General features: G+C 71.3%; 54 protein-coding genes (1 of these 54 cut by a window edge). 28 read left to right on the forward strand and 26 right to left on the reverse strand.

The genetic code is table 11. The features are described from left to right. Nucleotides 1–88: 88 nt before the first annotated feature. The 4 genes from ACZ48Z_RS15870 to ACZ48Z_RS15885 form a co-directional block, all read right to left on the reverse strand. Entirely contained in the window at nt 89–325 is a 237-nt protein-coding gene (locus ACZ48Z_RS15870) for a hypothetical protein (RefSeq protein WP_468736419.1), read from the reverse strand. A 319-nt stretch (nt 326–644) separates the two neighbouring features. Continuing rightward, nucleotides 645–2174 carry a helix-turn-helix domain-containing protein gene (locus ACZ48Z_RS15875; RefSeq protein ID WP_468736420.1) on the reverse strand — a complete coding sequence of 510 codons (1530 nt, stop codon included), beginning with the start codon at nt 2172–2174 and terminating at the stop codon, nt 645–647. Between the two features lie 91 nt (nt 2175–2265). Next, complete coding sequence (locus tag ACZ48Z_RS15880) at nt 2266–2925, reverse strand: GNAT family N-acetyltransferase (RefSeq protein ID WP_468736421.1); 660 nt, start codon at nt 2923–2925, stop codon at nt 2266–2268. 74 nt (nt 2926–2999) lie between these two features. Further along, complete coding sequence (locus tag ACZ48Z_RS15885; RefSeq protein ID WP_468736422.1) at nt 3000–3917, reverse strand: MerR family transcriptional regulator; 918 nt, start codon at nt 3915–3917, stop codon at nt 3000–3002. A gap of 236 nt (nt 3918–4153) precedes the next feature. On the opposite strand from ACZ48Z_RS15885, the gene ACZ48Z_RS15890 reads away from it, so the two are divergent. The 4 genes from ACZ48Z_RS15890 to ACZ48Z_RS15905 all read left to right on the forward strand — a co-directional run bounded on the left by ACZ48Z_RS15890 (nt 4154) and on the right by ACZ48Z_RS15905 (nt 8711). After that, nucleotides 4154–4774: an L-threonylcarbamoyladenylate synthase gene (locus tag ACZ48Z_RS15890; protein WP_468736423.1), complete on the forward strand. Its 621-nt coding sequence runs from the start codon at nt 4154–4156 to the stop codon at nt 4772–4774. A 123-nt stretch (nt 4775–4897) separates the two neighbouring features. Continuing rightward, on the forward strand, nt 4898–5653 hold the full coding sequence (locus ACZ48Z_RS15895; RefSeq protein ID WP_468736424.1) for a dienelactone hydrolase family protein: 756 nt from the start codon (nt 4898–4900) through the stop codon (nt 5651–5653). Nucleotides 5654–6227: 574 nt separating this feature from the next. Then, the gene (locus ACZ48Z_RS15900; RefSeq protein ID WP_468736425.1) at nt 6228–7619 is read left to right on the forward strand and encodes a DEAD/DEAH box helicase; all 1392 of its coding nucleotides are present in this window, start codon (nt 6228–6230) and stop codon (nt 7617–7619) included. A gap of 276 nt (nt 7620–7895) precedes the next feature. Next, complete coding sequence (locus ACZ48Z_RS15905; RefSeq protein ID WP_468736426.1) at nt 7896–8711, forward strand: SAM-dependent methyltransferase; 816 nt, start codon at nt 7896–7898, stop codon at nt 8709–8711. Between the two features lie 251 nt (nt 8712–8962). Here the strand turns inward: ACZ48Z_RS15905 and ACZ48Z_RS15910 are convergent, their stop codons facing one another. Beyond that, complete coding sequence (locus ACZ48Z_RS15910) at nt 8963–9595, reverse strand: TetR/AcrR family transcriptional regulator (protein ID WP_468736427.1); 633 nt, start codon at nt 9593–9595, stop codon at nt 8963–8965. Between the two features lie 50 nt (nt 9596–9645). Here ACZ48Z_RS15910 and ACZ48Z_RS15915 point away from each other — a divergent pair, with 50 nt between their 5' ends. From ACZ48Z_RS15915 to ACZ48Z_RS15925, 3 genes are all read left to right on the forward strand, one after another. Continuing rightward, nucleotides 9646–10539: an ABC transporter ATP-binding protein gene (locus tag ACZ48Z_RS15915; RefSeq protein WP_468736428.1), complete on the forward strand. Its 894-nt coding sequence runs from the start codon at nt 9646–9648 to the stop codon at nt 10537–10539. Continuing rightward, nucleotides 10526–11287 carry an ABC transporter permease gene (locus tag ACZ48Z_RS15920; RefSeq protein WP_468736429.1) on the forward strand — a complete coding sequence of 254 codons (762 nt, stop codon included), beginning with the start codon at nt 10526–10528 and terminating at the stop codon, nt 11285–11287. Before ACZ48Z_RS15915 ends, ACZ48Z_RS15920 begins: the two co-directional genes overlap by 14 nt. A gap of 129 nt (nt 11288–11416) precedes the next feature. After that, nucleotides 11417–12187, forward strand: coding sequence for an alpha/beta fold hydrolase (locus ACZ48Z_RS15925; RefSeq protein WP_468736430.1), 771 nt, complete (start codon nt 11417–11419; stop codon nt 12185–12187). A gap of 51 nt (nt 12188–12238) precedes the next feature. Here the strand turns inward: ACZ48Z_RS15925 and ACZ48Z_RS15930 are convergent, their stop codons facing one another. After that, on the reverse strand, nt 12239–13024 hold the full coding sequence (locus ACZ48Z_RS15930) for an SDR family oxidoreductase (protein WP_468736431.1): 786 nt from the start codon (nt 13022–13024) through the stop codon (nt 12239–12241). Between the two features lie 274 nt (nt 13025–13298). Here ACZ48Z_RS15930 and ACZ48Z_RS15935 point away from each other — a divergent pair, with 274 nt between their 5' ends. The 3 genes from ACZ48Z_RS15935 (at nt 13299) to ACZ48Z_RS15945 (ending at nt 16907) form a co-directional block, all read left to right on the forward strand. Next, nucleotides 13299–14171, forward strand: a complete 873-nt coding sequence (locus tag ACZ48Z_RS15935; RefSeq protein WP_468736432.1) for an MHYT domain-containing protein — start codon at nt 13299–13301, stop codon at nt 14169–14171. A gap of 106 nt (nt 14172–14277) precedes the next feature. Continuing rightward, a complete protein-coding gene (locus ACZ48Z_RS15940) occupies nt 14278–15780 on the forward strand; it encodes a metallophosphoesterase family protein (RefSeq protein ID WP_468736433.1) in 1503 nt (500 codons plus the stop codon). A 98-nt stretch (nt 15781–15878) separates the two neighbouring features. Continuing rightward, nucleotides 15879–16907 (forward strand): LLM class flavin-dependent oxidoreductase, encoded by a 1029-nt coding sequence (locus ACZ48Z_RS15945; RefSeq protein WP_468736434.1) that lies wholly within the window; start codon nt 15879–15881, stop codon nt 16905–16907. Between the two features lie 330 nt (nt 16908–17237). Here the strand turns inward: ACZ48Z_RS15945 and ACZ48Z_RS15950 are convergent, their stop codons facing one another. Continuing rightward, nucleotides 17238–18203, reverse strand: a complete 966-nt coding sequence (locus ACZ48Z_RS15950) for a TauD/TfdA dioxygenase family protein (RefSeq protein WP_468736435.1) — start codon at nt 18201–18203, stop codon at nt 17238–17240. A gap of 89 nt (nt 18204–18292) precedes the next feature. Between ACZ48Z_RS15950 and ACZ48Z_RS15955 the strand changes: the two genes are divergently transcribed. Both ACZ48Z_RS15955 and ACZ48Z_RS15960 read left to right on the forward strand, forming a co-directional pair. Next, nucleotides 18293–18913 (forward strand): hypothetical protein, encoded by a 621-nt coding sequence (locus ACZ48Z_RS15955; RefSeq protein WP_468736436.1) that lies wholly within the window; start codon nt 18293–18295, stop codon nt 18911–18913. A gap of 100 nt (nt 18914–19013) precedes the next feature. Continuing rightward, nucleotides 19014–19844 (forward strand): aldo/keto reductase, encoded by an 831-nt coding sequence (locus tag ACZ48Z_RS15960; protein ID WP_468736437.1) that lies wholly within the window; start codon nt 19014–19016, stop codon nt 19842–19844. 100 nt (nt 19845–19944) lie between these two features. On the opposite strand, the gene ACZ48Z_RS15965 is transcribed toward ACZ48Z_RS15960, so the two are convergent. Then, nucleotides 19945–20334: a VOC family protein gene (locus ACZ48Z_RS15965; protein WP_468736628.1), complete on the reverse strand. Its 390-nt coding sequence runs from the start codon at nt 20332–20334 to the stop codon at nt 19945–19947. Nucleotides 20335–20540: 206 nt separating this feature from the next. On the opposite strand from ACZ48Z_RS15965, the gene ACZ48Z_RS15970 reads away from it, so the two are divergent. Next, nucleotides 20541–20978: a cupin domain-containing protein gene (locus ACZ48Z_RS15970; protein WP_468736438.1), complete on the forward strand. Its 438-nt coding sequence runs from the start codon at nt 20541–20543 to the stop codon at nt 20976–20978. Nucleotides 20979–20987: 9 nt separating this feature from the next. Here the strand turns inward: ACZ48Z_RS15970 and ACZ48Z_RS15975 are convergent, their stop codons facing one another. The 9 genes from ACZ48Z_RS15975 to ACZ48Z_RS16015 form a co-directional block, all read right to left on the reverse strand. Further along, nucleotides 20988–23342: a SpoIIE family protein phosphatase gene (locus ACZ48Z_RS15975; RefSeq protein ID WP_468736439.1), complete on the reverse strand. Its 2355-nt coding sequence runs from the start codon at nt 23340–23342 to the stop codon at nt 20988–20990. Between the two features lie 64 nt (nt 23343–23406). After that, nucleotides 23407–23874, reverse strand: coding sequence for a peroxiredoxin (locus ACZ48Z_RS15980; RefSeq protein WP_468736440.1), 468 nt, complete (start codon nt 23872–23874; stop codon nt 23407–23409). Next, the gene (locus ACZ48Z_RS15985; protein ID WP_468736441.1) at nt 23871–24251 is read right to left on the reverse strand and encodes a DoxX family protein; all 381 of its coding nucleotides are present in this window, start codon (nt 24249–24251) and stop codon (nt 23871–23873) included. The genes ACZ48Z_RS15980 and ACZ48Z_RS15985 overlap by 4 nt, the downstream gene beginning before the upstream one ends. Nucleotides 24252–24501: 250 nt before the next feature. Next, a complete protein-coding gene (locus ACZ48Z_RS15990) occupies nt 24502–25017 on the reverse strand; it encodes a MarR family winged helix-turn-helix transcriptional regulator (RefSeq protein ID WP_468736442.1) in 516 nt (171 codons plus the stop codon). 131 nt (nt 25018–25148) lie between these two features. Beyond that, a complete protein-coding gene (locus ACZ48Z_RS15995; protein ID WP_468736443.1) occupies nt 25149–26336 on the reverse strand; it encodes an NAD(P)/FAD-dependent oxidoreductase in 1188 nt (395 codons plus the stop codon). Continuing rightward, entirely contained in the window at nt 26333–26527 is a 195-nt protein-coding gene (locus tag ACZ48Z_RS16000; protein WP_468736444.1) for a ferredoxin, read from the reverse strand. Before ACZ48Z_RS16000 ends, ACZ48Z_RS15995 begins: the two co-directional genes overlap by 4 nt. Nucleotides 26528–26581: 54 nt before the next feature. Next, nucleotides 26582–27814 carry a cytochrome P450 gene (locus ACZ48Z_RS16005; protein WP_468736445.1) on the reverse strand — a complete coding sequence of 411 codons (1233 nt, stop codon included), beginning with the start codon at nt 27812–27814 and terminating at the stop codon, nt 26582–26584. Between the two features lie 247 nt (nt 27815–28061). Then, nucleotides 28062–28787 carry a response regulator transcription factor gene (locus ACZ48Z_RS16010; protein ID WP_468736446.1) on the reverse strand — a complete coding sequence of 242 codons (726 nt, stop codon included), beginning with the start codon at nt 28785–28787 and terminating at the stop codon, nt 28062–28064. Between the two features lie 89 nt (nt 28788–28876). Next, nucleotides 28877–29527 carry a TetR/AcrR family transcriptional regulator gene (locus tag ACZ48Z_RS16015; RefSeq protein WP_468736447.1) on the reverse strand — a complete coding sequence of 217 codons (651 nt, stop codon included), beginning with the start codon at nt 29525–29527 and terminating at the stop codon, nt 28877–28879. 340 nt (nt 29528–29867) lie between these two features. Between ACZ48Z_RS16015 and ACZ48Z_RS16020 the strand changes: the two genes are divergently transcribed. Both ACZ48Z_RS16020 and ACZ48Z_RS16025 read left to right on the forward strand, forming a co-directional pair. Beyond that, nucleotides 29868–31352, forward strand: a complete 1485-nt coding sequence (locus ACZ48Z_RS16020; RefSeq protein WP_468736448.1) for an MFS transporter — start codon at nt 29868–29870, stop codon at nt 31350–31352. Nucleotides 31353–31770: 418 nt separating this feature from the next. Beyond that, on the forward strand, nt 31771–32454 hold the full coding sequence (locus ACZ48Z_RS16025) for a response regulator (RefSeq protein WP_468736449.1): 684 nt from the start codon (nt 31771–31773) through the stop codon (nt 32452–32454). A 4-nt stretch (nt 32455–32458) separates the two neighbouring features. Here ACZ48Z_RS16025 and ACZ48Z_RS16030 read toward each other — a convergent pair whose 3' ends face one another. After that, nucleotides 32459–33148, reverse strand: coding sequence for a TetR/AcrR family transcriptional regulator (locus ACZ48Z_RS16030; protein ID WP_468736450.1), 690 nt, complete (start codon nt 33146–33148; stop codon nt 32459–32461). Nucleotides 33149–33262: 114 nt separating this feature from the next. Between ACZ48Z_RS16030 and ACZ48Z_RS16035 the strand changes: the two genes are divergently transcribed. From ACZ48Z_RS16035 to ACZ48Z_RS16050, 4 genes are all read left to right on the forward strand, one after another. After that, on the forward strand, nt 33263–34012 hold the full coding sequence (locus ACZ48Z_RS16035) for an SDR family oxidoreductase (RefSeq protein ID WP_468736451.1): 750 nt from the start codon (nt 33263–33265) through the stop codon (nt 34010–34012). Between the two features lie 353 nt (nt 34013–34365). Further along, on the forward strand, nt 34366–35346 hold the full coding sequence (locus ACZ48Z_RS16040) for an ATP-dependent DNA ligase (protein WP_468736452.1): 981 nt from the start codon (nt 34366–34368) through the stop codon (nt 35344–35346). A gap of 130 nt (nt 35347–35476) precedes the next feature. Then, nucleotides 35477–36253 carry an NPP1 family protein gene (locus ACZ48Z_RS16045; RefSeq protein WP_468736453.1) on the forward strand — a complete coding sequence of 259 codons (777 nt, stop codon included), beginning with the start codon at nt 35477–35479 and terminating at the stop codon, nt 36251–36253. Nucleotides 36254–36354: 101 nt separating this feature from the next. Next, entirely contained in the window at nt 36355–37419 is a 1065-nt protein-coding gene (locus ACZ48Z_RS16050) for a questin oxidase family protein (RefSeq protein WP_468736454.1), read from the forward strand. Here the strand turns inward: ACZ48Z_RS16050 and ACZ48Z_RS16055 are convergent. Continuing rightward, on the reverse strand, nt 37416–38417 hold the full coding sequence (locus ACZ48Z_RS16055) for an ArsR/SmtB family transcription factor (protein ID WP_468736455.1): 1002 nt from the start codon (nt 38415–38417) through the stop codon (nt 37416–37418). The genes ACZ48Z_RS16050 and ACZ48Z_RS16055 overlap by 4 nt on opposite strands. Before the next feature lie 113 nt (nt 38418–38530). On the opposite strand from ACZ48Z_RS16055, the gene ACZ48Z_RS16060 reads away from it, so the two are divergent. Then, nucleotides 38531–39742 carry an MFS transporter gene (locus ACZ48Z_RS16060; protein WP_468736456.1) on the forward strand — a complete coding sequence of 404 codons (1212 nt, stop codon included), beginning with the start codon at nt 38531–38533 and terminating at the stop codon, nt 39740–39742. 178 nt (nt 39743–39920) lie between these two features. Beyond that, nucleotides 39921–40856 (forward strand): hydroxymethylbilane synthase, encoded by a 936-nt coding sequence (gene hemC, locus ACZ48Z_RS16065; RefSeq protein WP_468736457.1) that lies wholly within the window; start codon nt 39921–39923, stop codon nt 40854–40856. Between the two features lie 13 nt (nt 40857–40869). Here hemC and ACZ48Z_RS16070 read toward each other — a convergent pair whose 3' ends face one another. The 4 genes from ACZ48Z_RS16070 to ACZ48Z_RS16085 all read right to left on the reverse strand — a co-directional run bounded on the left by ACZ48Z_RS16070 (nt 40870) and on the right by ACZ48Z_RS16085 (nt 43662). After that, nucleotides 40870–41385, reverse strand: a complete 516-nt coding sequence (locus ACZ48Z_RS16070; protein WP_468736458.1) for a hypothetical protein — start codon at nt 41383–41385, stop codon at nt 40870–40872. A 192-nt stretch (nt 41386–41577) separates the two neighbouring features. Beyond that, nucleotides 41578–42429 carry an ABC transporter permease gene (locus ACZ48Z_RS16075; RefSeq protein ID WP_468736459.1) on the reverse strand — a complete coding sequence of 284 codons (852 nt, stop codon included), beginning with the start codon at nt 42427–42429 and terminating at the stop codon, nt 41578–41580. Continuing rightward, nucleotides 42389–43210 (reverse strand): ABC transporter ATP-binding protein, encoded by an 822-nt coding sequence (locus ACZ48Z_RS16080; protein WP_468736460.1) that lies wholly within the window; start codon nt 43208–43210, stop codon nt 42389–42391. Before ACZ48Z_RS16080 ends, ACZ48Z_RS16075 begins: the two co-directional genes overlap by 41 nt. Then, a complete protein-coding gene (locus ACZ48Z_RS16085) occupies nt 43207–43662 on the reverse strand; it encodes a MarR family winged helix-turn-helix transcriptional regulator (RefSeq protein WP_468736461.1) in 456 nt (151 codons plus the stop codon). The genes ACZ48Z_RS16080 and ACZ48Z_RS16085 overlap by 4 nt, the downstream gene beginning before the upstream one ends. A 280-nt stretch (nt 43663–43942) precedes the next feature. Here ACZ48Z_RS16085 and ACZ48Z_RS16090 point away from each other — a divergent pair, with 280 nt between their 5' ends. After that, nucleotides 43943–44734 carry an RNA polymerase sigma factor SigF gene (locus tag ACZ48Z_RS16090; protein ID WP_468736462.1) on the forward strand — a complete coding sequence of 264 codons (792 nt, stop codon included), beginning with the start codon at nt 43943–43945 and terminating at the stop codon, nt 44732–44734. Between the two features lie 15 nt (nt 44735–44749). Here the strand turns inward: ACZ48Z_RS16090 and ACZ48Z_RS16095 are convergent, their stop codons facing one another. After that, a complete protein-coding gene (locus ACZ48Z_RS16095; RefSeq protein WP_468736463.1) occupies nt 44750–45082 on the reverse strand; it encodes an ANTAR domain-containing protein in 333 nt (110 codons plus the stop codon). Between the two features lie 169 nt (nt 45083–45251). Here ACZ48Z_RS16095 and ACZ48Z_RS16100 point away from each other — a divergent pair, with 169 nt between their 5' ends. Beyond that, nucleotides 45252–46055 carry a VOC family protein gene (locus ACZ48Z_RS16100; protein WP_468736464.1) on the forward strand — a complete coding sequence of 268 codons (804 nt, stop codon included), beginning with the start codon at nt 45252–45254 and terminating at the stop codon, nt 46053–46055. Nucleotides 46056–46146: 91 nt separating this feature from the next. On the opposite strand, the gene glgX is transcribed toward ACZ48Z_RS16100, so the two are convergent. Both glgX and ACZ48Z_RS16110 read right to left on the reverse strand, forming a co-directional pair. After that, nucleotides 46147–48243, reverse strand: coding sequence for a glycogen debranching protein GlgX (gene glgX, locus ACZ48Z_RS16105; protein ID WP_468736629.1), 2097 nt, complete (start codon nt 48241–48243; stop codon nt 46147–46149). Between the two features lie 44 nt (nt 48244–48287). Beyond that, complete coding sequence (locus ACZ48Z_RS16110; protein ID WP_468736465.1) at nt 48288–48782, reverse strand: pep a2; 495 nt, start codon at nt 48780–48782, stop codon at nt 48288–48290. A 249-nt stretch (nt 48783–49031) separates the two neighbouring features. Between ACZ48Z_RS16110 and ACZ48Z_RS16115 the strand changes: the two genes are divergently transcribed. The 5 genes from ACZ48Z_RS16115 to glgB all read left to right on the forward strand — a co-directional run. Further along, nucleotides 49032–49331, forward strand: a complete 300-nt coding sequence (locus ACZ48Z_RS16115; RefSeq protein ID WP_468736466.1) for a DUF5133 domain-containing protein — start codon at nt 49032–49034, stop codon at nt 49329–49331. Nucleotides 49332–49406: 75 nt separating this feature from the next. Next, complete coding sequence (locus tag ACZ48Z_RS16120; RefSeq protein ID WP_468736467.1) at nt 49407–51383, forward strand: alpha-1,4-glucan--maltose-1-phosphate maltosyltransferase; 1977 nt, start codon at nt 49407–49409, stop codon at nt 51381–51383. Next, nucleotides 51380–53098 (forward strand): maltose alpha-D-glucosyltransferase, encoded by a 1719-nt coding sequence (gene treS / locus ACZ48Z_RS16125; RefSeq protein WP_468736468.1) that lies wholly within the window; start codon nt 51380–51382, stop codon nt 53096–53098. Before ACZ48Z_RS16120 ends, treS begins: the two co-directional genes overlap by 4 nt. Before the next feature lie 26 nt (nt 53099–53124). Continuing rightward, entirely contained in the window at nt 53125–54486 is a 1362-nt protein-coding gene (locus ACZ48Z_RS16130; protein WP_468736469.1) for a maltokinase N-terminal cap-like domain-containing protein, read from the forward strand. 3 nt (nt 54487–54489) lie between these two features. Continuing rightward, a protein-coding gene (gene glgB / locus ACZ48Z_RS16135) for a 1,4-alpha-glucan branching enzyme (protein ID WP_468736470.1) crosses the window boundary here: on the forward strand, nt 54490–55903 show its 5' portion. The gene runs 794 nt beyond the window's last position; only the first 1414 of its 2208 coding nucleotides appear in the window; the start codon lies at nt 54490–54492; its stop codon lies off the right edge, out of view.

Below are 55903 nucleotides of genomic sequence, written 5' to 3' on the forward strand. Positions count from 1 at the left end.
TCGGGATGGCGGAGGCCAACGGGGAACGCTGCTTTCGTGGCGTTCCTCCCCCCCCCCCCCCCCCCCCCCCCCCCCCCCCCCCACGGGGTCAGCCGCCGTTCAGTCGTGCGCGCAGCAGCCCCTTGCCGATCTCGGCGCCCTTGCGGCTGTCCGCCTGCGCCCTGCGGAACAGGTCGGCCACCTCGGTGTCCTTGCCGCGCTCCGCGTCCTGGATGTAACTCTCCAGCCGCAGCGCGTTGCTCAGACACGCCTCCACGTACCAGATCAGGTTGTGGTCCTTGTCCGGCGTACCTGTCGCGCTGCCGGTCTCCGTACTGCTGGTCATTCCGGCCTCCTCCTGCGGTGGTCGTTCCGGAGCAGGACGAGTACCCGTCACACGCGGGTCAGTCCACCCGGTGCCGGAAAAAAACGAGCCCCCAGGCGGGCCCTCGGGCAACGCGCCCGGCCGCCCGCACTGTCCGGGCCGACCGGGGGGGGCGCCGTACTGATCGTCTTCCGGCGGTCCGGGCGAGGTCCCCGCTGGAGAAGCCCGCAGGGGGCCGACCGGTCCCCCGTTCCGGTCGCTCCCCCCGCGGTGCACCGAACTTACGTTGCCTGCGGACACTTGTGAATCGCGGCGATGCCCGCTGTGCGGAGCACAGGACTCACCCGTGCACAGTTGCGTCCGGATGGCCCGGATCGTCCCGGAGCAGGACGGGATGTTCGAGGGCGCCGGTGGCCAGATGGGCCAGGACGACCTCGTAGAGATCGCCGCCGGAGGCGATCAGCCGGCGTTCCAGGACCGGTTCGGCGCTGCGGACGTGCTCGCGCACGGTCTGCGCGTGGACGGCCAGCGCCTGCGCGGCCCGTTCCGCGTTGCCGCCCTCGGCGATCCAGCTGCGCAGGGTGCGGCGCAGGTCACGGGCGTCGCTGTCCAAGCGCCCCAACAGCTCCCGCGCCCAGGTCTCCAGCGCGGGTCCGGCCAGCAGGTCTCCCAGCCGGGCGCACACCCGCCGCGACCCGTCGCCGCCCTGTCCGTCCGCCAGACTGACCTGGGTGCTCAGGGCCAGGTGGACGGTCGCGCGGACGGTGAGATCGGTGAAGTCGGTGTGCAGCAGGGACTCGACGCGGTCCATCCGGGCGCGGACCGTGTTGCGGCTGACACCGAGGATCTTCGCGGCGTTCACCGCGGTGAACTCCAGGCCGAGGCGTGTGGTGACGAGCAGCTCGGCCCGGGTGTGGTGCGGCAGGGTGTCGAGCGGCCGCAGCACCGCGGCGGTCCACTCGCGCAGCGCGACGGGGTCCATAAGGCGCTCGGGGTGGTTGCGTTCGGCGTAGACGGCCGCCCTGTCCGGCCGTACGCGCGCCACGGCGAGGGCGCTCACCGCCTGCCCGTACGCGGTGGCGGTCCTGGCGAGGCTCTGGCGGGCGCTGCCGCCGAGCAGGGTGCCGGGATTGCGGTCGACGACTGAACGCAGGTCCTCACCCGCGGCGTCCACCGTGGTCACGATGATGACGTGTCCGTCCATCGCCGGGCAGCGCACCACGAGTGCGTGCTCGCCGGTCACACCGAGGCACTCCTCCGTGAGCCGGTCGCGTTCCGAGGCGTCCCCTTCGAGGACGTAGACGCACGCCGTGTCCGTGTCGAGCAGACCCGGCCACAGTCCCGCGGCGACGCGGCGCGCCGAGACGGTGTCCTCCACCATGAGCAACTGGAGTATGGCCAGGCGCAGATCGGACGTGGCCTGCCGCAGCCGCTGTCCGGCCGCGGTCGTCTCCCGGGCGCGCAGCAGCAGTTCGAGGACCTGGGCGGAATGCGTGAGGACGTCGGAGGCACGCCGGTCGAACGGGGTCCGGCGGGCCACCGCGAGCACTCCGGCGGCCTCCGAGTCCGGGTGCTCGACCCTGACCAGACGCAGGTGGGTGTCCTCGTCCGCCGTGGCCGCGGAGGCGATGCGCCCGGCGAGGATGTCCACGACCAGCCCCTCGTCCAGCGGCATGCGCGTCCCGGCGACGAGGGTTCCGGTGTCGTCCTGGAGTGAGGCCGTGCCGTCCAGCGTCTCCGCGAGCCAGGCGACGATCCGGCGGACGTCACGTCCCGTCGGCCGCAGATGGTCGAGTAGCTCCTGCGCCCACGTCGGGGAGCCGGCGTCCGCCGCCCCGCTCCCTCGGGAGCCGCTCTCCTGGCCTGCCACGTCACCCTTTTCCTTGCCCCTCGCACCCACCCCGGCACACCGCTCGGGACGTTACCTCACGTGCGGCGGACGGGCGTTCGGCCGGACGCGCTCACGTGTGGAGGGCGTGTGTGTGGAGGTGTCCGTCGAGAGGAAACCGCGGGGGCGTCGCGGGCAGGTGGGCGGAGAGGGGGTATCCGCATTTCTGGGCCACTCGGCAGGAGGCGGTGTTGCCCGTGCTGTGCAGGAGTTCGAGACGGACGAGTCCGTCCCCGGCGAACGTCGTCGAGGCCCAGGAGGTCAGCGCGTCGAGGGCCCGGGAAGCCACTCCCCTGCCGCGCGCGTGCCCTGCGGTCCAGTAGCCCACCTCGGCCGACGGGCTGCCGGGGGCCGGACGCTTGAGGACGGCGTGGCCCACGATCGGTCCGTCGGCAGCCGGAGGGTCCTCGTGCGGTTGCCCCTGTTGTTGCGGTTGCTGTTGCTGTTGCTGTTGCTGTTGCTGTTGCTGTTGCTGTTGCTGTTGCTGTTGCCGCCGAGGCTCCACGACCGCGAAGGCGAACCGCTCGCCCTCCCGCCATCCCCGTCGCTGCGCCCGCACCCACCGCTCGGCCCCCGCCTCGTCGTCAACGACGGAACGCAGCCAACGGCGCAGCGCCTCGTCCCGGTGCAGGACGGCCAGTTCCGCGGCGTCCTCCGGCCGCCAGGGCCGTAGTTCGAGTGCCGGGGCTGTGGGCGTCGCGGGCACGTGCAGTCGTACGGCGGTCCGGTCCATGGCGGGAGCGTAGGTGATCGCTCGGACCGGCCCGTGCGGGGGTCGGTGACGAGGGGGTCGGTGACGAGGCCGAGTCATGAGGCCGTCCGTACGCGCAGTGCCGTGGTGGACCACGCGAGGGCCGCGGTGAGGGGGACCGGCGCGGGCCACACGTTGATGACGGCCAGGAGTTCGACGTACCGCTCCCTGCGCGGATCGTGCGCGGTTTCCAGGCGGTTCAGCAGGTGACGGTGGAGCGCGGTGTCGTCGGGGCGGTCGAGGGTGCGGGCGCAGTGTGCGGTCAGCGCTGTCACCACGGGATCGGCATCGGGCGACTCCGGCGGAATGCCCTCGGCGAGGGCCGGTTCCGCGTGGTGCAGGGCGAGGGCCACGACGTCCGGGCGGGGCGGCGCGGAGCCGTCGGAGCGGTGTGCCCGCACCGTGCGCCGGAGGTCTGTCCTGAAGTCGGGGTCGAGGGCCAGTTCGGCCAACTCGACCCAGGCCTGCAGTTGTTCCTCCGTGGGCCGGTCGGACAGGTGCGGTGTCATGGACTGCCGGATCGCCTCGCTGCCTGAATCGTCGAAGACGGCGTCGAGGAAGTCGTCGACCAGGCGCCGGCGTTCGGCTTCGGGAAGTCGGGCCAGTTCATACATGCGATGCGTCTCCTCGGGAGTGGGCCTGCGTCGTGCCACGGCGGTGAGCACCGCGCGCCTGAGCCGCAGGTGGGCGATCTGCGCGTCCAGTGCCGCCGCGTGCTGTGCGGCGATCTCCCCCAGGGCCGGCTCGCGGTCGAGGATCTGCCGGACCGCGTCGAGGCCGAGGCCGAGTTCACGCAGCGTCCGTACGAAGGCGAGCCGGGCGACGGCCTCGGGACCGTAGCGGCGGTAACCGGCGGGGGTGCGGTCGGCCGGAGTCACGATGCCGTGATCGGAGTAGAAGCGGATCGTCTTGACCGTCAGCCCGGTCCGCCGGGCCAGTTCACCGATCGAGTACATCGTTGCGCCGTCGTCCATGACCTCATCCTGCGATCTCCCCCTGGGGGAGACTCAACCCGGTCGGGGCGATGAAGGGCGAGGGCGACCGATGACGCCGCCAACTGCCCTGCTTATCCAGGCTGCCCTGGCAGCCCTGGCAGCAAGGCGGGATCAGCGGCGAGATCGCGACGTCGCCGCACGTACCTGCCGGTGGCAGGCGACGCCACCACCCCGGCCTGCGTCATCGCCCTGCGGCGACGGCATAAGCTCGGCGGATGGCGAAGTACTTCGACGTGCACCCCGACAACCCGCAACCCCGCACCATCTCCCAGATCGCCGAGAGCATCCGGTCGGACGCGCTGATCGCGTATCCGACGGACTCCTGCTACGCGCTCGGGTGCCGGCTGGGCAGCCGTGACGGCATCGACCGGATCCGGACCATCCGGCATCTGGACGACCGGCACCACTTCACCCTGGTCTGCCAGGACTTCGCGCAGCTCGGCCAGTTCGTACGGGTCGACAAGGACGTGTTCCGCGCCATCAAGGCGTCGACGCCCGGCAGTTACACCTTCATCCTCCCGGCGACGAAGGAGGTGCCCCGCATGCTCCAGCACCCGAAGAAGAAGACGGTCGGCGTGCGCATCCCCGACCACGTCGTCACACAGGCACTGCTCGCCGAGCTCGGCGAACCTCTGCTGTCGAGCACCCTGCTGCTGCCCGACGAGGAGGAACCGATGACCCAGGGCTGGGAGATCAAGGACCGCCTCGACCATGTGCTGGACGGGGTCGTCGACTCCGGGGACTGCGGCACCGAACCGACGACGGTGATCGACTTCTCGAGCGGCGAGGCGGAGATCGTGCGGCACGGGGCGGGCGACACCAGCCGGTTCGAGTAAAGGCGCCCTCAAGTCGGTGGGGGCTGCGACGGCCCGTTGGATGGTGCGTGCAACCATGTGCCCGGCCCGGTTCCGCCGGGCCGGCGACCTGCTCGCCGTCGTATGCGCAGAGAGGCACCCCCAATGACCTCCGTACAGGGAACCGCGGTCGACATCCTCACCCAGGACGGCACCGCCGACGCCTATCTCGTCCACCCCGTCGACGGGGAGCCCCGCCCGGCGGTCCTGCTCTACCAGGACGCGTTCGGGCTGCGGCCCCATCTGAGGTCGATGGCGGACCGGCTCGCCGAGGCCGGCTACACGGTCCTGGTGCCCAACGTGTTCTACCGGCACGGGCGCGCACCGGTCTTCGAGCTGCCCGAGTTCATCGACCCCGCCGCGCGGCCGGAGATCTTCGAGAAGATCGTTCCGGTCATGCAGTCGCTGACGCCCGAACTCGCGATGCGGGACGCCGACGCGTATCTGCGGTGGCTGGCGGAACGCCCGGAGGTCGCCGACGGTCCGGTCGCCGTCACGGGCTACTGCATGGGCGCCCGGCTGGCCCTGCGCACCGCCGGCGCGTATCCGGACCGGGTGGCCGCGGCGGCCGGTTTCCACGGCGGCGGCCTGGCGACCGATGCCCCGGACAGCCCGCACCTGGCGGCCGAGCACATCACCGCCGAGGTGTACTTCGGTCACGCCGACGAGGACGCCTCGATGCCTCCCGAGCAGATGGAGCGTCTCGACGCCGCACTGACGGCGGCCGGGGTCCGTCACCGGTCCGAGGTGTACTCCGGCGCCCACCACGGTTACACCCAGGCCGACACCTCCGCGTACGACGCCGCGGGCGACGAGCGGCACTGGGTCGCGCTGCTCGACCTGCTCAAGCGCACGTTCTAGACAGGGCTCCGTACGCCCGGACCGAGTGGGGACTCCGTCGGCTCGGTGGTCAAGTGGCGGTCTGGGGGCAAGTCGCGGTCCAGGGGCCAAGTGGCGGTCCAGGGGCCGCTCTTGTCGGTCCAACGACCGCTCGGTGACCGTCGGGCCGATCGGCGGGAGCCGGGAGCCGGGCAGGAGCGGCAGTTCATGCGGACGCCCGTCCGGCAGGAGCGGCGATTCATGCCGACGCCCGAAGCCGAACAGGAACAGCGGTGCGTGCGAGTGCCCTGCGGCCTTGAGCGGCCTCGTGTCGGAGAGGCGGAGCGAGTCGACCGACGGGATGTCGATCTCAGTCCTCGAGAGAACAGGCGTGAACGGGTTCGCCCACGGCGACAGCATGGTCCCGGCCCTCGGCCACACCGTCGCCTCCCTAAGCTTCCGAGGCCGGCCGGAGGCGTCGGCGGAGCGGCCGGTCGGCCCGGTCCGACGACACCGGGTCGTCACTTTGTGTTAGCATCTGATATTTGCGCGCTCCTTGCGGACGCACGTTCCTGCCGGGCCTTCCTCGGTACGTCCCTCACGCGGAAGGCCCTTCATGGACCACCCCGACCCCGCCCAGTCGGCGAACGCCGCCCACCCAGCACCCCCGGTCGGTTCCTTCGCCGAACTGAACCTCCCGGCCGAGGTACTGCGAACCCTCACCGCACTCGGCGTGCACGAGCCCTTCCCGATCCAGGCGGCCACGGTGCCCGACGCTCTCGCGGGGCGCGACGTCCTGGGACGCGGGCGCACCGGGTCGGGGAAGACGCTCGCCTTCGGTCTGCCGCTGCTCGCGCGGACGGCCGGGCAGCGCGCGGAGGCCAAGCAGCCTCTCGCCCTGGTCCTGGTGCCCACCCGAGAGCTGGCCCAACAGGTCACCGAGGCACTCGCGCCGTACGCCGAGGCACTGCGGCTGCGGATGGCGACGGTGGTCGGCGGCATGTCGATCGGCCGGCAGATCGCCGCGCTGCGCGACGGGGCCGAGGTCGTCGTCGCCACCCCCGGCCGGCTGCACGACCTCGTCGAGCGCAAGGCCTGCCGCCTGGGACGGGTACGGATCGCCGTCATCGACGAGGCCGACCAGATGTGCGACATGGGCTTCCTGCCGCAGGTCACCGAGGTGCTCGACCAGGTACGACCCGACGGTCAGCGGATGCTGTTCTCAGCCACCCTGGACCGCGACGTCGACCACCTCGTCTCCCATTACCTCCACGATCCCGTCGTCCACTCGGTCGACCCGTCCGCGAACACGGTCACGACGATGGACCACCACGTCCTGGTCGTCCACGGCCCCGACCGGTACGCCGTCACCACGGAGATCGCCGCCCGCGACGGCCGCGTCCTGCTGTTCCTGGACACCAAGCACGCCGTCGACCAGCTCACCCGGCACCTGCGGGCCAGCGGGGTGCACGCCGCGGCGTTGCACAGCGGCAAGTCGCAGCCGCAACGCACGCGCACCCTCGCGCAGTTCAAGGACGGCCAGGTCACCGTTCTGGTGGCGACCAACGTCGCGGCCCGTGGGCTGCACATCGACGACCTCGATCTCGTCGTCAACGTCGACCCGCCCACCGATCCCAAGGACTATCTGCACCGCGCCGGTCGCACCGCCCGGGCGGGTGAGTCGGGAAAGGTCGTCACCCTGGTGCTGTCGGGTGAGCGTCGCGAGACGAGCCGGGTGATGGCCGAGGCCGGTGTCGAGCCGACCGTCACCAAGGTGCGCTCGGGCGAGGCGGAGCTGAGCCGCATCACCGGCGCAAGGGCTCCGTCCGGCAGGCCGCTCGACAGTGGGCCCGCCGCAGCCCGGCCCAAGAACACCAACGCCCCCTTCCGGGGTCTGGGCACCAGCAAGGACGCCTCCGGCGGGACCGGCGGCAAGTCGCGGAAGGCAGGCGAGGCCCGCAAGCTCGCCGAGGCCCGCAAGGCAGCCCGGACGCGTCGCGGCGGCTGAGAATCGCTGCCCACCGACGGTGCGAACCAGAGTCGTCGAGAGCCACGGTCGCCGCGGTCCTCCGTCGCAGCGGTCCTCCATCGTCACGGTCCTCCGTCGTCACGGTCCTCCGTCCGGGACCACGCGGGCGTCAGGCCGGGCGCGCGGCGGCGCCGTCGTCGCACGAGGCGAAGATCCCGCCGCCGAGAAAACGCGAACTGGTGAGCGGGCAGCGGGTGTTGGGACATAGGTTGAGCCCTGACCGACCGACGCCCGGCTGAAGGACGGACCCGACTCATGACCGAACCGGTGACGACGCCCGGACCAGCGGAGCATCCGAAGATCGACACCTCGGTGCCGCACTCCGCCCGGATCTGGAACTACTGGCTCGGCGGCAAGGACAACTATCCCGTCGACGAGGCGGCCGGCGACGCCTACACCGATGTCTTCCCCGGCATCGTCACCATTGCCCGCGGCAGCCGCGCCTTCCTGCGCCGCACCATCACCTACCTGGTCGCCGAGGCGGGAATCCGGCAGTTCCTGGACGTCGGCACCGGCCTTCCGACCGCCCAGAACACCCACCAGGTCGCCCAGGGGATCGCCCCCGAGGCACGGATCGTCTACGTCGACAACGACCCGATGGTCCTGGCCCACGCGCGCGCCCTGCTCTACTCCACCCACGAGGGCGCCACCGCCTACATCGACGCCGACGCGACGGATCCGGACCGCATCCTCGCGGCCGCCGCCGAGACGCTGGACTTCGACCGCCCGGTCGCGCTCGTCCTCAGCAACATCCTGGGCCATGTCCCCGACCACGATCAGGCCCTCTCGATCGTCACCCGGCTGATGGACGCCCTGCCGTCTGGCAGCCACCTCTGCGTCAACGACGGATCGCTCGGCATCGACCCGGTCTTCGAGCAGGCCCAGGACGCCTACAACAACAGCGGCGCCGTCCCGTACATCCTGCGCACGGTCGACCAGATCACCCGGTACTTCGACGGCCTGGAACTCGTGGACCCCGGCGTCGTTTCGGTCACGCAGTGGCGCCCGGAGCCCGGTTCGCCCGCCCCGGAGATCGTCGCCGAGCACGGCGGACTCGCCCGAAAGCCCTGACGGCCAGGAGCACCGACCCCCTCCGACGGTCCCCGCGAGACCCGGCGAAACCGCCATGGAAGCGTGACCATGCCTTCTCACCGGGATCAACGGGCCCGTCGGGGCTCAAGGCGCCGCCGTAGAGGCGTCGTAGCCACGGCATGAGTCCCTCTCGTCCCCGCCCGCACGTCCCCGTCCCCGCCCGTCCGCGCCCGCCACATGAGGCCGACTCTCCCCGCCCGCAGCCCGGCCTCCACCTCACCCCGCCCCCGCTACCCCTCCCGCCGTGCCGCTCCCACCACCAGTCGCCGGATGTCGGCCAGATCGGCCTCGAACTCGGCGGTGAGGTCGACGGGAAGGTCCAGCCACGGCCCGAGCCTGCTGTGGCCGGGTAGTTCGCTGTCCTGAAGCTGACCGCGGCGGCCGCGCGGATCGAGGGCGCCGGGGGCGAAGCGGCCCGATGCCTCGGAGGTGGCGAAGCCGATGACAAAAGTGCTGATCAGCCGCTCCAGGCGGGGCACTTCCGGTTCCGGGACCCCGGCGTCGATCAGGGCCAGGTAGATGATGTCCACCGCGCGCACGGCGTCCGGCGTGACGGCGGGGCGTGAGAAGAGCAGGTGCGCAGCCCAGGGGTGACGTTGGGTCACCTGCCTGCAGGTGTGCGCGAGGGCGTTGAGGCGTTCGTCCCAGGCTCGCTCCTGCGACGGGTCCGACGGCAGCAACGCCGACAGCAGGCGGCCGACCATGCCGTCCAGCAGTGCTGCCTTGTCCTTGACGTGCCGGTACAGCGCCATCGGCGTGACGCCGACGCGGTCCGCCAGTGCGCGCATCGACACCGCTTCCAGACCACGCTCGTCGGCGATGGCCAGTGCCGCGTCCAGAATCTCTTCCCGCCTGCCACTCATGGGTCTACAGTGTAGACGTATACACCGTATACAAGAGGGGACGGGGACGGATGCTCGTGGCGAACGGGTTGGTGAAGTTCTACGGCCGGCATCGGGCGCTCGACGGTTTCGACCTGGCGGTCGGGCCCGGTGAGATCGTGGGGCTGATCGGCCACAACGGGGCCGGGAAGACGACCTTCGTCGAGATCGTCACCGGTCTGGTGCGGCCCGACGCTGGCCGGCTCCGCATCGGGACGTACGACGCGCTGCGGTCCGGGCGGGCCGCGCGGCGGCTCGTCGGGGTGGCTCCGCAGGAGACCTCCCTGTACGGCAGCGTGTCCGTGCGGGAGAACCTGCGGCTGTTCGCCGGGCTGGCGGGACTGCGTGGGCGGCAACGTGACGCCGCGATCACCCAGGTCCTGGAGGAGCTTCAGCTGTCGGCCCTGGCGGACCGGGCCGTGGGCGTCCTGTCCGGCGGGCAGCGCCGACGGGTCCAGGCGGCCACCGCGATGGTCGGTTCGCCACCGCTCCTGTTGCTGGACGAGCCGACCGCCGGGGCCGATCCGGAGACCCGCTCGGCCCTGCTGGCCGCCGTGAGGTCCCGTGCCCGGGCCGGTGCCGCCGTCGTCTACACCACCCACTACCTGCCCGAACTCGTGGACCTGGACGCCACGTTGGCGATCGCCCGGACCGGCCGGATCATCGCGCGCGGCACCCAGGAGGAGCTCACCCGCCGTCTCCCCGGCGAGCTCAGGGTTTCATTCGCCGACCCGGCCGAGCCCGAACTGCGGATACCGACGACGGATCCCGGCGCCGACCTGGCGGCCCTCATCGCCTCCGGTCGCACGCCCGCCTCCGTCGACGTGCGCCGCGCGGACCTGGACGACCTCTACCGATCCCTGGAATCCGCAGCGGTCAAGAAGGCAGCGACCGAGAGGACGGAGGCCCCCGGTGCCGCCGCGTGAGTCCGCCACCCGCCTCGGCGTCCTCATACGCCACAACGCGCTCCTGATGCTGCGCGAACCCGGCCCGCTGCTGAGCCGGATGATCCTCCCCCTGGTCTTCATGACACTGCTGCGCCCGCTCTACCTCTCCGCGCAGGGCCGCGCGGCCGGTACCGAACAGGCGGTCGTCGGCACCCTGGTCACCTTCTCGCTGCTCGCGCTCAGCATCTCCGGCAACGCGATCCTCACCGAACGGCTCGGCCACACCTGGGACCGGCTGCGCGGCACGGCGCTGCACCCGGCGGAGCTGCTGCTCGGCAAGGCCGTCCCCGTCCTCACGGCCCTGCTCGCCCAGCAACTCGTGATCGTCGCCTTCGGGACGGGTGTGTTCGGGCTGCGCCTTGCGCATCCGTTCCTGCTGCTGGGTGTCCTGCTCAGCTGGAGCTGCGCCCTGCTCGGCCTCGGGGCGCTGCTGGGCGTTCTCGTCCGCAGCATGGGCGAGCTTTCGGCCGCCTACGACATCGGCGGCATGCTCCTCAGCAGCGTCGGCGGCGCGCTCGTCCCGCTCAGTGTCCTGCCTGCGTGGGTCGCGGACGTGGCCCCCGTCTCCCCCGGCTACTGGGCCGCGCACGGCCTGCGTGCCGCTCTCGCCGGCGACGTCCGCACCGCGGCGGCGGCCTGCGGCACGCTCTTCGGCGTGGCCGTGGTCTGCGGGACCCTGGCCTCGGTCCGTCTGCAAGGCCGCAGCGGGCGCGTGGTGGCGCTCTAGGCGGGACGCCTGCCAGATGCCGGTGCGGGCCGCGGAGGCGGCGGACCGCGTCCCTCGGCCGCTTCGCAGCGATGAGTTCCGCGACTCCGCGGGGTCCACGTCACATACGACACCCGCAGAACGGATGTGATGACCGTGTCCAGCAGCTCCGCCCACGCCAAGGTCAACGGCCTGGAGATGTACTACGAGATCCACGGCGCGGACCTCGACGACCACCCTCCGCTGGTCCTGCTGCACGGTGGTGGGCTCACCGTGGATCTGACCTTCGCCGCCGTGCTGCCCACCCTGGCCGCCGACCGTCGTGTCGTGGCTCCCGAGCTCCAGGGGCACGGGCACACCGCAGACTCCGGCCGCGAGATGACCGTGCCGGACCTGGCGTCCGACGTGGTGGCGCTGCTCGACGTACTCGGCATCCGGCAGGCCGACTTCCTCGGATTCAGCCTCGGCGGACTGGTCGCGCTGGAGATCGCGGTCAGGCACCCGGAGCGCGTCGGACGGCTCTCGCTCGCCGCAGCCATGTACACCCAGGACGGTGTCCACGACGACGTGCGCATCCCGGACTACAGCTCCCCCAGGTTGCCCACCCAGGCCGACTTCCAGCGGATGGCTGACGCTTACGCGGCCATCGCACCGCATCCGGAGCACTTCCAGGACTTCCTCGCCAAGGTCTCCGCGGCGGCGCACGCCCCGCTGCCCTGGACCGCCGACGACCTGCGCGGGCTGCGGGCGCCGACGCTACTGGTCGTCGGGGACAGCGACTTCGTGCGCACGGAGCACGCCGCGGAGATGCAACGCCTGATTCCCGAGGCGCAGTTGGCGGTCCTGCCGGCCACCACCCACATGGCGCTCATGCAGCGCACGTCTCTACTGCTGCCCCTGCTGGGCGAGTTCCTCGCGTGAGGCGACGGCACGGCGCGCGGGCGGACCGGCCGGCCTCGGCGAAGGGAGGGCTCAGTCCAATCCGCCGTTGCTCTTGCGGAGTTGGCCGTTGATCCACTGCCCTTCCCGTGAGCACAGGAAGTCCACGAGGTGGGCCGTGTCCTGCGGGGTTCCGAGGCGACCGAGCGGAGTGGCGTCGAGACAGTGCGTCCGGGTCGTCTCGGTCATCCAACCGGTGTCGACGGGGCCGGGGTTGATGGCGTTGGCGGTGACGCCGAGGTGGGCGAGTTCGTGGGCGGCGGCCAGGGTGATGCGGTCCATGGCGCCCTTGCTCGCCCCGTAGGGCAGGTTGCCCACGGTGTGGTCGCTGGTGAGGCTGATGATCCGGCCGGTGCCCGGTTCCGCGGTGAAGCGGCGGCCGAACTCGCGGATCAGCAGCCAGGTCGCGCGCGTGTTGACGGCGAAGTGCCGGTCGAAACTCTCGACGGTGGTGTCGAGCAGACCGGAGTCGACGGACTCGCAGTGGCTCATCACGAGTGCGGTGACGGGGCCGAGCCGCCGCTCCGCCTCGTCGAAGACCCGGGCCGGAGTGCCGGGGTCGGCGAGGTCCGCCTCGATCGCGGTGGTGGCCGCGCCCCGCTCGGACAGGAGCCCGGCGATCGCCTCGGTCGCGCCGGCCTCGGCACCCCAGGCCATGCGGGCGTCGTACGGGTTGAAGTAGGTGAAGGCGATGTCCCACCCCGAGGCCGCGAGCCGTTCGGCGATGCCGGCGCCGATGCCGACGGTGCGGCCGACGCCGGTGATCAGTGCGAGCGGGCGGGTGCCGAGGGAGGCGGGATGTTCGGTGCGTGTCGTCACGAGCTGGGATCGTTCAGGAACGCCGACGGACCGACAACCGTTTTTCTTGATCCGGGCGGATCCGGCGGCATCACCGGAATGTTGAAAATCGCTCTACTCTGTCACACCCGCGAGGCCCAGAGACTCCCTTGGCCGGAACTCGCCTTCATGTGACTAAAGTTCAACCACGCTGCCTGAGAGTTCTGCGGTTACCCACGGTAGTGGCTTGATTTATGCGATCCCCGGCCGTAACCCTTCCTGCACAACCAGCCAAGACTCTGGGGGGAGTTGGCTTATGGAAGGCACAGTCGACGGGTTCCGCTACGGAGCGGTGACTCCGGTCGCCGCCTATCTGATGGCGTGTCTGGGAGGGGCTCTGGGGTTGCGCTGCGTCGTGCGCACCCTGCCCGGCAACCAGTCATGGAAGGGCGGCTGGCTGGCACTCGGCGCGGCCGCGATCGGCTGCGGCATCTGGACGATGCACTTCATCGCCATGATCGGTTTCCAGGTCGTGGAGACCCGGATCCGTTACGACGCAGGGCTCACGGTGCTCAGTCTCGCCGTGTCGATCGTCGTGGTGGGCATCGGTGTGTTCATCGTCGGCTACCGCGGTGCCAGCACCCTGAACCTGTCCTTCGCGGGCGTGATCACCGGGCTCGGCGTGGCGGCCATGCACTACCTGGGCATGGCGGCGCTGCACCTCAACGGGACGATTCACTACGACCTTGTGGTCGTCGGTCTCTCCGTGGTGATCGCGATCGTCGCGGCGACGGCGGCGCTGTGGGCGGCCGTCTCGATCCGGGGTTTCCTGACCAGCCTCGGGGCCAGCCTGATCATGGGTGTCGCCGTCTCCGGGATGCACTACACCGGAATGGCCGCGGTCAGCGTCCATGTACACGGCAGGACCAGCGGGTCGTGGGCGGGCGACTCGCCCTCCTCCCTGCTGCTGCCCATGCTCGTGGGGCCGGTGATCTTCCTCGTGCTGGCCGGGGTGGTCGTGATGTTCGACCCGCTGCTCGTGCTCGGCGACGGCGACTGGAACCGTCAGTCCGCCTCGGAGGCGCGCGCCGCGCCGCGGCCCGACTCCCTCTTCGAGAATCAGGCGGACCGGGTCGGCCCCGCCCAACAGGATCCGCAGTGGGCCGCACCGCGCACCCGGCAGAGGTGAAGGACACCCCCGGAAGTCTTCACGGATCCGGTGATTTCCGGGAGGGACGGTGCCGTGCGGCACTCCCCCTTCCCGGCCGGTTCTAGATCGTTGTTACGGTGCACCGGTGTCTGACTCCTCACGCGATACCGCCGAAGGCGCCGGCTGGGGCTCCGCCCAACTCGGCGAATACAAGCGGCTGATGCCGGCCGAGGTCGAGAAGATCTCGTGGCTGAACCCGAAGACGCTGTGGGCCGCCCGCAACGGCGTGGTCGCCTCCTGGCTCGGGGACCCCACGGGACGTACCCGAAGCCGTTGGGTGGCCCAGCGCGCGGCGGCCGGCGCACCCGCCGACAAGGTGATCCGGCGCGAGGACCCGCAGCGGTTCTCGTTCATGGTCATCGGCGACACCGGCGAGGGCGACGACCCCCAATACGCGGTCGTGCCAGGGTTTCTGAGGATCAGTCAGGACACCCGGTTCGCCGTCGTCGCCAGTGACGTGATCTACCCGGTGGGCAGCGCGGACGACTACGGCACCAAGTTCTACCGGCCCTACCAGGACTATCCGGCGCCGATATACGCGATACCCGGCAACCACGACTGGTACGAGGGCCTCGGCGCGTTCATGCGCGTCTTCTGCGACGACGCCCCGCCCCTCGCACCCGAACCCGCCCCGCGCCCCCTCACCCGCGCCTGGCTGCGCTCCCTGCTGTGGCACCGGCCTCGCACCGACGACGGCCAACACCTCGACGGCGCCCGCGAGTTGCGTGCGGCCCCGGCCCAACGGACCGTCCAGCCGGGCCCGTACTGGGCTGTGGACGCGGGCCCGCTGCGCATCATCGGCATAGACACCGGGCTCCTCGGAACCATCGACGCCGAACAGGGCGCCTGGCTGCGCGAGGTCTCCCAGGGACCTCGCCCCAAGATCCTCATCACGGGCTCGCCCCTCTACGTGGACGGCGAACACCACCCCTGCGCCATCGAGGGCGGCGGCACCGTGGACGACATCGTCCGCGACCCGGAGCACCGCTTCGTCGCGTCGATAGGCGGCGACATCCACAACTACCAGCGCTACCCGGTCGACGTGGACGGCAGGACCATCCAGTACGTCGTCTCGGGCGGCGGCGGGGCGTTCATGCACGCCACCCACACGATCCCGCACGTCTCGATCGCGAACGTCACCGAGCAGGACTTCCGCTGCTACCCACTGCGCGGCGACTCCCTGGCCTTCTACAGCAGGCTCTACGGCCGCAGGCTGCACCTGCGTCGCTTCTTCACCCTCACCGAGGCCGAGGCCACCGCGGTGATCGCCGAGCGCCTCGGCATCCCGCCGACCCGTACCCCCGGCGAAGCGGCGCGCGTGACGTTCCGCACCCGCCTGGTGGCCAGTCTCCTGGGCGCGGGCGGCCGGCCGGGCCGCACCTCACGGTTCCGGCTCCCGGTGCGCAAGATCTACACCCAGCTGTTCTCGCCGAGCTCGGCGACCTACAGCCCCCCGTTCTTCAAGTGCTTCCTCCGTCTGGACGTCACCCCGGAGGCGGTGCGTCTGCGCTGTTTCGCGGCCACCGGCAACCTCGCCCAGGAGCTCGACCCGCCGGTCGAGGACGAGGTGACGATTCCGCTGGTCTGATGCGGCGCCGACGGTCCCGCGAAACGGGAACACCACATGTCACGGGCGGGTTGGCACCGTCGTACTACTTGATGCATCAAGCACCCACGGAGGAACCCGTGCCGTCGACCCCACGCCCCCTGCGCAAGCTGGGCTTCCTGACCATCGGCCTGTTCGACGAGGCGGATCCGCGGCGCGGCCACGAATCCACCCTGGAGATCATCGAGCTGGGCGAGCGGCTGGGCTTCGACAGCGCGTGGCTGCGCCACCGCCATCTCCAGTACGGCATCTCGTCCCCCGTCGCCGTCATGGCGGCGGCCTCGCAGCGCACCAGCCGGATCGAGCTCGGCACCGCGGTCATCCCGCTCGGCTGGGAGAACCCGCTGCGACTGGCCGAGGACCTGGCGACCGTGGACGTCCTGTCCGGCGGCCGGGTGAACCCGGGTGTGAGCGTGGGCCCGCCGATGCACTTCGACGAGGTCAAGGAAGCGCTGTACCCGGACACGGCCGACGCGGAGGACTTCTCCTACGAGCGGGTGCGGCGGCTGCTGGACCTCGTACGCGGCAAGCCCGCAAGTGACTTCAGCGGAGTGCAGGGATTCGAGGTGTTCTCCGACCGCGTGCAGCCGCACTCCCCCGGCCTCGGCCGACGCCTCTGGTACGGCGGCGGCAGCCTGGGCTCGGCGCGCTGGGCCGGTGAGCACGCCATGAACTTCCTGACCAGCAGCGTCGTCAAGGCGGAGGCCGCCGAGGGGCCGTACGACTTCGCCGGGATCCAGCTCTCGCACATCCGCGCCTTCCGCGCCGCCCACCCGGACGGTGAGGACGCCCGCGTGTCGCAGGGACTCGTCGTCATCCCCACCGACTCGGCGTCGCCGCAGCAGCGCACGAAGTACGAGGAGTACGCGGCGAAGCGCACCCCTCGTACCGCGTCACCGCAGGGTCCGGCGCGGCTGATGTTCGCCCCGGATATCGTCGGTACCTCCGCGGAGATCACCGAACAGCTGCGCGCGCACGCCGCGTTCCGTGAGGTGGACGAGGTGGCGTTCGCGCTGCCCTTCTCCTTCGAGCACGAGGACTATGTGCAGATCCTCACCGACATCGCGACGAAGCTGGGCCCGGCACTGGGCTGGCAGCCCGCCGCGTAGGACGACGCTCGGCCGGCTGGGGCGGTACCGGGCCCGCCCCGGCCCGGACCGAACCAGCGGGGCGCGACACCTCCGTACGACGGACCCGAGCCGCAGTCCCACCCACCGGACTGCGGGGCCCGGTCGGTCGGAGTCGCTCGGTCCAGGTGAGCGGCCCTGCCGGTCCCGGTCCGCCGGGACAGCCCGACTCCCGTCCGACCCGTGCGGCACAGACCTCGGCCGCCCCTGACACCACCGGACTCCCGAGCACCCGACCCTGCCGGTCACGGTCCTCCGGCCCCGACGGGCCCGCCCCCCGCAGCGCCCGCCCACCGCTCCCGACCGGCCAGGTCACCAGCGCCCCACCTCGGTCCCCGTGACCGGTTCCGACGACTTGCCGTCCGCTCCCACCGGGACGTCCCCCGTCAGCATCACCCGGTGCATGGTCCGGGGGAAGCCGAGGTGGGCGTTGTCGCTGGGGGCCAGATGAATGGTGGCCCGGTTGTCCCAGAAGGCCACGCTCCCCGGCTCCCAGCGGAAGCGGACCGTGTACTCGGGCCGTACCGCCTGTTCGAGGAGCATGTCGAGGATCGCCCGGCTCTCGGCACGGGACAGGTCGGCGATCTGCTCGACGTAGTAGCCGTTGACGAAGAGGATCCGCTCCCCCGTCTCGGGGTGGACGCGCACCAGCGGGTGCAGCGAGGCGACCTGGTGGTCCAGGAGGTGCCGGACATAGGCGTCGTCGCCCGGCCGGGGCTGGTAGCCGACGCCGAGCCGGTGCTCCACGCGCAGACCGTCGATGAACTCCCGCACCGGGCCTGACAGTCCGGCGTAGGCGGCCGCGAGGTTTGACCAGGTGGTGTCGCCGCCGTACGGCGGGACGGTCTCCGCGCGCAGGATCGTCGCGGCGGGCGGGTCGACGCGGGCGCCGTGGTCGCAGTGCCAGCCGCGCAGCAGGGTGTGCCGTCGGCGTTGCAGCCACTCCTCGTGTTCCATGCCGAACTTCCCGCCCAGCTCCAGCCGGTCGGCGGTCGTCTCGACCTCCGGGAAGTCCGCGGGCGAGGCACCGCCGCGCTTGCGCAGGACGACCGGCTCACCGAACCTGCGGGCGAAGGCCACGTGCCCGGTGTGGTCCAGCTTCTGCCCGCGGAAGAACACCACCTTCCAGCGCAGCACCGCGGCCCGGATCGCGGCGACCACCGCATCGTCCAGGTCGACGGCCAGGTCGACCCCGGTGATCTCCGCTCCGATGTGCCCGGCGACCGGGTTCACCTCGATTCCCGCTACCCGCTCCGCCGTGCCCTTGTCCGTCGTCATGGATGCTCCGTCGATCGCCACGCCTGTGTCTGTACGAGAGTGACGGTCTCCTCCCCGCGGGACACGCCACCCATGCTTGACTGCCCATCGTGACCGTTTCCTCGACTCCCCACGAACCGAGCGCCTTCGTGCGCCGCCTGCACACGGGCGAACGGCTGCCCCTGCCGGCCGACTCGGTGGCGGGCTGGGAGACCTTCCCCTTCGAAGGGGACTTCCGGGTCAAGCCGATCCAGCCGCCCGTCCTCCCCGAGCCCGGACGCCAGGGGGAGGACGGCCCGGAGGACTGCCGCACCTGCGCCAGGCCGGTGGAGGAGGCACTGTGGGCGGACGACCACTGGCGGCTGGACGCGGTCGGCTCCGAGTCCCGGCTGCCGGCCGTCGTCATGCTGCAACCGCGCGGCCACCACGACCTGACCGACCTGCCCGCCGAGCGTGCGGCCGAACTCGGCCCCCTCCTCCAGCGTGCGGAACGCGCGGTGCTGGGACTCGACGGCGTCGCGCGCGTCCATGTCAACCGCTGGGGCGACGGAGCCGCCCACCTCCACTTCTGGCTGCTCGCCCGGCCGGCCGGGCTGATGCAGATGCGGGGGACCTTCCTGTCGGTCTGGGAGGAGCTCCTGCCGCCCCTGCCGGACGAGGACCGCCGACTGGCCCACCGGAGCATCGCCGCCGCGCTGGCCGCGGAGGGCGGCACGGCCTACGCCCTCTGACGGTGAACTCCTCCTTCGGTGCCCGTGCCGTCCGGTTGATCACCAGGCACTCCATCCCTGAGGCTGGGAAGGGACGACACAGTCAAGGGAAGGTCCAGAAGTGATCAGCATCCCGACGCACACCCTCAACGACGGTACGACCATCCCCGCGCTCGGTCTGGGCACCTGGCCGATGGACGACGCGGAGGCGGAACGGGCGGTCGGCACCGCGCTGGAGAGCGGCTACCGGCTCCTCGACACCGCGACGAACTACCGCAACGAGACCGGTGTCGGCCGCGGCGTGGTCGGCAGCGCTGTCCCTCGCGAGGAGATCCTCGTGACGACGAAGCTCCCCGGCCGCCATCACGGCCACGATGAGACCCTGGCCTCCTTCGAGGAGTCCCGCGCCCGCCTCGGCCTGGAGTACGTGGACCTGTTCCTGATCCACTGGCCGCTCCCCCGCGTGGACAAGTACGTCGACTCGTGGCGGGCCATGATCAAGCTGCGCGAGGACGGTCTCGTGCGGTCGATCGGGGTCTCCAACTTCACCGCCGCGCACATCGAGCGGCTGGAGAAGGAGACCGGGGTCCTGCCGTCGGTCAACCAGATCGAACTGCACCCCTTCTTCCCGCAGGGCGAACTGCGCGCGTACCACGCCGACAAGGGCATCGTCACCGAGAGCTGGAGCCCGCTGGGCCGGGGTTCGGATCTCCTGGACGACCCGGCCGTGGCCGCTGTCGCCACGGCGCACGGTGTCACCCCCGGCCAGGCGATCCTGCGCTGGCACATCCAGCTCGGCGCCGTGCCCATCCCGAAGTCCGGCGACCGGAACCGCCAGCGCGCGAACCTCGACGTCTTCGGCTTCGAGCTGAGCGAGGCCGAGGTGGCGGCGATCGGCGACCGTGCGCACCGGCGCCTGGGCGGGGATCCGGAGGTGCACGAGGAGTTCTGATCCCCGGGAGGGGTTCTCGGGGCCCCGGGGTGAGTACGGCGGTGGCGCGATGATCGTCGGGGGCGCGGCCCGGACTTCACGCTGAGCGGTCGCCCCGTGGTCATCCGTCCGCCGGGACCAGACAGAACTCGTTTCCCTCGGGATCGGTGAGGACGATGTGGTGCGGATGCCGGGCCCCGACCGTCGCGCCGAGAGCCGTGAGGCGCCGGATCTCCGCCTCCGGGTCCACGGCGAGCAGGTCCAGGTGCACACGGTTCTTCACGCTCTTGGCCTCCGGCACGAGTTGGAACCACAGCCGGGGTCCGCCCTCCGCCGACTCGACCAGCACGGTCGGGTCGTCCTCGGTACTGCTGATGCCGAGGGAGCGCAGGCGGGCGAGTTCCGTGTCGTCGTAGGGCGCGACGGCGTAGTCGTCCAGGGCGGCGGCCCAGAAGCGGGCCGTGGCCGCGGGGCGAGCACAGTCGAAGACGATGTCCTTGAGTCGCGCCATCCCTCCATGGTGGCCGCCGCTGCGGGAGGGTGTCACGTACGCGTCCGGCATCCGCGTCATCGCCGCCCCGGCCTCCACACCGTGGGTGACGGACACGGGCGGTCCACCGAATCAGGCCTCAACTGCCCTTGTCTGCCTCTATGTTCACTCCGAAGTCCACTGCGACAGGTCAGCACTCACGCACTCGAAGCCAGGAGGCCTTCCGTATGCGCATCGCGCTCCGTACCGCCGTGTCCGGCGCGGTCCTCACCGCCACCGTCCTCACCACCGGCGGCACCGCCGGGGCGACACCGCCCGGACCCGGAGTGGTCGGCACACTGATCGCTCAGAAGACCGTGGGCGACACCGACTACGTCCTCAGAGAGATCACCGTTCCGCCGGGTCAGGCAACCGGCTGGCACTACCACGACGGCCCCGTCTACGGATACGTCAAGCAGGGAACGCTCAGCCACTACCACGCCGACTGCGCCGTCGACGGCGTCTACCCGCAGGGCACGGTCGTGCGTGAGCCGGGTGGCCCGGGCGACATCCACCTCGGCCGCAACCAAGGGACGACCCCGCTCGTCCTTGAGGTGCTGTACGTCCTGCCGCACGGGTCGCCGTACTCGGAGGACGTGCCGAACCCCGGCTGCTCCTTCCAGTGACCGCGGTGATCAGAACTCCGGCGGCTCCAGGGACTGTTCGGCCCAGATCGTCTTGCCGCTGCCGGTCTGCCGGCTCCCCCAGCGCTGGGTGAGCTGGGCGACAAGGAGCAGCCCGCGGCCGCCCTCGTCGTAGGCGTGGGCGCGCCGCAGGTGCGGGGAGGTGGAACTGCCGTCGGACACCTCGCAGATGAGGGTGCGGTCGCGGATCAGCCGTAGCTGAATGGGCGGTTCGCCGTAGCGGATGGCATTGGTGACCAGTTCGCTGACGACGAGCTCGGTGACGAAGGAGGCCTCCTCCAGTCCCCAGACGGCGAGTTGCTCGGTGGCGGCCTGCCGGGTGGCGGCGACGTGCGCGGGGTCGGGCTCGACGTCCCAGGTGGCGACCCGGTCCGCGCCGAGGGCTCGGGTACGGGCGAGCAGGAGGGCAACGTCGTCGCCGGGCTCCTCGGGGAGTACGGCCTTGAGGACCGTGTCGCACAGGTCGTCGAGGGTGTCGGTCCTCGCGGTCAGCGCGCGGCACAGTTCGTCGGTGGCGTGGTCGACGTCGCGGTCCCGGTCCTCGATGAGACCGTCGGTGTAGAGGGCGATGACGGCGCCCTCGGGCAGTTCGACCTCCGTGGCCTCGAAGGGCAGGCCTCCTACACCGAGCGGGGGTCCGGCGCTCAGGGGGACGAGCCGCACGGTGCCGTCGGGCAGGACGACGGCAGGCGGCGGATGCCCGGCGGCGGCCGCGGTGAGCAGGCGCGATACCGGGTCGTAGACGGCGTACAGACAGGTGGCGCCGAGCTCGGCGACCTCGCCCCCGTCGTCGGGGCGGTCGTCGGACGCGAGGTGGGTGACCAGGTCGTCGAGGTGGGTGAGGAGTTCGTCGGGCGGCAGGTCGACGTCGGCGAGCGTGCGCACGGCCGTGCACAGGCGGCCCATGGTCGCCGAGGACGGGATGCCGTGGCCCACGACGTCGCCGACCACGAGGGCGACGCGGCTGCCGGAGAGCGGAATGACGTCGAACCAGTCACCGCCGATACCGGCCAGGGAGCCGCAGGGCAGATAGCGGTGGGCGACCTCGACCGCCGCCTGTCCCGGCAGGCTGCGCGGCAGGAGGCTGTTCTGGAGGGCCAGGGCGGTGGTGCGCTCGCGGGCGAAGCGGCGGGCGTTGTCGATGCAGACGGCGGCCCTGCTGGCGAGCTCCTCGCCGACCGTCGCGTCGTCGCCGCCGTAGTCGTCGGGGTGTGCGATGCGGACCGCGACCACGACACCCAGGGTCGTGCCGCGGGCCCTGAGCGGTACCGCGAGCATGGAGTGGACGCCCTTGCGGTAGGAGCGGCCGGCGGGGGCGCGGGCATTGCGTTCTGCGACCCAGCGCACGAAGTCGGGCTCTCCGGCCTGGCTGACGGCTGCCCTGCCCTGTCGCAGTGCCCGCGCGGGCGGGGAGAAGGCCGGGTAGACATCCGCCTCGCCCAAGCGGACGGCGGCCTCCGGGGTGCCTTCGAAGGCGGAGCCGTGGGCGACTCGGCGCAGGACGATGTCGCCTTCCAGCACGGTCGGGGGCTCGTCGGTGCCGAGGACCCATTCGAGGAGGTCGACGCTGGCGAAGTCGGCGTACCGCGGGACGATGAGTTCGATGAGCTCCTCGGCGGTGCGCACCACGTCCAGGGTGGAGCCGATGCTGGCCGCGGCCTCGTTCAGCAGGGCCAGCCGCTGCCGGGCCCAGTGCTGCTCGCTGCTGTCGAAGCCCGCGAGGGCGACCCCGGTCAGCTCCCCGGTGTCTTCGCGCACGGGCCACATGTCGAAGGTCCAGGCGTGCTCCCTGTTGCTCGACGGGGCGCCCGTGAAGCTCTCGTAGCGCACCGGCATGCCCGTCTCGGCCACCTGGCGCAGATGGGCCAGGAAACCCCGGCTGTGCTCGGCGTCCTCGACGGTGTCCGGGAAGTACCGGCCGAGCAGCGCGTCCTCCGGCACCCCCATGCCCCGGCAGGCCACGTCGTTGAGGCGCAGGTAGTGCTGTCGGGGGTCGAAGATCGACATGGACATGGAGGCCTGCTGGAAGGCCTTCCCGGCCAGCGTCGGTTCGCCGGCAACGGGCGGCCGGCCGGTGATCACGTACCCGGCCGGTGTGCCGTCGCCGCTCAGGACGGGACACGCATCAAGGGTGAGCGTGAGCGGGGACCCGTCGCTGCGGCGCAGTACGACGGTGCCCTTCAGCGCCGCCACGGCCGGTCCCGGCGGGTCCTCGGCGAGCAGCTCCCGGGCCGCCCGCCCCACGACCTCCTCGGCCGTGTGTCCCGTCAGCCGCCGGGCGCCCTCGCTCCACCCCGTCACAATGCCCTCGGCATCGGTGACCGCCGTAGCGGAGACGTGCTCCATATGCTCCAGGATGGTCCCTTTGCCGGACCGCATCAACCGAAACGGGGCAACTGGGCCCCGCCCGTCACTTCCGGTGGGCGCGCAGCGCGTCCAGGGCACGGTCGGCGTGCGTGTTCATGCGCAGTTCGCTGCGCACGACGTCCAGCACCGTGCGGTCCTCGGCGATGACGAAGGTGGCGCGCTTGGTGGGTGCCAGGGAGAAGCCGCGCTTGACGCCGAACAGCTCGCGTACGGCGCCGTCGGCGTCGGACAGCAGGGTCATGCCGAGGGTGTGGCGGCCTGCGAACTCCTGCTGGCGCTCGACGGTGTCGCCGCTGATGCCCACGGGCTGTGCGCCGACGGCGGCGAACTCGGCGGCGAGGTCGCGGAAGTGGCAGGCCTCCGCGGTGCAGCCGGCGCTCAGGGCGGCGGGGTAGAAGAAGAGCACGACCGGGCCGTCGGCGAGCAGGTCGGAGAGCCGGCGGTGGGCGCCGGTCTCGTCCGGGAGCTCGAAGTCGTCGATGGTGTCGCCGGTCTCTATCGCCTTGCTCATGCCTGGGCCTCCGTGTTCTTCGCGATGCTGCGTGCCCACAGCACGAGCGGAAGCTGCAGCGGCAGCCGTCCGAGGGCCGCCGCCTTCAGGGGCGCGGGGCGGTGGCGCCAGTCGACGGCCATCTTGACGTTGGCGGGGAACACCCCGACGAAGAAGGCGGCCGTGGCCAGGGCGGCCGTCCGCCTGGTCCGCGGCAACGCCAGACCGCCGGCGAGCGCGAGCTCCACGGCGCCGCTGGCGTACGTCCAGGTCCGGGGCCTGCCCGGCAGTGCCTGCGGGATGGTCGCGTCGAAGGAACGCGGTGAGGCGAAGTGGGCGACGCCCGCGGTGGCCAGCAGACCGGCGAGCAGCAGGGGTGAACGTGGGGACCGTGACACGGTTCCTCCTTCGGGGGGCTGCCGCGCACATTACTGGACGGTACATCCAGGTCCGACAGGGGCCTGCCCGCGCCATCAAGGCCCTATGGGGAACGGCGGTTGCGGGCGCCCGGGGTGCGGCCGAAGGCACGGCGGAACACGTCGCGGCACGCGGTCACGGAGGACCAGCCGGGCAGGACCACCCGGCGGCGCCGGGGGCACTCGCCGACGCAACGTCGCTACGGTCCGCCACCCGAGCCTGGCGTCGGTGTCAGGCGGTGCCGGCGGGTGTCGGCTCCTCGCTCTCGTCGTCGATGGAGTACGAGAGGAAGTCGTCGACCATGCGGTGGAAGAGTCCGGCGAGCTGCCGCAGTTCCTCGGGCTCCCACTCGGACAGGGCCAGCTGCATGCCCCGGGCTCCGACGTCACGGATGCGGTCGATGGCCTGTCGCCCGGTGCCGGTGAGCTGGATGCGCTGGGCGCGCCTGTCGTCGGGGTCGGGGACGCGGGTGACGTAACCCGACTTCTGGAGCTGCTGGACCGTGCGTGTGACGTGGGAGGCCTCCACTCCCAGGCGGTTGGCCAGCTCCCCCGGACGCATCGGCTCGGTGTCGGCGACCTGGCGCAGCAGGGCCACGGCGGCGCGGTCCAGCGGCACCTCGGCCAGCGACATCAGCCGGTCGTGCTGACGGGCACGGGTGCTCAGGTAGGTGATACGGGTGAGCGCCCGCTCGATCTCGATGACTTCCGGGGACGCGGGGACGTCGGGGAGCGGCTGTGAGGACATACTCACCAGTTTACCATCTTGTTGCGTAACTCAAGTAATCTACGGCGGGTGTTCAGCGCGCGTACTGCGGACGTACGACGGGCGCCGACGGCCGGGTGACCGTCGGCGCCCTCTCGGGACACCCGGAATACTCAGGCTTCGACCACCGAGACCTCGGTCCGTACGCTCCCCTGCCAGACCGCTCCGGCGGCGACGGCCTGGCGCCACCGGCGGATCGCCTTGGGCGCCATGCCCACCGCGAGGGCACCGCTGACCCGGTTCCCCGTGCGGTACGCGGCGACGAACCGGCGTTGCGCCACGTCACCCTCCACGACGGCGACCTCGTCGTGTCCGCGCAGGTACCCGTACGCCTGGATCTTCATGTCGTACTGGTCGGACCAGAAATAGGGAACCGGCGCGAACGGCTTGCGCGACTCCCAGGCGGCGAGCAGGTTGCGGGCGGCGGCCATGCCCTGCTCGGCCGCGTTGGTGCGGTGCTCGATCCGCATCGACGCGCCGAACAGCGGGTTGTACCAGCGGCCCACGTCACCGGCCGCGTACACGTTCTCCGCGGCCTCGCAGTACTCGTCGCAGACCACGCCGTCGCCCACCGCGAGTCCGCTGCCGCCGAGCCACTCGGTGTTGGGCAGCGAGCCGATGGCCACGAGCACCTCGTCCGCCTCGACCTCCTCTCCGTCGGCGAGCCGGACACCGTCCTCGGTCACGTCCGTCACGGTGACTCCGCAGCGCAGTTCGACTCCCCGGTCGACATGGGCCCGGGCCAGCATCTGCCCGATCTCGACGCCGACCGCGTGTGCCAGCGGCACGGCGGCCGGTTCCAGGAGAGTCACCCGCGCGCCCATACGCCGGGCCACCGCCGCGGCCTCCGCGCCGAGGAACCCGGCGCCCACCACGACCAGTCGCCGTCCCCGCGCCAACCGCTCCCGCAGTGTGAGCGCGTCGTCGAGGGTGCGCAGCACGTGGGCGCCCTCACCGGGCAGCCGGCGCGGCCGCACGCCGGTGGCGATGACCAGTCCGTCGTACGGCACCTCGCAGCCGTCGGCCATCCGCACCGTGCGGGTGGCGAGGTCGAGACCCGTCGCCGCGACGCCGAGCCGCAGGTCGAGACCGAGTGCGGCCAGGTCGGCCGGAGTGCGCAGGGCGAGCCGGTCGGGCTGCCACTCCGCGGCCAGGATCTGCTTGGACAACGGGGGCCGGTCATAGGGAGGTTCGGGCTCGTCGCCGATGAGGGTGATCGTTCCGTCGTACCCTTCGCGGCGCAGTGTCTCGGCCGCGGCGAGCCCGGCGGCCGAGGCTCCGACGACGGCGATCCGCCTCACTGCCGGACCAGCCGGATGGCGGCGGCCGGACAGACCGCGACGGCTTCCTTCACGTCGTCGAGTCGGTCGTCGCCGACCTCCTCCGCCAGGAGGACCGCGATGCCGTCGTCGTCCTGGTCGAACACGTCCATGGCGGCGACCACGCACTGTCCCGAGGCGACGCACTTGTCGGCTTCCAGCTCCACCTTCATGGGATGCCCCCTACTTCTGTCGTGGGTGTCGTTCGTACGCGGGACGGCAGGCGGTCACCAGGCCACCGGCAGTTCGTGGATGCCGTAGATGAACGCGTCGTGCTTGAACTTCACGTCCTCGAGGGCGCAGGCGAGCTTCAGCGTGGGGATGCGCCGGTAGAGGGTGCCGTAGACGACCTGGAGCTCCATGCGGGCGAGGGGCTGGCCCAGGCACTGGTGGACGCCGAAGCCGAACGCAACATGGCGGCGGGCGTCGCGGGTGATGTCGAGGCGGTCCGGGTCCTCGAAGACCCGGGGGTCACGGTTGCCGATCTCGTTGACCATGATCACGCCCTCGCCGGCAGTGATGACCTGCCCGGCGATCTCGATGTCCTCGGTGACCGCGCGCCGGCGTCCCAGGTGGGTGATGTGCAGGTAGCGCAGCAGTTCCTCGACCGCGGAGGCGACCAGTGCGGGGTCGTCCGTACCGCGCAACAGGGCGAGCTGGTCGGGGTGTTGGAGGAGGGCGGCGGTACCGAGCGTGATCATGTTCGCGGTGGTCTCGTGCCCCGCGATCAGCAGGAGCAGTGCCATCTCCGTGGCCTGCCCGTGCGTCAGCTCGCCCGCGCTGACGCGTTCGGCGATGCCGGTGAGGAGGTCGTCCTTTGGCTCGGTGAGCCGCTGGGCGAGCTGATCGGAGAGATAGCCGGCGATCTCCCGGGTGGCCGCGCCGCGCGCCTCCGGGGTCGCGGTCGTGCGCACCATCGTCTTGGTGTTCGCCTGGAACAGCGCGTGGTCGTCGTAGGGCACGCCGAGCAGTTCGCAGATCACCAGCGAGGGCAGGGGGAGGGCGAACGCCTCGACCAGGTCGGCCGGCTGCGGTCCGGCCAGCAGGTCGTCGATCAGTCCGTCCACAATCCGCTGCACGGCGGGCCGGAGGGCTTCGATCCTCTTGATGGCGAACGGTGCCGTGACCATCCGGCGCAACCGGGCGTGTTCGGGGTCGTCCATCATGATGAAGCTGAGCTTGCCCTCCCCGGCCGCGGAGTCGGCCTTGGCCGGATAACCGGGCCGGTCGGTGTCGGCGCTGACCCGGGCATCGCCCAGGATCGCCCGCTGCTCGGCATAGCGGGTCACAAGCCACGGCTCGCTGCCGTCCCACAGACGGACCTTCGCCAAGGGCCCCTTCTCCTGAAGTTCCATGAGGCCGGGCGGCGGGTCGAAGGGGCAGCGGGCGGCGCGGGACATGGGGAACTCGGGGGCGGTGCCCGCCACGTCGTGCGCGGGACCGGCCGGAGTGACGGCCATGGTTCTCCTCGGTGGTGGGGGCTCCGCCGGACGGGGTGGAGCGCCGGTGCGAAGTGGTCGAGGCCTCGATGAACACATGCAAACAGACAGGGCTGACGCCACCCCGTCGGCAACCTGACGGAAAGCTGACGTGACTCAGGTCACAGAGCCATCAACTGCTGTGAATCTTCGGAGAGTTGCGAATGCCCACGACACCCCGGCCGCTGCGGGCACACCGACTGCCACACCGTGTCGTTTGCAGCGGGCCTCAGGACTCGACGTCTGCGCGTCCCAGCCAGTAGCCGAAGCCGCGGCGGGTGTGGATGAGTTCGGGGGCGTCCTGGTCCACCTTGCGCCGCAGGCGGGAGACGAGCTGTTCGATCGCGTTGTCGCCGCGATGGTCGCCCCAGACGTAGCGGCCGATCTGCTCCTTGGACAGCACGCGGTGGGCGTTGACGAGGAGATGGCGCAGGAGCCGGTATTCGGCGGGCGTCAGGTCGAGGACGCGCGGCCCACGCCGGGCCTCGCACAGACTGTCGTCCAGGACGAGTTCGCGGTAGCACAGCCCGCCGCTGCGGGCGGGCCCCGCGCCCGTCCCGCGCAGCAGGACCTGCACCCTGGCCAGGAGGTCGGCCACCCGGAAGGGCTTGGTGACGTAGTCCCGTTGCCCCAGGCCGAGTTCGGGCACGATCCGGTCCAGGGACTCGTAGTCGACCAGCAGGAGGACGGGCGGACGGCGGACCACGGTGGGCCGGGTGCGGCCCAGTTCCGCCACGTCCGGCAGCGTGACGTCGACGACCACCAGATCGAACCGTTCGCGGGTCAGGCGCGCCAGGCCGTCGACGGCGGTGACCGCCTCGACGACCCGGTAACCCGCCAACTCCAGCGTCGCGCAGAGGAGTTCGGACACCTCAGAGTCGCCCGCGATGACCAGGAGCCGCTGACCGGCACCGCGGGCGAGGGCCGGGTGCCGCTCGCTGGAGCTGCCATACATGGGACAACACCGTTCGTGGGGAGGCGCGCTCCCCCACCCTAGCTTCTCCTTGCCTAACTCAAGTAAACAGCAGGGTCCACGGGAGGCCGTCATCGGGTGGGCGTGACCGGGGCCGTCCACATGGCGACCACGACGTCACCGAGACCGGTAGCGGCGTCGTGCCAGGTGGCTCGGGGGGTGGGGGTGTTCTCGGCGAGGGCCCGTTCACGGTCGGCGGCCATGTGCACGATCAGATGACGGGCCATCTCGGCACGCTCGGCACGGACGTCGGCGGGCAACTCGGGCAGACACCGGTTCAGCCCGTCGACGATCCGCCGGAGCGACGGCGAGGCCATGGACTCCTCGACCATGATCTGCTGGAGCACCGGGTCGGTCATGACCTGGGCGCAGAACCGGGCGAACCAGGTGGGACTGCCCAGCGCCGCGAGATGTTCGGGCACGGGACGTACCAGACAGTCCACCCAGTCGCGTACGTCCGTGGAGGCACCCGCCCTGTCCAGCAGCCGGGCGCGGATCTCCTCGATGCGGACATGGTGCTTGCGGGTGATCGCCCGGACCAGGTCGGCCTTGGTGCCGAAGTGGTAGCCGACCGCGGTGTTGTTGCCCTGCCCCGCGGCCTCGCTGACCTGACGGTTGGACACCGCGAGGACACCACGCTCGGCGAACAGCCGCTCCGCCGCGGTCAGGATCAGCTCCCGGGTCGCGCTGACCTGTTCCTCGCGTACCGTCCTGCCCGCCATGCTCACCACCGCACCGGGACTTCGCTGAGCCCTCCGACGGCCAGCCCCTCGAGCCGCCTGAGGTCCGCCGGCGGTGCGGCGAGTTCCAGTGCCGGAAGCCTACGCAACAGCGCGTCGGGGACGGCGCGCAGCACCGCGCGGGCGAGTGCCCGGCCCGGGCAGGACCGGGCTCCGACGCCGAACGCGGGGCAGGGGCCGGGGCTGCGGTCAAGGACAGGGGTCCTCCTCGGCTCCGGCGATCGCTGCACGGACAGGACACCCGGACCCGTAAGCTAAGTCAAGCACCTGACTTAACTTCGGCCGAGCTCTCGGTCCCCCGCCCTGCCCTGGAGGCTCATTCATGTCCGACGCTCCCGCCGGATCCGCCGACGCGGGTGCCGTGACCCCGCCCCGGCCCAACGCCGTGGTGGCGGTGCTGGCGTTCGCCGGAATCGTCGTGGCTCTGATGCAGACCCTGGTCATCCCGATCGTGCCGGAACTGCCCAAGCTGCTCGACGCCCCGGCCTCGGACACCGCCTGGGCGGTGACGGCGACCCTGCTCGCGGCGGCCGTGGCCACCCCCGTGGTCGGCCGGCTCGGCGACATGTTCGGCAAGCGCCGGATGCTGCTGGTCAGCGTCGTGATGCTGGTGGCCGGATCGGTCGTCTGCGCACTGAGCGACGCCCTGGTCCCGATGATCGTCGGCCGCGCCCTCCAGGGCCTGTCCTCCGGTGTGATCCCGCTCGGCATCAGCATCATGCGCGACGAGCTGCCCACGGAACGCCTGGCCGGGGCGACCGCGCTGATGAGTGCCTCCCTCGGTGTCGGCGGTGCCCTCGGCCTGCCGACGGCCGCGCTCATCGCGGACAACTTCGACTGGCACTTCCTGTTCTGGAGCTCGGCCGGGATGGGCGTGATCGCCCTCGTGCTCGTCGTGGCGTTGGTGCCGGAGTCCCGGGTGCGCACCGGTGGCCGCTTCGACGCGGTCGGCGCGGCAGGGATGGCCGTGGGCCTGGTCTCCCTGCTGCTGGCCGTCTCCAAGGGCGCCGACTGGGGCTGGACCAGCGGGACCACCCTCGGTCTGTTCGCCGTCGCCGTGATCGTCCTGGTGGCCTGGGGCTTCTTCGAACTGCGCACCGCCCAGCCGCTGGTGGACCTGCGCACCACCGCCCGCCGCCAGGTGCTGTTCACCAACCTCGCGTCGATCGCGATCGGCTTCTCGATGTTCGCGATGTCGCTGGTCCTGCCCCAGCTGCTCCAGCTGCCCACCCAGACCGGCTACGGCCTGGGCCGGTCCCTGCTGACCGCCGGCCTGGTCATGGCTCCCTCGGGTCTGGTGATGATGGCTCTGGCCCCGGTCTCCGCCATGGTCTCCAAGGCCAAGGGCCCGAAGGTGACGCTGATGATCGGCGCCCTGATCGTGGCCTGCGGGTACGGCATCAACATCGTGCTGATGTCCCAGGTGTGGCACCTGGTGCTGGTCTCCTGCGTGATCGGCGCCGGCATCGGGTTCACGTACGGTTCGATGCCCGCGCTCATCATGGGCGCCGTGCCCGCCTCGGAGACGGCGGCCGCGAACAGCCTCAACACCCTGATGCGGTCCATCGGTACGTCCTGCGCGAGCGCCGTCGCCGGAGTGGTCCTGGCCCACATGACCGTCGACCTCGGGGGTTACGCGCTGCCGTCCGAGAACGCCTTCAAGACCGTCATGGCGATCGGCGCGGGCGCCGCGCTCCTCGCCTTCGCCCTCGCCTCCTTCATCCCCCGCCCGCGCGCCGCGCCCCTGGCGGCGGTCCCGGCGCCGCCCGCCGCGGAGAGGTCCGCCGGTACGCCCTCGGGGCGCTGACGTTCCCCGCCCGACGGCCGTCGGCGGGCGGCCGTCAGGCGTTCATGTCCTGCCCGAGGAGGACACGACTCCCCGCGCGTACTGCGTTCTCAGTAGCGCGCTTGTCGGCGGAGGTACGACGACGAGCGGGCCCGGACCGGGAAGACTGGGGTCGTCCGGACCGTCGGCGTGGGGCGTGACGCTCATCCGCCCGGACGACGCGCGGCGGCAGCGCCCGGCGGGCACGGCCACCATGGTTCCAGGACACGAGCGGAGAGCCGATGAGCATCCCGTTGCGGCGCCGCACCGACGACCCTGTCCGCACGGTCGCCGCCGTGCCGGCCGCGCGGCGGGAGCCGCCCCGGCTTCCAGAGGCCGTATGTGAGGGGTCGCCCCGACTCCCCCTGCCCGCCGTCACGGAACGTCAAGAACGGACCCCATGACCATCCGCGTACTGCTCGCCGACGACCAGGCCCTGCTGCGGGCCACCTTCCGGATCCTCATCGACTCGTGCGACGACATGGAGGTGGTCGCTGAGGCCGCCGACGGCGCCGCAGCGGTCGATCTGGCACGCGTCCACCGGCCCGACGTGATCCTGATGGACATCCGCATGCCGGGGACCGACGGCCTGGCCGCCACGTCCGCGATCTGCGCCGACCCCGAGCTGTCCGAGACGCGCGTGCTGATCCTGACCACGTTCGAGATCGACGAGTACGTCGCACAGTCGCTGCGGGCCGGGGCCAGCGGGTTCCTCGGCAAGGACGTCACCGCCGAGGCCCTGCTCGACGGCGTCCGGACCGTGGCGGCCGGGGACTCCCTGCTCTCCCCCGGCGCCACCCGCACCCTCATCACCCGCTTCCTGTCGGCCCCGGGGCTGGGCACCCGGCTCGCCGCCGCCGACGACCTGACCGGCCTCACCACCCGGGAACGCGAGGTGATGGCCTGGGTGGCGGAAGGCCACTCCAACGAGGGGATCGCGGAGAAGCTGTTCGTCAGCCCCCTGACAGTCCGCACCCACGTCCACCGTGCGATGACGAAGCTCGGTGCCCGGGACCGGGCCCAGCTCGTCGTCATGGCCTATCAGTCGGGCCTGGTCCAGGCGCTGCCGCCCGAGGAGCGCTGACCTCTCACCTCTCGGAGAGCTTCTCCAGCCACTGCTGGAGGAGGGCCGACTCCGCCGTCGTGAACACCGGCGGCAGGTCGGCGCGCAACCGGGCCGCCAGAGTGGCGGCCGCGACGGGCACCGAGCTCCCCTCACGGGAGACGTCGAGGTCGGCGGGCCGGGTCACCGAGTCCAGCACGGCGTCGCGCAGCCGTTCCGCGAACTTGGCGTCCGCGTACTGCTCGGCTCTGGTCAGCATGGACAGGGCCGCCCCGACGTTGGCGGACATGATGATCTGGGTGGCCAGTGCGGGCGGCACCGTCAGCCGTCCCTCGGCCGCGCAGCGCTCCAGGATGCCGTGGAGCAGGTCGTGCGCCTCCTGGACCGCGGCCGGGGGCACCGTCAGTTCGGGCGAGTACATCAGGCGGTAGTGGCTGGGGTGCTCCAGCGCGAAGCGCATGTGGTTGTCCCAGCCGGTCCTGAGGTCCTCGACGGGGTCTCCGCTCGGCCGCGCCGCACGCTTGGACGCGAGGTACTGCTCGAAGCCCCGGTCGACCACGGCAGCCAGCAGGCCCGCCTTGTCGCCGAAGAGCCGGTAGAGCATCGGTGCGCCCACCCCGGCCCGCTCGCACACGGCGCGTGTCGAGACATCGGCGGCCGACGCGCCGGCCAGCAGCTCGGTGGCCGCTTCCAGGATCTTCTCTCTCGCATCCATGCCTCCACCGTAAGACATTCGTATCGCCGATACGAGTGAGGGGTTACCAGCGCTACGATCCCGTGTTATCGTCGATACGAACAGGCCGTAGCAACGCTAACAAGGGATGCAGTCATGACCACTGGGACCCGGACGGAACAGCGCGTGGCGATCGTGACCGGCGGCTCGCGCGGCATCGGACGGCAGATCGCCCAACAGCTCGCCGACGACGGGTTCGCGGTCGTCGTCGGGTACGCGGGCAACAAGGACGCGGCCGACGAGACCGTGCACACCATCGCGGAAGCGGGCGGCCACGCTTACGCAGCGCGCGCGGACGTCGCCGACGAGACGGAGGTCGCCGCCCTGTTCGACCTGGCGGAGGCCACGTACGGCGGTGTCGACGCCGTGGTCCACTCCGCGGGCCGGATGCCCCTGTCCCCCATCGCGGAGCTCGACCTCGACGAGCTCGACGCGCTGTACCGCACCAACATCCGCGGCACCTTCGTCGTCGACCAGCAGGCCGCGCGCCGGCTGCGGCCGGGCGGGGCGCTCGTCAACCTCTCCAGCTCGGTCGTCGGCCTCGCCTTCCCCGGCTACGGCGCCTACGCGGCCAGCAAGGGCGCCGTCGAGGCCGTGACCCTGGTCCTCGCCCGCGAGCTCCGCGGCCGTGACGTGACCGTCAACGCCGTCGCCCCCGGTCCGACCGCGACCGACCTCTTCCTCGACGGCAAGGACGAGGAGACCGTCGCCCGCCTGGCGGCACAGCCCCCGCTCGAGCGGCTCGGGACACCCCAGGACATCGCCAACGTCGTGTCGTTCCTGGTGAGCCCGGCCGGTCACTGGGTCAACGGCCAAGTGCTGCGGGCCAACGGCGGCATAGTCTGACCCCGGCCGGCCAGGCGCCGGGCGACCCCGCCCGCGCGTACACCTCTCCCGGCGCCCGACGAGCCGACCGCTCCCACCGCGCGAGCCGACTGTCCGAGCGACCACCTGCGAACCCGGGGTGCAGCAGCCGTCCACCGGCACCCCCTGATCACCGACGACGCCCCGCGCTCGCCGGCTTCTCCGCCGGTCGGTGTGGCTGCGGGACCCGGACAGCACCCTCGTCGACCGGTACCGGGAGACATGACGGCTTCCCGGAGGCCGGCGCCGCCTGACGGCTCCTCGGGCAGCGCCCGTTCAGGGGAAACCGGCGCGCGGGGCGCGTGACGGTCGTTGCCCGCGTCGACAACTCACCCGTGACCCTCCCGTTGATCCCGCCCATGCTGGCCACGCCCGGCACCCTGCCGCCCGCCTCGCAGGACGCGCGGTGGGCGTACGAGACCAAGCAGGACGGCCAGCGGGTGGTGGTCTGTCTCGGCGGGGACGGCTCGGTGGTGCTGCGTGCCCGGTCGGGGGAGGAGATCACCGGCGCCTATCCCGAACTGCGGCCGCTGGGCGGTGCCCTCGGCGCCGCGGCGGCCGTGCTCGACGGGGAGATCCTGGCACTGGACGAACAGGGGCGCGCGGACTTCCAGTTGCTGCAGTCGCGGATGGGGCTGGCCCACGCTCCGGCGAGGGCGGCGCGCCGGGCGGCCCAAACCCCTGTCCATCTCGTCCTGTTCGACGTGATGCACCTGGGGCGGCGGTCCCTCCTCTCCCTCCCCTACGTGCAGCGGCGCGCACGACTGGAGTCGCTGGGCCTGACCGGGCCTCACTGGTCGACGCCCGCCGCCCTCGTCGGACATGGTGAAGAGGCCCTGCGTGCCACACGTGAGCACGGTCTGGAGGGCCTGGTCTGCAAGCGGCTGGACTCGGTGTACGAGCCGGGGGTGCGTTCCCGGGCCTGGATCAAGATTCGCAACATGCGCAGCGAGGATGTGATCGTGGGCGGCTGGCTGCTCGGCAAGGGACGCCTCACGGGACTGCCGGGCGCGGTGCTGGTGGGACAGCGGGCCGGAGGGCGGCTGCGGTACGTCGGCAATGTGGGCACCGGCTGGAGCGAGCAGGAGCGGACCGAACTCGCCGCACTGCTGACCGCCGCGGCGACACAGGTGTGCCCCTTCGATCCCGCGCCGCCGGTCCCCGGTGCGCGCTGGGTGCTGCCCCGGCTGGTCGGCGAGGTCCGCTACAGCACCCGGACCCGGGCGGGGTTGCTGCGTCAGCCGTCCTGGCTGCGGCTGCGACCGGATCTCGCGCCGGAGGACTCTGCCGCCGACCTTCCCGACGCACCTTCATGATCCGAATGTTCGGCGGGCCGTAACCGGAGCGATGTGTTCGGCCTCTTGGCGCGGACATGAAAAGCCGGGAAGCTGAACTCCCCAGTAACCCCACAGCCGTTGGGCTGCGCCCGGACCCGAGGAGGACGCAGTGGCGTCACCGTCGTTCAAGAAGCACCGTGCGAGGCTGTTCACCGGCCTGGCCGGCGCCGCCGCGCTCGTCGTCGCCCTCCCCTCCGCCGCGTTCGCCGCTCCGCCCAAGGCGCTGCCCGCCAACGCCGAGAGCGCCGAGTACACGTACCAGCCGGCCTTCGACTACGACACCGACGGCTGCTACTCGACCCCGGCCATCGGCCCCGACGGCACGATCAACGGGGGCCTCAACCCGACGGGTTCGCTCAGCGGTGACTGCCATGACGCCTCGGACCTCGACAACACCAACACGTACTCGCGCTACAAGTGCAACAACGGCTGGTGCGCCTACCTGTACGGCCTGTACTTCGAGAAGGACCAGGCCGTGGCGAACAGCAGCATCGGCGGCCACCGCCACGACTGGGAGCACGTCGTGATCTGGGTGCAGAACGGCACGGTCCAGTACGTCTCGACGTCCAACCACGGCTCGTTCACGGTGAGCGCGGCGTCCGGTGTCCGCTTCGACGGCACGCACGCGAAGATCGTCTATCACAAGGACGGCATCAGCACGCACTGCTTCCGCCTGGCCAACTCGGGCGACGAGCCCCCGGAGAACGCCAAGGGCACCTGGCAGTACCCGCCGCTGGTCGGCTGGAACGGCTACCCGGCCGGGCTGCGCGACAAGCTGAGCGCGTACGACTTCGGGAGCGCCAACTTCGGCCTCAAGGACGCCAACTTCGCCAACCACCTGACGTCGGCGAAACCGTCGGGGATCGCCTTCGACCCCAACGCCTGACCCGCCCGGACGATCGGGCGCAGGACCTAGGACTCACGTCTCCACGGCTTCCGCCCCGCGCCCGATCCACCCCCGCCGGTCCCCCGCATAACGTCCCGTGCATGGACACCAGCGACGCGACCCGACCGAAGGACCTCAGCCACCCGACCGTCACGAGCGACACCAGCGGGCACCTCGAAGAGGCGCTGGAACGCGTCCACGCGTCCGGCCCGGAACGAGAGGGCTGGCTGTCCAATCACGCCCCCATGGTCGTCGAGGCGCTCGCCGCGCACGGGCAGGCGGACTCGGTGCACCGGTGGCTGGACCTCTACCGGGACAGACTGGAGGACTTCCCCGACCGCACGGCCCCCGTCACCGACGACAACTGGCTCTCGGCACTGGGTGATCCGCGCCGGATCGCGGACTGGACCGACCATTTCTCCCGCACGCTCGCCGAACGCCCCTGGCGGGACGTCCTCGCCGAATGGTGGCCCCGCCTGCTGCCCGGCCTGTACGGCGGCGCCACCCACACGGTCATACGCGTCGGCCACGCCGTCCGCGCCGTGGCCGCCGAGGAGAACGCGCCCCGGGTCACCGAGCTGGCTCATGCCCTGGGCTACTGGGCGGCACGGCACCAGCCGGTGACCGGTCTCGTGGCGCTGCCGGGCGCGCGGACCGCGAGGGCGGCCCTGGACGCCGTACCCGTGATCGAGCCGGGGCACCTGGGGTTCCGGAACCGCCTGGCCGCCGTACGGCGACTGCCCGTCTGGGCGGACGAGGTCACCGACCCGGACACCGCGAAGGAGCGGCTCACCGAACTCGTCCGCGCCGCGACCCACCGCTACGCCACCCACGGCCATGGCGAGCCCACCATGCTCGTCCACGCGGCGACGGCCCCCAACGCCGTACTGCGTGCCCTGGACTCGCTCCCCCGGGACCAGTGGGCGCCCAGCCTGCACGCGGCCTGGACGGCGTCGGCGGCGGTCACCGCGATGTACGCGCCCGTGGAACCGGTCGCCCCCACCCCGCCGGTACGCATGGAGCCCGGGGAAGTCCTGCAGCGGGCACTCGCGCACGGCGACGAACACGTCATCAAACTGACCGACACGGCCCTGGACGTCGGCGACGAGCAGGCCCTCGCGGCCGCCCTGCGCTCGGTCGAACTGAGCGAGCCGCTCGCCTCCTAGGAGCTCGCCCCGGCCCCGGCCACCACTGCGTCGCCCAGCGCCGTCCGTCCGTACAGCACATGGAGGCCCTGCCGCCGCGAGCCGAGCAGACCCGCCTCGCGCAGGACCGACAGATGGGCGGAGACGGTCGAGGGGGCGAGGCCGTGGCGGCGGGCCAGGTCGGTGGTCGAGGACGGATCCTCCAGCCCGGCCAGGACCGCGGCGCGCTGCCGCCCCAGCAGCCGGGCCAGCGCCTGCGGCGGCCGCGGCGCCTCGTCGGTGCGCAGGGCACCCATGCCGCGGGCGGGATAGATGACCGTCGGCTGCCAGGGCCGCGCGAAGCCGCTCACCACGTCCGGCCAGACGAACACGCTCGGCATGAGCAACACGCCCCGACCATCGGCCAGTTGAGCGTCCGCCATGTCGCCGCGCACGGGAAGAGTGAGGGTTCCGTCGATCCAGTCGACGTCCGGATGCAGTCCGGTCAGCAGCGCGTCGAGCCCGGCGTCCGCCATCTGCCGGGACCGGTGCGCGATGTCGGCCCCCAGGACGGCACGGTGGCGTGCCCACTCCGGCGCGACGAGTACCTGCCAGGCCTGTTCGGTGAGGTCGGCGAGACGCCGTACGGTCGCGGCCGGGTCGTCCAGGGCGGCCCGGCCGCGCGGCGACTCGGCGAGCCCAGGTGTGCAGGCGAGTGAGCGGGCCATCTCGGCGTGGGCCAGGGCGGGGTCGGTGGCGCGCACGCGGGACAGTTCGTCCTCGAAGCGGGGGTAGGGCTCCTCGGGCGGTGGCCCCAGGAAGTCGGGGGTGTACCCACTGGCCGGCGGGATGAACAGCCACAGCGGGGTCAGGTCGAGTCCCGCGACCGCAGGGGCCGCGCGGCGCAGCCAGTCCCGGTGGTAGCCGTGCCGGGCGGACCGGCGCAGCATCCGCAGCGCCTCGTGGGTCTGGCACAGCGGGGAGACGGCGAACCGGCACCGTCCGAGGTCGTCGTTCCCGAGACGCAGGGTCAGCGGCACGTCGGGCTCCCTGGCGGCGATCGGTGATTCGTCCTGGACCGAAAGAGTAGAACCGCCGCCGTCGGCGCCGCACGCTTGCCGTCCCCGACTCCCCTCCCCCGGAAGGCACTTGAATGGGCAGCGTACGTCCGGTCCCCTGGCGCGGGGCCGTCGTCGTCGCGGCGCTGATGCTTGCGGCGTTCACGTTCAACACGACCGAGAACCTCCCGGTGGGCCTTCTGTCCCTGATGGCGGGCGATCTCCGGGTCTCCCTCACGGCGGTGGGTGCGCTCGTCAGCGGCTACGGCCTGACGGTGGCCGTCACTTCGCTGCCGCTGGCCCACGTCACCCGGTCCGTGCCGCGCCGGCATCTGATGGCCTGCCTGCTCGTGGTGCTCGCGGCGGCGTGCTGGATCTCCGCGCTCGCCGCCGTGTCGTACGGCCTGCTGCTGGCCGCCCGGGTGGCGACCGCGCTGGCGCAGGCGCTGTTCTGGGCGGTGATGGGGCCGGTCGCTGTCGGTCTCTTCGCACCCGAGCGCCGGGGCCGGATCATCGGGCTCCTGTCGGTCGGGGGTTCGCTGGCCACGGTGGCGGGAGTGCCGGCTGGGACCTGGCTGGGCGGGCACAGTGGCTGGCGGACGCCGTTCGCGGTGCTCGGGGTGCTCGCCGTCGTGTCGCTGGTCGCGGTGGCCGTCTTCCTGCCGACCTCCCCTCCACGGGAGAGCCACGCGGCGTACGGTGCCGCCCCCGACCGGCGCCGGTTCGCGGTCGTGCTCGCCACCACCGCGCTCTCGGTGACGGGGGCGTTCACCGGATTCACCTACGTCGTCGCCTTCCTTGACGAGGTCAGCGGCTTCGGCCGGGACGCGGTGAGCGCCGTCCTGCTGGCGTTCGGGGCGTCCGCAGTGGCCGGGGTCGCGGTGGCGGGGCCACTGCTGGACCGGTATCCGCGGGCGACGCTGACCGTGCCGGTGGCGGGGCAGGCCGTGGCCCTGATCGGACTGTGCGCGGTCGGGAGGAGCCAGGTCGCGACCGTGGGACTGCTCATGCTGTTGGGGGCCTCGGTGGCGCCGGCGTTCATGGCGACGCAGAGCCAGGTGCTGCATGTCGCCCCGGGGCGCACCGAGACGGCCCTGGCGGCCAACTCGGCGGCGTTCAACGTGGGCGTGGCCGCCGGTGCCCTGCTCGGGGGCGGGCTGCTGCCCCTGATCGGGATGCGGGGCGCGTTCCTGGCCGGCGGGCTGCTCACGGTGGGGGCGCTCGCGGTACTGGAGTGGCCGTTCGCCGCCGTACCGCGGCAGCGGACCTTCACAGCGATGGACACCCCGGGGCCCGGCTGCCGATGACGACCGGGCAGATCTTCACGAGGCTCGGACTGGACACTGTGTTCATGGACGCCCCGCTGACACCTCACCGCCGGGCGGGCGCCCGCGTCGAGCAAGTCGAGCGAACGGGGCCCTCCTTCCTGGCCATTGCTCCCTGAGCGTCAAACACGGACCCGCCGCAGGGTCTATCGTGTCCCGCATGTCCCTCCCGGAACTGATTCGCATCGTCTCCCGTGACTCGCCGATGGCGCTGGCCCAAGTGGAGCGTGTCCGCAGCGAGTTGACCGCCCTGTACCCCGGTGTGCGCACCGAGGTCGTGCCGGTGAAGACGACCGGTGACAAGTGGATGGGCGACCTGTCCGCCGTCGAGGGCAAGGGCGCGTTCACCAAGGAGGTCGACGCCGCGCTGCTGGCCGGTGAGGCGGATCTCGCGGTGCACTGCGTGAAGGACGTGCCCGCCGACCGACCGCTCCCGGCCGGCACGACGTTCGCGGCGTTCCTGAAGCGGGACGACATCCGTGACGCGCTGATCCATCCGGGCGGCCTCACCCTGGACGAACTGCCGGACGGGACCCGCATCGGCACCTCCTCGGTGCGCCGCGTGGCCCAGCTGGCCGTGACCCATCCGCACCTGGAGTGCGTGCCGTTCCGCGGCAACGCCAACCGGCGCCTGGCGAAGCTGGCGGCCGGTGAGGCGGACGCGCTGCTGCTCGCGGTCTCCGGCCTGGAACGCATCGGCCGTCAGGACGTGATCAGCGAGATCCTCTCCCCCGAGACGATGATGCCGCCGATCGGCGCGGGCATCCTCGCGCTCCAGTGCCGGGAGGGCGACACCGATCTGATCGACACGGTCAGCGCGCTGGGCGACCCGGACACCTTCCGGGAGGCGACCGCCGAGCGCATGTTCCTGCATGTCCTCCAGGGTCACTGCAACAGCCCGATCGCCGGGTACGCGCGCACGGACCACGGTGGCGAACTCTCCCTGCGGGCCTGCGTGTTCACCCCGGACGGCAAGACCAGGCTGAACGCCCACGAGTGGGCGGGCCGGCTCGATCCGGCCACCCTGGGCACCTCGGTCGCCGTGGCGCTGCTGCGTCAGGGAGCCCGCGAGATCATCGACGGCATCCCGCACTGAGACCCAAACGGGATCAGGCAGTGCCCTCTTCGGCCTGGTCCCGCAGGAAGTTGCTCACCTGGCAGGCCAGGCCCTCACGGCCCACGCCCGGGTGGGCCGTTCCCTCGTCGAGGCCGATACCGCCCGCCCACAGTCGCCGGTCGGACCAGTCGTCGTCGACCCGCAGCTGGATCTGCACGTCGATCTGGTTCAGGCTCGCCTCAGGTCCCGCCGCGAACAGCACGGCGGTGACGCGGCGCAGCGGATAGACGTCGAAGCCCTCGATGAACTGCGAGTTGCGCCAGTCGATGAAGGCGCTCTCGCCGTCGGGCCCGATCCGCACGTCGATCTGACCGTCCTCCAGGTGGACGGTGGGATGCCGCTCGCCGCGGTTCTCGACGGTCACCCGGACGCTGAAGTAGGTGAGCCCTTCAGCGGCGTCGTCGCGTCCACGCGGCGGCTCGGCCGCCTCCAGACGGTGGACGCGGACACGCAGACCGGCATGCTCGTCGTACTCCAGCCAGTCCCCGACCACGTTCGGCTCGTACACAGTGCACCTCATCGACCTCAGAGAGCTGCTTCCTATCTGTGTGCTCAATGCACTGTCAAATGAGCAGAATGCGCTGTGGCCAGGTACTTCACCCCCTTTGATCGCTGATCAAGCCGTGCGCAGGAAGAATCCGCCAGGCGGCCGGAAAAACCCTTCCACCGGCGTGCCGCACATCACGTTCCCCACGCATGATCAACGGGCCAGCCGGCCGAGGAGCGAGGAGGCCGCGGTGATGCCGAGCGCGGCGGCCACCGCCAGCACCCCGAAGTCGAGCGCGAGATGGGCGGGCGTGCCCAGGAGGAGGCCGCGCAGGGCGTCGACTTCGTAGCTGAGGGGGTTCACCCTGCTGATCGTGCGGAGCCAGCCCGGCATGATCGACAGCGGGTACAGGGCGTTGGAGCCGAAGAACAGCGGCATGGTGATGGCCTGCCCGATGCCCATCAGGCGGTCCCTGCTGAGGACGATGCCGGCGATAGTCATCGACAGGCAGGAGAAGAACGCCGAGCCGAGGACCACGATCGCCCCGACCCCGAGGAGTTTGAGCGGGTTCCAGGTCAGGGACACGCCCAGCAGGGCGGCGATGACGATGACGACGACGGCCTGGATCAGCGACTTCACGCCGGCCGCGAAGGCCTTGCCGGTGGTCAGTGCCGAGCGCGGGGTCGGGGTGACCAGGAGCTTGTTGAGGATGCCCGCGTCGCGCTCCCAGATGATCTGGATGCCGTAGAAGATCGCGATGAACATCGCGGACTGGGCGATGATGCCGGGCGCCAGATAGTCGATGTAGGGGATGCCGTCGGTGGGGATCGCCCTCATGCGGGTGAAGGTCTGGCCGAAGATCAGCAGCCACAGGGCGGGCTGGACCGCGCGGGTGTAGAGCTCGGTGCGGTCGTGCCGCAGTTTCTGGAGTTCGACGGCGCACATCGCCACGACCCGGGCGGGCAGCAGCCGCCAGCCCGCGCGGGGCTCCGGCGGGCGCAGCAGCAGATGGATCGCGCTCGGGTCAGCCGACACGGTTCGCGGTGCGGCGGGTGCTTCGGACATCGCGGAAATCCCCTCCCTCGTCTTCGAGTCCGCTGCCGGCGACGTCACGGAAGACGTCCTCCAGGGTCGGCAGGGTGTCAGCGCCCCGGCTCTCGGCGAGTCCCCGTCTGAGCTCGACGGGGGTTCCGAGGGCGCGGATGCGGCCCCGGTGCATGAGGCCGACACGGTCGCAGTACTGGTCGGCCTCGTCCATGTAGTGGGTGGTCACGAGGACGGTCATGCCGGTCGCCTCGCGTACGGCGTTGATGTGCTCCCACACGCCGGTGCGGGCGATCGGGTCGAGGCCGATGGTCGGCTCGTCGAGGATCAGCAGCCGGGGCGCGCTGACCAGGGCCTGGGCGAGTTCCAGCCGGCGGACCATGCCGCCGGAGTAGGTGCCCGCGAGCCGGTCGGCGGCGTCGGTGAGGTCGACGGCGGCCAGGGCCTGGCCGACGCGTTCGGAGCGTTCCCTGCGGGCCACGTCGAAGACGCGGGCGAACAGGGCGACGTTCTCCCGGCCGGTCAGGTTGGCGTCGGCGGACAGCTGCTGCGGGACGTAGCCGAGCAGACGCCGTACGGCCATCGGGTCCTCGGCGGTGTCGCGGCCGAAGACCCGGACCATGCCCGCCGGGACGGGGAGCAGGGTGGTGATGCAGCGGATGGCGGTGGTCTTGCCGGCGCCGTTGGGGCCGAGCAGTCCGAAGACCTCGCCCTCTTCGACGGTCAGGTCCAGTTCGTGCACTGCGCTGGTGTCGCCGAACGTGTAGGCGAGCCCCGTACAGGACACAGCTTCGGTCGTCATGACTCCTCGGCCTCCTCGTGCAGGTTGACGGCGAGTGCGCGCAGGGCCGGGAGCGCGGCGCGCAGGGCCTCCCGGTCGGCCTCGTCGAGCCGGGCGACCTGCCGTCCGACCAGGGCGATCCGGCGCTGCTTCCAGTCACGCAGTCGTGTCTCGGCCTTGTCGGTGAGCAGCAGGCGGGCGGCGCGCCGGTCGGCCGGATCGGTCTCGCGGATCAGGTGTCCCTCCTTGACCAGCTGGTTGACCAGGGTCGAGACGGAGTTTCCGGCGAGGTACAGCTCCTTGGCCGCGTCGGAGACGCCGATCCCCGGCCGCGACTGCACCAGGCGCAGCAGCTCGACCTCGGCACCGCGCAGCCGCGGTGCGGTCAGTCCGGCGCGCAGTCTGCGTCTGAGCAGGCGCTGGACGCCGACCAGTGCGTCGGCCAGTTCTTCCGGGAGGGTCTGTTCGTCCACGCGATCGAGATTATCTCTGCATAAGAGGTATCTCGACCAAGGGCAGGTCAAGCAAGCGCTCCGCATGAGCAGAGGTGGACATCTACGACCTATTGCCGGTTTCCGTCTATTAGCATTTTCTGTTTTAATTCATTCGAAAGCGGGAATTCGCAAACAAGTGCTTCGGACAGGAGGCACGTCCGTGGGAGTCCGCCGAACGGGTCCCGGATGTCCCCGCGAAGGCCCGCGTGATCTCCCACGGTGTCTGTCCACCCAGCACCCGCTCAGGGAGGTGCGCGACATGCCGGTCGCCACCAGAACGAAGTCTCATCCCCACAACGACGCCCCCGACACCAACGAGGCCTTCGAGCGCCTGGCACGGCTGCCCGACGGCCCGGCACGCAAGGCGCTGCGGGACGAGCTGATCGAGCTGTGGCTCCCGATGGCCGAGCGCATCGCCGTCCGGTTCCGGGGCCGCGGGGAATCCCTGGAAGACCTCTACCAGGTGGCCGCCCTCGGCCTCGTCAAGGCTGTCGACCACTACGACCCGGCACGGGGCAGCGCCTTCGAGGCGTACGCGGTGCCGACGGTGACCGGCGAGATCAAACGGCACTTCCGCGACCACATGTGGACGCTGCACGTACCGCGCCGTGTGCAGGATCTGCGCAACCGGGTCCGGCGGGCCTCCAAGGAGCTCGCCCAGACCACCTCCGGCCGGGCTCCCACGATCGCCGAGATCGCCGAGCGGGCGCAGCTGACCGAGGACGAGGTGCGCACCGGGGCGGAGGCCCTGGAGTGCTTCACGGCGCTGTCGCTGGAGGCCGAGATGCCGGGCACCGACGGCTACGCCCTGGGCGACGCGCTCGGCGGCCCCGACCCCGGCTACGACGTGATCGTCGACCGCGTGGCCGCCAGGCCCGCTCTCGAAGCCCTGCCGGAACGCGAGCGGACCATCCTGTACCTGCGCTTTTTCCGGGGCATGACGCAGAGCGGCATCGCCGAGGAGCTCGGCATCTCGCAGATGCATGTCTCCCGGCTGCTCAGCACGTGCTTCGCCCAGCTGCGCGAGGAGGTCGTGACCGACGCCGGCTGAGCCGCGCGGGTGCCGTCACTCCGACGGCGCCCCCGGGATCTGCGTCGGACCGTGGCGGTCGAGGGCCTCTTCCAGCCGGGCCCGGATCTCCGGGGGCATCTCTCCCGAGCGCCCCCAGATGAGGATCAGTTCCGAGACGTTGCGCAGCCTGATGTTCGTGTGCTGGGAGACGTCCCGCAGCACTTCCCAGCCCTGGTCCGGACTCACTCTGCCGAGCGCGACGACCATCCCGATGGCCTGATCCACGACAGCGTGGGAGGCGACGGCCTCCTTCAGCTGGTCGACCTGCTCCTGGAGCTCGAAGACCCGCTGCGACTCGTCGGCGGGCTCGTTCGGTACGGCTGACACCCTTCCATCCTGTCACTCGGGCGGGTCCGTGCCACCGGGCCGGAGGAGGGAAGAGCCACCGTTTCGGCGTCACACCGGGGGTACTCGGCAGGCGCCCCCAGCGGTTCCGGACGGACACTGGTGAAACCCCCCGGTGGCCGCCGGCCGACGAGAGCAGGACGCGACTGCCATGAACCACACCTCGAGACGACCCACCGCGACCGCCGACGCCGTCTCCACACACCATGTCTTCGGCGCCCCCTGCTGGGTGAGCCTGACCAGTCGTGACCAGCGGACCACGGAGGACTTCTACGCAGCTGTCCTCGGGTGGGAGTGGAGGTCGGTCAAGCTGGGCGACCGCTTCCGGGTCGCGCTCGTGGACGGCACCCCGGTCGCCGGGATCGCGGCGGTGGCGTCGATGTGGCAGATGGCGGTGGCCTGGACGCCGTACTTCGCGGTGCCCAGCGCCGACGAGGCAGCGGCCCGGGTCCAGGAACGCGGCGGCACCCTGGCGGTCGGCCCGCTGTCCTTCCCGCCCGGCCGGGCCGCCCTGCTGTCCGACCGTGACGGAGCGACCTTCGGCGTCTGGGAGGGCGAGCTCGTCGCCGGCTGGGAGGTGTGGCGCCACGCCCAGCCGGCCTTCGTCCGACTGCACACCCGCGACGCGTTCGACGCCGCGATCTTCTACGGGGAGGTCCTCGACTGGGCCTCGGAGCGCCCCGGCGCCTGCGAGGTCCACTACGAGGGCGGCGAAGTGGTGCTGCGCAGCGGGGGCGACATCGTGGCGCGGATCGAGTCGGGGGCGCTGGGCTCGGCGCCCGACCCCACGATCAGGCCGCACTGGCAGGTCCACTTCGCGGTCACGGACGTGGTGGCCTGCGCCAAGGCCGCGGAGGCCCACGGCGGCGGCGTGGTATCGCAGAACGACGACGAGGCCGTCCTGCACGACCCCGACGGCGCCCGCTTCACGGTGACCTCGCGGCGCACGCGCTGAAGCACCGCGCGCTGAAGCACCGCGCGTCGAAACACCGAGCGCTGCAGCCCCGCGCGCTGAGGCCCGGGGCTGCATCCTGCTGTCCCGGCCCTCACCCGGCCCCGTGCGAGGGCCGGGACAGCAGGACCAGACTGCGCGCCTCGACGGTCATCTCCGTGCCGGCCTTGTGCTCGGACTCGTCGGCGCCCTGCGGCTCGGCCGTGTCGAGCCGGGTCGTCCAGCGCTCGCCGTAGGTGAGGTCCGGCAGCCGGAACTCGACGGGCTCCCAGTAGCCGTTCAGCAGGAGCAGGAACGAGTCGTCGACCACCCGGCGCCCGCGCTGGTCGGGCTCGGCGATGGCATCGCCGTTGAGGAAGACTCCGACCGAGTGCGCGTCGGAGCGCTGCCAGTCCGCCTCGGCCATCTCGGCGGCGTCCGGCAGCAGCCAGACCAGGTCGGGCAGCGGCTGCCCCGCGTGCGTCACCGTCTCGCCGCGGAAGAAGCGGCGCCTTCGCAGGACGGGGTGCGCGGCCCGCAGAGCGATCACCTGCCGGGTGAATTCGGCGAGTTCACGCTGCTCACCCGTCAGCCGCCAGTCGATCCAGGAGATGTCGTTGTCCTGGCAGTAGGCGTTGTTGTTGCCGCGCTGGGTGCGGCCGAGTTCGTCGCCGTGGCAGAGCATCGGAATGCCCTGCGAGAGCAGCAGGGTGGCCAGGAAGTTGCGCTGCTGGCGGGCGCGCAGGTCGAGCACGGCCGGGTCGTCGGTGTCTCCCTCGGTGCCGCAGTTCCAGGACCGGTTGGTGCTCTCGCCGTCGCGGCCGCCCTCCCCGTTCGCCTCGTTGTGCTTGTCGTTGTAGGAGACGAGGTCGCGCAGGGTGAAACCGTCGTGCGCGGTCACGAAGTTGACGCTGGCGCGCGGGCGGCGCCGGCTGTGCTGGTACAGGTCGGACGAGCCGGTCAGCCGGGAGGCGAACTCGCCGAGTGTGTGCGGCTCGGCGCGCCAGAAGTCCCGTACGGCGTCACGGTACTTGCCGTTCCACTCCGACCACAGGGGAGGGAAGTTGCCGACCTGGTAGCCGCCCTCCCCCACGTCCCACGGCTCGGCGATCAGCTTGACGCGGCTGATCACCGGGTCCTGCTGGATGAGGTCGAAGAACGCCGACAGCCGGTCCACCTCGTGGAACTGCCGGGCCAGGGTGGCCGCGAGGTCGAAGCGGAAGCCGTCGACGTGCATCTCGGTGACCCAGTACCGCAGCGAGTCCATGATCAGCTGAAGGACGTAGGGGTGCCGCATCAGCAGGCTGTTCCCGGTGCCGGTGGTGTCGTAGTAGTGCCCCCAGTCACCGTCCACCAGCCGGTAGTAGGAGGCGTTGTCGATGCCCCGGAAGGAGAGCGTGGGACCCTTCTCGTTGCCCTCGGCGGTGTGGTTGTAGACCACGTCGAGGATGACTTCGAGGCCGGCCGCGTGCAGCGCCTTCACCATCGCCTTGAACTCGGTGACCTGCTGCCCTCGGCTGCCGTGGGCGGCGTAGTCGTTGTGAGGCGCGAAGAAGCCGATCGTGTTGTAGCCCCAGTAGTTGGCGAGGCCGCGGTCCTGGAGCACCCCGTCCTGCACGAACTGGTGCACCGGCATCAGTTCCACGGCGGTCACGCCGAGCGAGGTCAGGTGGTCGGTCACCGCGGGATGGGCGAGACCGGCGTAGGTGCCCCGCAGTTCGGGCGGGACGTCGGGGTGGGTGCGGGTGAGGCCCCGGACGTGCGCCTCGTAGATCACACTGTCGGCGTACGGCCGTCCGGGTGGCCGGTCGTCGCCCCAGTCGAAGGCCGGGTCGGTGACCACGCCGAGCATGGTGTGCCCGGCGCTGTCGGCCTCGGGTGTGCGGAGCGAGGGGTCGTTGTCCGTCCGGCCGTCCACCGCTTTGGCGTACGGGTCGAGGAGCAGCTTCGCCGGATCGCACCGATGGCCGAACTCGGGCTGCCAGGGGCCGTGCACCCGATAGCCGTACCGCTGCCCCGGCCCGACCCCTGGCAGGTAGCCGTGCCACACGAAGCCGTCGGCCTCGGTCAGGGGGATGCCGCTGTGGGTGCCCTTCTCGTCGACCAGTACGAGTTCGACGCGCTCGGCGACCTCGCTGAACAGCGCGAAGTTGGTGCCCTCACCGTCGAAGGAGGCGCCCAGCGGGTAGGGGCGCCCGCTCCACGCGGGCACCCCCTTGCGCTGCCTGTACGGCTTCTTCCCGGACGCCGGCACGCTCAGCGCCCGCCGTCGACGGCACCGAAGGCCAGGGCCGCGACCGGCATCGCACGCGGCACCTGGAGCACCTCCCGCAGGCTGGGCGCCGGGACCGTCGGCACGCGCGGGACACGCTCACCGGAACGGGCCCGCTGCGAGAACCAGATGACCTTGCTGCCGGTCTCGGTGGCGCAGCAGCCCCAGCCGTCGCTCATCGCGGCGATGCGTCCGAGGCACGCACGGAGATCCAGGTCCGGGCGCAGGTCGCAGTCGTTCTCGGCGACGGCGGTGATCAGGTGCTGGCCGTTCCACCACAGTTCGATCGAGGTGTTCTTGTCCGTCGCGTGCTCGTCGATGGCCTTCAGCAGCAGGACGGCACCACGGCAGACGGGCTCGACCAGGGTGTCCAGGTCCCAGAGCCGTAGGTGGGCGGCCAGGATGCGCCTGACCTGCCCGACCCGTTCCGGGCTGACCTCCACGTCGAGGTGGTAGTAGCAGGGCACTGCGGTCTTCATCGTCGCTCCTCACGGCGAAGCTCCCGCTCCTCCCGGCCCCCGCGGGGCCGGGCCCCGAACAACGGAGCGTGAGCGCTGATCGCTTCAGAGTGACTCCAGAGTGCGAGTGCTACGCCATTCGTGCAACACGAGCGACCAGCGAGGTGGTTGAAGCGCCAACAAGACGCTGGGTCGTCGCGCGTGCACCATGAGTGAGGATCTCTCTCCAATCCTGTCGAGCCCTGTCGCGCACGAAAGGTGAACGGCGCCATGCTGCTACCGGCCAAAGCCGAGGTCGCCAGGCAACTGCGGCGGTATCGCGCCCAGGAGCGCGTGATGCTGGCCTCCCCCGCCGACCGCACCGTCAGGAGCACCTTCGAGGACGCCGGCTACACGCTGTGCGTCCTGATGGGCAAGCGCTGCGCCCGCGAGGCCGCCGACGCGGCCGAGCGCTATCTGCGGAGCAGCGTGGTGACGTATCTCCAGGAGCAGAGCGACCTCCCCCGTTCGGACGCCGTCGCAAGACGGGGTCCGCCGATAGCCACAGAACGTTCCCCCGCGGGGAGGTGACACCCTTCCGGCGCAGCTTCGACCCCCGGCCGGGCGCCCTCAGCGCCCGGCCTCGAGCACGACGGAGGCGAGAGCATGAGTTCCACCCCGGTCATCGGCCGCATCCCGGTACGGGACGTCCGCCCTGCCGTCGAGTCCGGCAGGCGCCCGGCGAAGGCGGTCGTGGGAGAGACCTTCGAGGTCACCGCCACCGTGTTCCGCGAGGGGCACGACGCCGTCGCCGCGAACGTCGTCCTCACCGACCCCGAGGGCCGGCACAGCCCGTGGACCCCGATGCGGGAGATGGCCCCGGGCACCGACCGCTGGGCCGCCGAGGTCACCCCGGACGTCGAGGGGCACTGGACGTACCGCGTCGAGGCCTGGAGCGATCCGGTGCGCACCTGGCGGCACACCGCCCGCATCAAGGTGCCGGCCGGCCTCGACACCGGCCTGGTCCTGGAGGAGGGCGCCGAGCTGTACGCCCATGCGGCGGCGGGCGTCCCGGAGGGCCCCCAGCGCGCGGTACTGCTGGCGGCGGCCAGGACGCTGGCCGACGACTCACTGCCGGTCGCCACCCGTCTGGCGGGGGCGCTGACCCCTGAGGTCGACGCGGTGCTGGCCCGCCATCCGTTGCGGGAGTTGATCACGGCGTCGGAGACGTTGCCGCTTTTGGTGGAGCGGGAGCGGGCGTTGTTCGGCTCGTGGTACGAGTTCTTCCCGCGGTCCGAGGGCACCCCGGAGCGGCCGCACGGCACGTTCCGTACGGCGGCCAGGAGGCTGCCGGCGATCGCCGCGATGGGTTTCGACGTGGTCTATCTGCCGCCGATCCACCCGATCGGCAGCACCTTCCGCAAGGGCCGCAACAACACCCTGTCCGCCGGCCCGGAGGATGTGGGGGTGCCGTGGGCGATCGGTTCGCCGGAGGGCGGGCATGACGCGGTCCACCCGGATCTGGGCACGATCGAGGACTTCGACTGGTTCGTCCGGCAGGCGCGGGAGCAGGGTCTGGAGATCGCGCTGGACTTCGCCCTGCAGTGCTCTCCCGACCATCCCTGGGTGCACAAGCATCCGGAGTGGTTCCATCACCGTGCCGACGGCACCATCGCGTACGCGGAGAACCCGCCGAAGAAGTACCAGGACATCTATCCGATCGCCTTCGACGCCGATCTGGACGGGCTGATCGCCGAGACGGTGCGGGTGCTGCGGTACTGGATGGACCACGGGGTGCGGATCTTCCGGGTGGACAACCCGCACACCAAGCCGGTCGTCTTCTGGGAACGCGTGATCGCCGAGATCAACGCCGGCGACCCTGATGTGATCTTCCTGGCGGAGGCGTTCACGCGGCCGGCGATGATGCACACGCTGGCGCAGATCGGCTTCCAGCAGTCCTATACCTACTTCACCTGGCGCACCACCAAGGAAGAACTCACCGAGTACCTGAGTGAGCTGTCGGGTGAGGCGGCCTCCTACATGCGGCCGAACTTCTTCGCCAACACCCCCGACATCCTGCCCGGGCACCTGCAGCACGGCGGCCGTGCCGCGTTCGCCCTGCGCGCGGTCCTGGCCGCGACCCTCTCGCCGACCTGGGGCATCTACTCCGGCTACGAACTCGCCGAGAACACCCCGCTGCGCGCGGGCGGCGAGGAGTACCTCGACTCGGAGAAGTACCAGCTCAAGGCCCGCAACTGGGACAGCGAGGACTCCCTCGCGCCCCTCATCACCCGGCTCAACACCATCAGGCGGCGTCACCCCGCGCTCCAGCGGCTGCGCAACATCCGCTTCCACTCGACCGACAACGACGCGGTCATCGCCTACAGCAAGCGCACGGGCGACGACACGGTTCTGGTGGTCGTGAACCTCGACCCGCACCACACCCAGGAGGCGACGGTCTCGTTGGACATGCCGCAACTCGGCCTGGACTGGCACGAGTCCCTGTCCGTGCACGACGAACTGACGGGTCGGACCCACCACTGGAGCAGAAGCAACTACGTGCGCCTGGAGCCCGGCCGGGCACCCGCGCACGTGTTCCAGGTCCGCAGGCCGGCACCGCAGATCGGAGAGTCCAGAGCGTGACTGTCAACGAGCCCGTCCACGACACCTTCGAGGACACCCCGGCCAGGGACCGGGATCCCGACTGGTTCAAACGAGCCGTCTTCTACGAGGTGTTGGTCCGTTCCTTCCAGGACAGCAACGGCGACGGGGTCGGCGACCTCAAGGGCCTGACCGCCAAGCTGGACTACCTCCAATGGCTCGGTGTCGACTGCCTGTGGCTGCCGCCGTTCTTCAAGTCACCGCTCAGGGACGGCGGTTACGACGTCTCCGACTACACGGCCGTCCTGCCCGAGTTCGGTGACCTCGCCGACTTCGTGGAGTTCGTCGACGCCGCCCACCAGCGCGGCATGCGCGTGATCATCGACTTCGTCATGAACCACACCAGCGACCAGCACCCGTGGTTCCAGGAGTCCCGCGCCAACCCCGACGGCCCCTACGGCGACTACTACATGTGGGCCGACGACGACAAGCAGTACCAGGACGCGCGGATCATCTTCGTCGACACCGAGGCGTCCAACTGGAGCCACGACCCGGTCCGCGGTCAGTACTACTTCCACCGCTTCTTCTCCCACCAGCCGGACCTCAACTACGAGAACCCGGCCGTCCAGGAGGAGATCCTGGCCGCCCTGCGGTTCTGGCTGGACCTCGGGATCGACGGCTTCCGCCTCGACGCAGTCCCCTATCTGTACGCGGCGGAGGGCACCAACTGCGAGAACCTGCCCGCCAGTCACGCGTTCCTGAAGCGGGTCCGCAAGGAGATCGACGCGATGTATCCGGACACCGTGCTGCTGGCGGAGGCGAACCAGTGGCCGGAGGACGTCGTCGACTACTTCGGCGACTACGAGTCCGGCGGCGACGAATGCCACATGGCCTTCCACTTCCCGGTCATGCCCCGCATCTTCATGGCCGTCCGCCGCGAATCGCGCTACCCCGTCTCGGAGATCCTCGCCAAGACCCCCGCGATCCCCTCCAACTGCCAGTGGGGCATCTTCCTGCGCAACCACGACGAGCTCACCCTCGAAATGGTCACCGACGAGGAACGCGACTACATGTGGGCCGAATACGCCAAGGACCCGCGTATGCGCGCCAACATCGGCATCAGGCGGCGGCTCGCCCCGCTCCTGGACAACGACCGCAACCAGATCGAGCTCTTCACCGCGCTCCTGCTCTCCCTGCCGGGCTCGCCGATCCTCTACTACGGCGACGAGATCGGCATGGGCGACAACATCTGGCTCGGCGACCGCGACGCCGTACGCACCCCCATGCAGTGGACACCGGACCGTAACGCGGGCTTCTCCACGGCCGATCCGGGGCGCCTCAACCTGCCGATCATCATGGACCCGGTCTACGGGCACCAGGTCACCAACGTCGAGGCGTCGATGGCGTCGCCCTCCTCGCTGCTGCACTGGACCCGCCGGATGATCGAGATCCGCAAGCAGAACCCGGCCTTCGGGCTCGGGTCCTTCACCGAACTGCCGTCCTCCAACCCCGCTGTGCTCGCGTTCCTGAGGGAGTACGAGGACGACCTGGTCCTGTGCGTGCACAACTTCTCCCGGTTCGCCCAGCCGACGGAACTGGACCTGCGTGAGTTCGACGGTCTGCACCCGGTCGAACTGTTCGGCGGGGTCCGTTTCCCGGCCATCGGCGAACTGCCGTACCTGCTGACCCTCGGGGGGCACGGCTTCTACTGGTTCCGGCTCTCCCGAGTCGCATCCCGCATCGGCCGACGCCCTTGAGCGTGCCGACGAAAGGACGCGTCACCATGCCGAAGACCGTATCCCTCAGCCCCAGACCCGCGCTCGGGGCCGATCTCATGGCCTCGCTCGGCGGACTGCTGCGCCAGTGGCTGCCGCGGCAGCGCTGGTTCGCGGGCAAGGACCGGCCCGTGAGCGACCTCGGTCTGCTGTCGATGACCGAGCTGTTCCCAGGGTGTCTGCATCTGCTGGTCCACACCGGTCCCGGCGGCGTGTCCGGCCCAGGCGGTGCCGCCCCGGCGGGTGACTGCTACCAGCTGCTCCTCGGCGTACGGAAGCACCTCTCGCCGCGCCTGGGCCGCGCTCTCATCGGCCGCGTGGAACAGGGCCCACTGGCCGGCCTCACGGTCTACGACGCCCTGCACGACCCGCGCTCGGCGCAGTTGCTGCTGGAGCGGCTCAGGCAGCCGGGCACGGCCGGCCCCCTGCGCTTCGAGTGCGACCCGTCGGTGCCGGTGCCCGCCGGGCTGCCGCCGCGGCTGCTGGACGCCGAGCAGTCGAACTCCTCGCTGGTGTACGGCGACGCGTTCATCCTGAAGGTCTTCCGCAGGATCCAGCCCGGCGTCAATCCCGACCTGGAGGTGCCGGTCGCGCTGGCCGGGCAGGGCTGCCGCCGGGTGCCCGCGCCTGTGGCCTGGTGGCGGACCACGCATCCGCAGGAGGCGACGCTCGGTGTCCTGCAGCCGTATCTGCGGGACGCGTCCGACGGCTGGGCACTGGCCCTGCACGCGCTGGCCTCCGGTGACGACTTCACCGTGCGGGCGCACGAGCTGGGGCGGGCCATGGCCGAGGTGCACCTCGCGCTGGCCGCTGCCTTCCCCTGCGGTACCCACGGCGACAACGGCCGCACCGCGGCCGCGATGGCCGAGCGCCTGGACTCCGCCGCGCACAGCGTGCCGGCGCTGCGTCCGTTCGTGCCCGGTCTGCGCACCGCGTTCGGCGCCCTGGCCACCTGCGATGCCGGGCCGCCCGAGCAGCGCGTGCACGGCGATCTCCATCTGGGTCAGGTGCTGCGGGCGGGCCGCGAGTGGTTCGTCATCGACTTCGAGGGCGAACCCTCCCGTCCGCTCGCCGAACGCCGCACCGCCCAGTCCCCGGTGCGGGACATCGCGGGCATGCTCCGCTCCTTCGACTACGCGGCCCGGCAGCGCCGCCCCTGGCGCCCGGAGTGGGCGCGCCGCTGCCGTGAGGCCTTCTGCGGGGGCTATGCCGCCCTCGCGGGCTGGGATCCGCGCAAGAAGCACGGTCTGCTGCGCGCCTACGAGACCGACCGGGCCGTCTACGAGGTCCTGTACGAGGCACGACACCGCCCCGACTGGCTGCCCGTGCCGATGGCGGCGATCGAACGCCTCGCCGTGAGAGGAGACTGACCCGTGGCCCTGCGCGACACTTCGCTGCCCGAGCCGTCCGGACCCGCCGGGTGCGGCACGGCCCCTCCGCTCGATCCCGCCGAGCGGTCCCGGCTGCTGGCCGGTGCCCACCACGACCCGCACGCGCTGCTCGGCGCCCACCCGGTCAGGGGCGGGATCGCCTTCCGGGCGCTGCGCCCGTTCGCCCGCGCGGTGAGCGTCGTCGTCGACGGCGAGCGCAGACCGCTGGCCTCGGAGGGTGACGGCATCTTCTCCGGGCTGTTCCCCCTCGACGAGATCCCCGCCTACACGCTGCTGGTGTCGTACCCGGACGGGGAGCAGGAGGTGCACGACCCGTACCGCTTCCTGCCCGCCCTCGGCGAGAGCGACCTCCATCTCATCCGCGAGGGACGCCACGAGCAGCTGTGGAAGGCGCTCGGCGCCGAGCCGATGACCCACGAGGGGGTGACCGGCACCCGGTTCACGGTGTGGGCGCCCAACGCCCAAGGGGTCCGGGTCGCCGGGGAGTTCACCTTCTGGGACGGCCAGGCGTTCCCGATGCGCTCGCTCGGTTCGTCCGGGGTGTGGGAACTGTTCCTGCCGGGCATCGGCGAGGGCGCGCGCTACAAGTTCGAGATCACCTCGCGGTACGGCCACCGGTTCCTCAAGTCCGACCCGATGGCGCGCGGCACCGAGGTACCGCCGGCGACCGCGTCGGTGGTGACCGCCTCGCACTACGAATGGGGCGACCGGGAGTGGATGGCACGGCGTGGCGAAGTCCCCGTGCACGAGGCGCCGTTCTCCGTCTACGAGATCCATCTCCCCTCCTGGCGCCAGGGTCTGACATACCGCCAGCTCGCTGAGGAGCTGCCCGCGTACGTCAAGGACCTGGGCTTCACCCATGTCGAACTGATGCCGGTCGCCGAGCACCCCTTCGGCGGCTCCTGGGGTTACCAGGTCACCGGCTTCTACGCACCCACCTCCCGGCTCGGCACCCCCGACGACTTCAAGTACCTGATCGACGCCCTCCACCGGGCCGGGATCGGCGTGATCATGGACTGGGTGCCCGCCCATTTCCCCAAGGACGACTGGGCGCTGGCCCGCTTCGACGGGGATCCGCTGTACGAGCCGGGAGACCAGCGCCGTGCCGAGCACCCGGACTGGGGAACGTACGAGTTCGACCTCGGGCGCGTCGAGGTGCGCAACTTCCTGGTCGCCAACGCCGTGTACTGGTGCGAGGAGTTCCACGTGGACGGGCTGCGGGTGGACGCCGTCGCCTCGATGCTCTACCTCGACTACTCGCGCGACTCGGGCCAGTGGTCCCCCAACGTGTTCGGCGGCCGGGAGGACCTCGACGCGGTCGCCTTCCTCCAGGAGATGAACGCGACCGTGTACCGCCGGGCACCGGGTGTCGTCACGATCGCCGAGGAGTCCACGG

This window comes from Streptomyces sp. NPDC031225 (assembly GCF_055570355.1).

What these genes read in the sequence shown, in the direction of transcription:
- ACZ48Z_RS15890 (WP_468736423.1), top strand. Translation starts at nt 4,154, where the DNA reads ATGGCGAAGTACTTCGACGTGCACCCCGACAACCCGCAACCCCGCACC.
- ACZ48Z_RS16010 (WP_468736446.1), bottom strand. Translation starts at nt 28,787, where the DNA reads ATGTATGGCAGCTCCAGCGAGCGGCACCCGGCCCTCGCCCGCGGTGCC.
- ACZ48Z_RS16000 (WP_468736444.1), bottom strand. Translation starts at nt 26,527, where the DNA reads ATGAAGGTGGAGCTGGAAGCCGACAAGTGCGTCGCCTCGGGACAGTGC.
- ACZ48Z_RS15915 (WP_468736428.1), top strand. Translation starts at nt 9,646, where the DNA reads ATGCTCGTGGCGAACGGGTTGGTGAAGTTCTACGGCCGGCATCGGGCG.
- ACZ48Z_RS16075 (WP_468736459.1), bottom strand. Translation starts at nt 42,429, where the DNA reads ATGTCCGAAGCACCCGCCGCACCGCGAACCGTGTCGGCTGACCCGAGC.
- ACZ48Z_RS16015 (WP_468736447.1), bottom strand. Translation starts at nt 29,527, where the DNA reads ATGGCGGGCAGGACGGTACGCGAGGAACAGGTCAGCGCGACCCGGGAG.
- ACZ48Z_RS15980 (WP_468736440.1), bottom strand. Translation starts at nt 23,874, where the DNA reads ATGAGCAAGGCGATAGAGACCGGCGACACCATCGACGACTTCGAGCTC.
- ACZ48Z_RS16060 (WP_468736456.1), top strand. Translation starts at nt 38,531, where the DNA reads ATGGGCAGCGTACGTCCGGTCCCCTGGCGCGGGGCCGTCGTCGTCGCG.
- ACZ48Z_RS16110 (WP_468736465.1), bottom strand. Translation starts at nt 48,782, where the DNA reads ATGAAGACCGCAGTGCCCTGCTACTACCACCTCGACGTGGAGGTCAGC.
- ACZ48Z_RS15910 (WP_468736427.1), bottom strand. Translation starts at nt 9,595, where the DNA reads ATGAGTGGCAGGCGGGAAGAGATTCTGGACGCGGCACTGGCCATCGCC.
- ACZ48Z_RS16115 (WP_468736466.1), top strand. Translation starts at nt 49,032, where the DNA reads ATGCTGCTACCGGCCAAAGCCGAGGTCGCCAGGCAACTGCGGCGGTAT.
- ACZ48Z_RS15990 (WP_468736442.1), bottom strand. Translation starts at nt 25,017, where the DNA reads ATGTCCTCACAGCCGCTCCCCGACGTCCCCGCGTCCCCGGAAGTCATC.
- ACZ48Z_RS16100 (WP_468736464.1), top strand. Translation starts at nt 45,252, where the DNA reads ATGAACCACACCTCGAGACGACCCACCGCGACCGCCGACGCCGTCTCC.
- ACZ48Z_RS15950 (WP_468736435.1), bottom strand. Translation starts at nt 18,203, where the DNA reads ATGACGACGGACAAGGGCACGGCGGAGCGGGTAGCGGGAATCGAGGTG.
- ACZ48Z_RS16025 (WP_468736449.1), top strand. Translation starts at nt 31,771, where the DNA reads ATGACCATCCGCGTACTGCTCGCCGACGACCAGGCCCTGCTGCGGGCC.
- ACZ48Z_RS15905 (WP_468736426.1), top strand. Translation starts at nt 7,896, where the DNA reads ATGACCGAACCGGTGACGACGCCCGGACCAGCGGAGCATCCGAAGATC.
- ACZ48Z_RS15935 (WP_468736432.1), top strand. Translation starts at nt 13,299, where the DNA reads ATGGAAGGCACAGTCGACGGGTTCCGCTACGGAGCGGTGACTCCGGTC.
- ACZ48Z_RS15970 (WP_468736438.1), top strand. Translation starts at nt 20,541, where the DNA reads ATGCGCATCGCGCTCCGTACCGCCGTGTCCGGCGCGGTCCTCACCGCC.
- ACZ48Z_RS15900 (WP_468736425.1), top strand. Translation starts at nt 6,228, where the DNA reads ATGGACCACCCCGACCCCGCCCAGTCGGCGAACGCCGCCCACCCAGCA.
- ACZ48Z_RS16130 (WP_468736469.1), top strand. Translation starts at nt 53,125, where the DNA reads ATGCCGAAGACCGTATCCCTCAGCCCCAGACCCGCGCTCGGGGCCGAT.
- ACZ48Z_RS16035 (WP_468736451.1), top strand. Translation starts at nt 33,263, where the DNA reads ATGACCACTGGGACCCGGACGGAACAGCGCGTGGCGATCGTGACCGGC.
- hemC (WP_468736457.1), top strand. Translation starts at nt 39,921, where the DNA reads ATGTCCCTCCCGGAACTGATTCGCATCGTCTCCCGTGACTCGCCGATG.
- ACZ48Z_RS15965 (WP_468736628.1), bottom strand. Translation starts at nt 20,334, where the DNA reads ATGGCGCGACTCAAGGACATCGTCTTCGACTGTGCTCGCCCCGCGGCC.
- ACZ48Z_RS15975 (WP_468736439.1), bottom strand. Translation starts at nt 23,342, where the DNA reads ATGGAGCACGTCTCCGCTACGGCGGTCACCGATGCCGAGGGCATTGTG.
- ACZ48Z_RS15885 (WP_468736422.1), bottom strand. Translation starts at nt 3,917, where the DNA reads ATGGACGACGGCGCAACGATGTACTCGATCGGTGAACTGGCCCGGCGG.
- ACZ48Z_RS16050 (WP_468736454.1), top strand. Translation starts at nt 36,355, where the DNA reads ATGGACACCAGCGACGCGACCCGACCGAAGGACCTCAGCCACCCGACC.
- ACZ48Z_RS15870 (WP_468736419.1), bottom strand. Translation starts at nt 325, where the DNA reads ATGACCAGCAGTACGGAGACCGGCAGCGCGACAGGTACGCCGGACAAG.
- ACZ48Z_RS16030 (WP_468736450.1), bottom strand. Translation starts at nt 33,148, where the DNA reads ATGGATGCGAGAGAGAAGATCCTGGAAGCGGCCACCGAGCTGCTGGCC.
- ACZ48Z_RS15895 (WP_468736424.1), top strand. Translation starts at nt 4,898, where the DNA reads ATGACCTCCGTACAGGGAACCGCGGTCGACATCCTCACCCAGGACGGC.
- ACZ48Z_RS15880 (WP_468736421.1), bottom strand. Translation starts at nt 2,925, where the DNA reads ATGGACCGGACCGCCGTACGACTGCACGTGCCCGCGACGCCCACAGCC.
- ACZ48Z_RS16120 (WP_468736467.1), top strand. Translation starts at nt 49,407, where the DNA reads ATGAGTTCCACCCCGGTCATCGGCCGCATCCCGGTACGGGACGTCCGC.
- ACZ48Z_RS15925 (WP_468736430.1), top strand. Translation starts at nt 11,417, where the DNA reads ATGACCGTGTCCAGCAGCTCCGCCCACGCCAAGGTCAACGGCCTGGAG.
- ACZ48Z_RS16080 (WP_468736460.1), bottom strand. Translation starts at nt 43,210, where the DNA reads ATGACGACCGAAGCTGTGTCCTGTACGGGGCTCGCCTACACGTTCGGC.
- ACZ48Z_RS16020 (WP_468736448.1), top strand. Translation starts at nt 29,868, where the DNA reads ATGTCCGACGCTCCCGCCGGATCCGCCGACGCGGGTGCCGTGACCCCG.
- ACZ48Z_RS16090 (WP_468736462.1), top strand. Translation starts at nt 43,943, where the DNA reads ATGCCGGTCGCCACCAGAACGAAGTCTCATCCCCACAACGACGCCCCC.
- ACZ48Z_RS16005 (WP_468736445.1), bottom strand. Translation starts at nt 27,814, where the DNA reads ATGGCCGTCACTCCGGCCGGTCCCGCGCACGACGTGGCGGGCACCGCC.